The organism is Sphingomonas sp. TX0543, from assembly GCF_048565505.1.
Lineage (GTDB): Bacteria > Pseudomonadota > Alphaproteobacteria > Sphingomonadales > Sphingomonadaceae > Sphingomonas.
Map to the genome: position 1 here is coordinate 1 of NZ_JBLZUS010000002.1, position 56,737 is coordinate 56,737.

The following is a 56,737-nucleotide window of genomic DNA, read 5'->3' on the forward strand; positions in this document are numbered from 1 at the left end:
CACATATTCTTTGCAGTCGCAGTTTATGTCGAGCGTGGCAGCAGGAGGCGCAGGTTTCCTTCGGTTTTCCATGATTTCACTCCAGATAATTACGGTTCCCTCGACCTGAACAAGTCGAAGGAACCACCATGAGAACAAGATCATCAGAGCTGTTTTGTCCGGCACAGCTCCGGATCGAAGATCCGCCCAGCTCGGATGCCCTATTCAACGCCTTCCTCTCCTCTCTGTGGGTCAAGGAGGAAGCGGCCTGTTCGATCCTGTACAGTGCAGCGATCCGTCATTTCCTGCATTGGCTGGATATGCATGCCATCCCGGTCAGTACGCTCGACGATCAAGTCGTCCGACGGTTCGAGAAGCACCGTTGTCGGTGCCACGGATACTCGGCTCAGCAAGCCGCCTATAAGACTGATCAGGCTGCGCGGGTCCGGCGCTTTGTCCGGTTCCTCGAAGATCAAGGGTACATCGAAGTCGACGATGGGATCGACGATCTCCCCCGTCACCTCACCGACTACTCCGATGCAATCGACAGCCTGCAACTCGCCCCTGGAGTGGCACAGGGCTACCGGTCGGAAGCCGAGCATATTGTGGCTTGGCTTCGCATCAAGCGGCAGTCGTGGGCCGATATCGACGACACGATCATCGACCAGTACGGCGCGCATGATTGTCGATGTCCGGTCTGGCGCAAGCGGGGCAAACTCGTCGCCTCGGGCGCGAAGCGGCGGCGGCGTGGTGCTCGGCACTTCGTCGAGTTCTTGCGCGGCCGGGGTGTCATCCCTTCAGTCGAACCGGTGTCGGATGACGACCCGCACATGGCGGCATATCTGGCATGGCTCAAGCAACACCGCGGCGCGACCGACGAGACGATCCGGCGCTACCGGACCGATATCAGGCGACTCATGCCTATCCTCGGCGAGCCTTCACAATGGGATGCAGCCGTCCTCAGGCGGGCGTTTCAACAACGAAGCAAGGAGACGCCAGGTTCGGCATCACTGCTCGTCACGATAATGAGGAGCTATATTCGGTTCCTGGTCGTGCAGGGTGTTTGCCGTCCAGCTTTGTTGCACGCGATCCCATCAGTGCAACGCTACCGTCTTTCGACGCTGCCCCGGCACGTCAACCCGGCAACGATCGAGCAGATCATCGGCGCATGTCCGACTGATCGCCCGGTGGAAGTTCGGGACAAGGCCATCATTCTCCTGCTCGCCCGGCTTGGCCTGCGTGCCGGTGATATTCGGGATATGCACCTCGACGATATCGACTGGCGCTCGGGCCACCTGACGGTCAAGGGCAAGACGCGTCGGCCCGATCGCCTGCCATTGCCTCAAGACGTCGGTGACGCGATCCTGGACTACATTGCCAAGGCACGCCCCAAGACCGCCGATCCGCATCTGTTCGTGCGCGCGCAAGCCCCATTCCGTTCTTTCCGCTCATCGGCGGAGATCGCTGGCATCGTTGCACGCACGCATGAGCGCGGCGGGATCGAAGGCGTGCCGACCGGATCGCACATTTTCCGGCATTCGCTTGCCACCAACTTGCTGCGCGCGGGCGCAGGACTGGAGTCCGTTGGAACGATCCTGCGCCACAGCTCGCCCGAGACCACCGCCATCTACGCCAAGGTCGACCTGCCGATGCTCATGAAGATCGCGCAGCCATGGCCGGGAGAACCGTCATGCTGAACATGCACATTGCCAGATACGTCTCGCTGTATCGCAGTTTGGGGCGGAAGTTCTCGGAGCAGGAACGACTGCTGCGCCAATACGCGGCTTTCGCCGGACGCTTCGGTGACCGGCACACCCGAGTGCAGCGCATCTACGACTGGTGCCACACGGCAAGCTCGCAGAACGTGGCTCGCCATAGGTACGACGCTGCTCGTAACTTCAGCCTTTTCGCTAACGCCGAGGATCCAGACCACGAAGTCCCGCCTGTCGGCGTTTTCGGACGCGGCAAGCGGCCACGCCCGACTCCGATCATCATCGAACCGGACCAGGTGCGGGCGATCATGACGGCGGCGTTGGACGTTTCGCCCCAAGGCACGATCAGCCCGTACACCTACCATTACCTGTTCGGTCTGCTGGCGACGACAGGACTTCGGATTTCCGAGGCTCTCGCGCTACAGTGCGACGATCTGGTCGAGGATGGGCTGGTTGTCCGCAACGGCAAGTTCGGCAAGCAGCGGCTGATCACCTTGCAGCCATCGACGCGCAAAGCACTCGAAGCCTACATTGCGATCCGCGCGAAGCATCCGGCCAAGTGTAATGACCTGTTCGTCACGATCCGGGGGCGAGCGCCGCACAAGGTGCGCGCCCACGTCGTGTTCGTCAGGTTGGCCCGGCTTCTCGGATATCGTGGGGCAACCGGTACGGCAGGCATGCGACTCCACGATCTGCGGCATACTTTCGCTGTCCGCTCGCTTGAGTCCTGCCCGCGTGACAGGGAAGCCATTGCCCACCACATGGCCGGTCTCAGTGTCTACCTGGGGCACGCGTCGATCGCCAACACGTACTGGTATCTCGAAGCCACGCCGGTGCTGCTTCGCGACATTGCGGCTGCAAGCGAGCAACTTTTTCAAGGAGAAGCGGCATGACGGCGCTTGCTCCCCATCTCTCGGCATATCTGCGGGAACATCTGCCGCGCGAACGCGCCGTCAGCCCGCACACGGTGAAGACCTATGCCAACTGCTTCGTCCTCCTCGTCCAGTTCGCTGCCGATCGGCTGAAGCGCCGACCGACCGATCTCGAGATTGAGGATCTCGGCACAGACATGATCATGGCCTTCCTCGATCATGTCGAGATCGGCCGCGGCAGCTGCGTGCGGACCCGCAATGGCAGGCTCGCCGCGATCCGATCCTTCTTCCGATACATCGAGTACCGGATTCCAGCCTGCCTCGATCAGGCACTCCGTGTCAGAGCAATCCCGACCAAGAAGACAGACAAGGCGCTGATCGATTATCTCGACCGGGCCGAGATCAAGGCTTTGCTCGATACACCCGATCCCCGGACACGCCTCGGCACCCGTGATCGCGCGATGCTGCATCTTACCTATGCTGGCGGACTGAGGGTGTCGGAACTCGTAACGCTGCAACTGGGCGATTTCCCGGACCGCTCCCTGTCCACCATGCACATCATGGGCAAAGGGCGACGTGAACGGGTCCTGCCGCTGTGGAAGGAGACCCAGATCGCATTGCGCGCATGGCTTGCGATCCGGCCTCAAGTTGAGGTCACCGAGATATTCCTAAATGCCAACGGGCAGCCGATGACCCGCGACGGATTTGCGTTCCGATTGGCCGAGCACGTCAAGACGGCAGCGACGAAGCAGCCGTCGATCCTTGAGAAGCGCGTCACACCCCACGTGCTTCGTCATTCTTGCGCGATGCACACGCTCGCGGCGACGGGGGACATTCGCAAGGTCGCATTATGGCTCGGCCACGCCAGTATCCAGAGCACCGAGACCTACTTGCGCGCCGATCCCGAAGAGAAGCTTCAGATTCTCGCTGCCCACGGTGCCCCTGCGATCAAGCCGGGGCGCTTCAAGCCGCCATCCGACGCTCTGATCACCATGCTTACCGACGTTCGAAGACGGGCCTGACCCGTCCCCGGACATTCTCCTGACCCACATATTATCTGGAGTGAAATCATGGAAAACCGAAGGAAACCTGCGCCTCCTGCTGCCACGCTCGACATAAACTGCGACTGCAAAGAATATGTCTAATGTTGAGCTCAACATTATACATATTCCCGCGGGGACAGATCAATCTCCAGCGCTTCGCGCTCTTCGTCCGAGAGGTCGGCAAGCCGTCGGTTAAGCATGGCTTCTGCGGTCGAGACGAGCTGGACGACAACGGCGTTCCCTTCGGCAATCGCGGCGTCGATGGCTGGCAACAGACTCGGGAGCTTCATCGACAGAAGCAGTTGCGCAAAGAAGCGCAGCTTGGTTCCCTCGAAGATCGACTGCGCTGCAGACTTGGCACCGGAGTTGAGCGTCCCTCCGGTTTCGCTGTCGACGATGCGGGTAGCCTCCAGCGCGTCGCGCAGGTTGGCGTGAATGATCGCCCAGGCCTCGGCATAGGCATCATAGACCGCGATCTGATCCTCGCTCAGGCGATGCTCGAGGATCTCGTATTCGACGCCGGCGAACGACAATGCGCGCGCGGTGTATAGGCCTAGTGACTTGAGGTCCCGGGCGACCAACTCCATCGCTGCGATCCCGCCGTCACGAATGTCGGACACGAACGCCTCGCGATTGGCGAAGGCGGTCTCAGGTCCCCACAGGCCGAGGCGCGTGGCATAGGCCAAGTTGTTGACGTCGGATGCGCCGGTTGCCGAGGCATAGAGCACCCGCGCGCGGGGCAGAAGGTTCTGCAGGCGCACGCCCGCGATACCCTGCTCCGAGCCCTTGACCTTGCCGCGCGATCCTTCGCCGCCAGCGGCATTCGCCATGGCGTGCGCCTCGTCGAACACGATCACGCCGTCGAATTCATCGCCCGCCCATGCGAGGATCTGGTCGAGGCGGGTCGCATCGTTTCGGCCCGACCGCAGGGTCGGGTAAGTCACGAAGAGAATGCCCTCGCGCATCGCAATCGGGGTGCCGAGCTTCCAGGATGCCAGAGGCTGGATGTCGATCGGCAGGCCGCCAAGCGCAGCCCAGTCGCGCCGGGTATCTTCGAGCAGCGCCTCGTTCTTCGAAATCCAGATGTGGCGGCGTTCCCCGCGCACCCAGCGGTCGAGGATGACGCTCGCAACCTGACGGCCCTTGCCGGCGCCCGTTCCATCTCCAAGGAAATAGCCTTGCCGGTATGTCTGGCCTTCTGCCGATGCCTTGAGCGAGCAGCCTTTGTCCTCTGTCTCGAACCGGCCGGGTAGATCGCGCGCATGGGCGCTGGCAGCGTAGATCAGCGTCTCTGCCTGGGCAGCAGACAGCAGCCCCTTGGCAACCAGCCCGTTAGGCAGCTGCGGGACAGCTTCGGGCATCGGTGCGGCGATCGAGCCCATTGCGACGGACTCGACGAGCGGCGTCGGATGCTCGGCCGCGCCATCGATCACGATCCTACTGGGACGATAGGGCAGATAGTGGCCGACCTGAGGGGCAAGCGGCGCAGGGGTTTCGAGCGACTGGTAGGTGAGCGACCCGATGGAAGCGGCTGCAGAAGTGATCCTGGCTGGTGGTGTCGGCAGCGGCCTGCGCGGCGCGGCGACCAGGCGAAACGGCGCACGAGCCGGAAGGCTTGATTGCTCGGACGCAGCCGCCAAGCCGGCGCGATCCGGCAAGGCATCGACGAGATCGACCAGCTGGCGGAAGTCGCTTGTGCGGATGGCCACAGGCTCATGGGAGTCGTCCACCTTGTCGAGAACCAGCAGCCGCGTGGTGATGCCGGTGCCATGCTTGACGAACGCGCGTTCGACGGCGGCATTGAGCCGTAGCGAGACCGGTCCCTTCAACAGCGCCAGGAACTTCGCGCAGTCGAACCATTCAGGCATGATCGCGACAAGGCGACCGCCGGGTGCCAGACGGTTCCATGCCGACCTGAGGTGGCGCGAGCCGGTGCGACTATCGTGCCCTCGCTCGATGCCGTGCGAATAGGGAGGATTCATCAAGACGACGCTCGGAATGATGGCTGGATCGAGCAGCTCGTCGATCAGTTCGGCGTCATGGCCGGTCACTCCGGCCGCAGGGAACAAGGCGCTCAGGCAGTCGCGGCGCAGCGGCGAGATTTCGTTGAGGGCAAGGCGCGAGCCGGCCTTGGCGGCCCAGACCGCGAGCATGCCCGTTCCGGCCGAGGGTTCCAGCACAGGCTCGTCAGTGGCCAGCGCGCAGGCTCGAGCAGCAAGCCAGGCAAGGCGCGGCGGCGTCGCAAACTGCTGCCATTCGATCTGCTCGTCGCTGCGATTCGTCTGGGTCGGCAGTCGGGCATCGAGGGAACCGAAGAACTGTTCCGCCTTGTCGATCGGGGTCGAGAGCGAAATCTGATCTGAAGATTGCAGGTATTGAACCTGTGCCACCTCAAGCGCTGCGTGAGCGTCACGAACTGACCAACGCCCGAGAGCATCGCTCCCCCCGAAGTGCTCTGTCATGATGCGCGTGACGTCGCTGCGTGAGAGCGCGCGGCCTGCCGCCAGCTCAGAAGCCATGGTCTGGGCCGCCATCACAACGACGGGCGGTGATGGGTCATCGAATGCAAAGGCGAGGGAAGAGTTGAACATGGGAACCTCCTGACGAGGTCCTGCGGCGGGCAGGCCTCAATCAGCCGAAGGCCCCCTCCCCTCTGCTCGATGGATCGGGTTGTCGGGCGAGCCGCGACTTGAGTTCATCGTTCCAGTCAAACCCGGGTGAGACTGGCGCGCGTGAGTGGATAACGCGGTCAGGCGCAGCGTAGGCCTTGAGCGCGCGCTCCTCGGCGTGAGCACCTCCGGCGTCATTGTCGATGAACAGGAAGAGTTCGCGCACGCTCTCCGGGATTGAGACGAGACCGAACCGCTCGTTTCCAAGCGTCGCCCAGCACGGGATCCCAAAGAGCTGAATGGCTGAGAGGGCGCTCTCGATACCTTCGGCAAGGCCCAGCCTTCCCTGCTCTGGGGGAGCAACTCTGACGGCACCACAGCCGAGACTGCCAAGCGCACGCTTGGGTCGCTCGAAGCCGGCCAGCTTGCCACTCACCACATCGAGAAATGTCCTTTGTACTGCGATAACGCCAATGTCAGTCGTTACTGCGGCCAGCATTGCTGGGAGAAACTCAACTGCCCCGCGTGGCCCGAGCGGCGTACGTTCAAGGTAGCGGAACTGGTCAGATGCGCGCTGGAGACCGCGCTGTGCGAGATATCGTTCGACCGGGCTGTCGGAGATTGCCGAAGCCGATTGCCACAAGCGTCGCGCATTGGGACTGAAATCACTCTGATTTTGCCGATCAGCTGTCCCAGGGCCAGAACCATTAAAGAGCTCTCGGCTGCGAACGCCCTGGCGATCCAATGCAGCAATGACGTTCTCATTCGAACATCCGGCGAAGCAATGGAACAGGATGGCCTTTCGCCCCAGGGTTACGCTGAGCGACGGTGTGCGGTCGTCGTGGGCAGGACAGCAGCACATGCCCTTGCCCTGGCGCCAGGTTCCGTTGAGGCGTTCGACAATCGTGCGGGCGCGTCGTTCGAGTTGATGACTTTTCTCTAGCTGGGGCATCGACCTACTCCGGTTGAGGTGCCCTCCCCGTGCAGCCTCCGCTCTGCACCAGCGCCAAAGCATTTTCCTACATCGTTTGTTCTTTATATGTTCTCACCCGATTCGGCTATAGAAGGATCGAGAAATGACAATGAAAGTCCTCCTGATCGGCGGCATTGCCATCGCATCAGCCATGCCTGCTAATGCCCAGGACCTGCCAACGCCGGATGCCCCCGAGCAACATGCCAGTCCTTCCCACGGCATTCGGATTGCCGAAGCATCGAACGGATTTCAGTTGGTCGAGCATGGGTTCTGGCAATCCGAGCAGGCAGCCCCAGCACCAAGTTCGAGCGTTGCAGAAAATGGACGGGTCAACCTGCCGTACAGATACGAGCCCAAGGCCAAAACTGCCCCATCCCGGTTTCGGCGGGCGAGCTACCTGCCCCACGTCTATGCGGCGGAAGCGAAGTACTCATTGCCTACTGGCCTGCTCGACGCGCTCGTCTGGACGGAATCCCGCTATAACCCCCTTGCTGTCAGTCCGGCAGGCGCTGCGGGCCTTGGCCAGCTGATGCCAGCAACGGCCAAGGAACTCGGCGTCTCCAATCGCTTTGACCCCATGGCCAATGTCTTCGGCGCGGCGCGATATCTGAGGCAGATGCTCGACAGGTTTGGTGTGGTTCACCTCGCTGTCGCGGCCTACAATGCCGGTCCAGGCGCAGTCGAACGCGCGGGCGGTATACCGCGGAATGGTGAGACGCCCGGATATGTCCGCGACGTCCTTCGCCATTGGCGTTTTTAGCGGTCTCTCCGCAAGTTAGCCGAAACAGAATCAATCGACGGATTGTTGCTGGGCTGGACAATTTTGCAGGCAAGCGACTGCACAAAAGTTTAACCGTTTTTGGCTTCGGCCGGGTACTTGGCTACAATCTGCATTACCTCCTTACCCCACAAAGCCAACGCCTCGCGCTTCTCGTTGGTATACTGGTGTCGGTGATAGACCCCCGCCACACCGGCCATAGCTGATCCTGACTGGTGATTGAGAACCGCTGTTGATTTCCGCTGAGAGCTGACCCGGGAAGGTCCAAAGTTTCCACTGAGAAGTGACCCATGTTCTGAGCTTCCCCCTGGCATTTGCGTCGGGGGATCAAGGAGTGATCGACATGGCGTTATTGAGCGTAATCCGGCGCTGGCATTTCCGCGAAGGGATGCCGATCCGGGAGATTGAGCGACGCACCGGATTGTCGCGCAACACGATCCGCAAGTACCTGCGCGCCGGCACGGTAGAGCCGAAGTTCAAGGTTCCCGAGCGGCCAAGCAAGCTGGACCCGTTCGCCGAGAAGCTGTCGGCATGGCTACGGATCGAGGCGGGCCGGTCGCGTAAGCAGCGGCGCACCGCCAGGCAGATGCACGCCGATCTGGTCGTGCTGGGCTATGACGGATCCTACAACCGCGTCGCGGCCTTCGTTCGCACCTGGAAGGCCGAGCGGCAGCGTGATGCCCAGACCAGCGGCCGCGGTACTTTCGTCCCGCTGGCGTTCGCGCCGGGCGAGGCGTTCCAGTTCGACTGGAGCGAGGACTGGGCGATCATTGCCGGCGAGCGGACCAAGCTGCAGGTGGCGCACAGCAAGCTGTCGCACAGCCGGGCGTTCATCGTCAGAGCCTATCTGCTCCAGACCCACGAGATGCTGTTCGATGCGCTGACCCAGGCGTTCCGGGTTCTCGGCGGCGTCCCCCGGCGCGGGATCTTCGACAACATGAAGACCGCGGTCGACCGGATCGGTGCCGGCAAGGTCCGGCAGGTTAATGCCCGGTTCGCGGCGATGGCCAGCCACTACCTGTTCGAGCCGGATTTCTGCAACCCGGCCGCCGGTTGGGAGAAGGGACAGGTTGAGAAGAATGTCCAGGATGCCCGGCGCCGACTGTGGCAGCCGCTGCCCAGCTTCCCCGATCTGGCGGCACTCAACGCCTGGCTCGAACAGCGCTGCATCGAGCAATGGGGCCAGATCCAGCATGGCGTCCTGCCCGGCACGATCGGCGATGCCTGGGCCGACGAGGTAGTCAGCCTGATGCCGTTGGGGCGGACCTTCGACGGCTTCGTCGAGCACGCCAAGCGGGTCTCGCCGACCTGCCTCGTGCACTTCGAGCGCAACCGCTACAGCGTGCCGGCATCCTTCGCCAACCGGCCGGTCAGCCTACGCGTCTACCCTGACCGAATCGTCATCGCCGCCGAAGGCCAGATCCTGTGCGAGCATGACCGGATCATTGAACGCTCGCACCACCTGCCGGGGCGGACGGTCTATGACTGGCGGCACTATCTGGCGGTGATCCAGCGCAAGCCTGGCGCCCTGCGCAATGGCGCGCCCTTCGCCGAGCTGCCTGATGCGTTCCGGCGGCTGCAGGGCCATCTTCTCAAGCGCCCCGGCGGCGACCGGGAGATGGTCGAGATCCTCGCCCTCGTCCTGCAGCACGACGAGCAGGCGGTGCTTTGCGCCGTCGAGCTGGCGCTCGAAGCCGGCGTTCCGGCCAAGACCCACATCCTCAACATCCTGCACCGGCTGACCGACGGCAAAGCTGGCACCCCGCCGAGAATCGACGCCCCACAGGCGCTGAGCCTGGTCCGCGAGCCCAGGGCTAACGTCGAGCGCTACGACGCGCTCCGCAACAAGGAGACCGCCCGTGCGTCATGATCCTGCCAGCGCCGCCGTCGTGGTCATGCTTCGCGGTCTGAAGATGTACGGCATGGCCCAAGCCGTCAGCGAACTCGTCGAACAGGGGGCGCCGGCCTTCGATACCGCGGTGCCGATCCTGTCACAGCTGCTCAAGGCCGAGGTCGCCGAGCGCGAGGTCCGCTCGATCGCCTACCAGATCAAGGCCGCCCGCTTCCCGGCCTACAAGGACCTCGCCGGCTTCGACTTCGCTTCCAGCGAGATCAATGAAGCCATGGTTCGCCAGCTGCACCGCGGCGAGTTCATCGACGGCGCCCACAACGTCGTGCTGATCGGCGGGCCGGGCACCGGCAAGACCCACATCGCCACCGCGCTCGGCATCCAGGCGGTCGAGCATCATCGCAAGAAGGTCCGCTTCTTCGCCACCGTTGACCTGGTCAACGCGCTCGAGCAGGAAAAGGCCATGAACAGGGCCGGCCAGCTGGCCGATCGGCTGCTGCGTCTCGACCTCGTGATCCTCGATGAGCTCGGCTACCTGCCGTTCAGCTCGTCAGGCGGGGCATTGCTGTTCCACCTGCTCAGCAAACTCTACGAGCGCACCAGCGTCGTCATCACCACCAACCTCAGCTTCAGCGAGTGGGCCGGCGTGTTCGGCGATGCCAAGATGACGACCGCGCTGCTCGATCGGCTCACGCACCACTGCCACATCCTGGAGACCGGAAACGACAGCTTCCGCTTCAGAGCCAGCACCGCCGCCGCGGCGCCCAAACCACGAAAGGAAAAATCGCCAGCTTGACCCATCACCCGCATCGCGGGACATATCTTCAACCCGGGTCACTTCTCGATGAAAATCCCGGGTCAACTCTCAGCGGAAATCAACAAACCGCTTCAGAAACCACCAGAGGTATGCCGAGACGCTGGAGACCAGTTGCCACCGTCCGCCGAATGTCATGCATTGTGAAGTGACCGGCTTCGTAGCCGAGCTTCTCGTCCACGCTTGCTCTGATCCGCTTCCAGGCCTTCGATAGGCCGCTAACGCTGTTCGTGTTGGTGACCTTCGATGCCAACAGGATCTGGGATTGCTTGTGAGCATCGTCAGCATCGATCCCTGCGGCCACGAATACCTCCGTGACGACTGCGAGAGCCTGCACGGACAGCGGCACCACATTCGCTTTGCCATTTTTCGCTCGGTCGCCTGGGACGGTCCAGACCTTCGCCTTGAAATCGAACTCGTCACAAGCTGCATCGAGCACTTCTCCCCGGCGTTGAGCCGTAAGGACAAGCATCTGCACAAGGTGACCGAACGGATAGCCATCCTCGACCGCAGATTGCCATAGCGCCGCGAGTTCTCGGTCGCTGAGTACGCGATCACGAGGTTCATTCCGCTTCGGACGCCACGCGTCCCGGCAGGGATTAGCAGGCATATGCTCGAGTCTGGTGAGTGCCCACGTGTAGAAGGTCGAAAGATGGCGATAGACGATCCGCGCCATCGTCAGGGTTTCCTTGCCCCGCTCGAATGCGATCTTCTCAACAAAGCGGCTCACGTCACCTCGGGTAATAGAGTCCGCGAGGCGGTCTCCCAGCTCAGGCTCAATGTACTTTCGGAAGACCCGATCGAACTCCCTCGCGCTGCGCTTTTTGCCGTCGATCTGCTGGGACAGATACGTCTCGTAGAGCTCGGCAACCGTACCGACGCCCTTTGACCCCTGCCTCTTAGCACCCGGCTTCCTGGCAATGCTCTTGCCCTGCTCGACATCGACAAGCAGATCGCGCGCCTTCTTACGCGCATGGGCGAGGGTAAAACTCGGACCATGGCGTCCGATGGTCACATTCAACCACTTGCCCTGAACCCGCTTGCGCAGAATGTACGTCTTGATACCACTGGCGCCCATGCGGAGCCTCAGGCCGGGGACGATACCATCGGCCAGCTCAATCTGACCAGCCGCCGGCGCCTTGAGTCCTGCGATCTTCGCGTCCGTCAAACCTACTTTGTTCGCCATATGTACCTGCTACCTTAGGTAGCTTTTTGTAGTGGATACTGGCGAACATTTCAAGAACAATGCGGACTGTGAATCCCGGATTTCCGCCATTTTTGGACACATGCGGATGCGCTAGGACCCTCTGATCATGGCTCTTAATCAGCGGGTCCTTGGTTCGAGCCCAAGTGCGTCCACCATTTTCTTCCAGTTAAATCAACGTGTTGAAGCGCTCAACGCACCACATAGAGCCGGGGCTTCGCCGGCCTTGTGGGTGATTTTGTGTCATCGGCTCCCACCGATTTCTGCGGCTTTGCGCGTGTCTCCACAATGGGCCGAACAATCAGCGGGTCGGCATAAGGCTGAAGGTGCTTCACCGACATGTGGGCATAACGCCGCACCATCGCTTCGCTCTTCCAGTCGCCCAGCTCCTGAAGCACCCAGGTGGGTAAGTCATTCTGCCGGAGCCAACTCGCCCAGGTATGCCGCAAATCGTGCCAACGAAAATTGGTGATGCCGCTTTCCGTCAGCGCCTTGCGCCACGCCCGCGTGCTCGCATTACGAAGCGGATTGCCTCGAAAGGTGAACACATGAGATTCATGTTTTCCCCGCGTCTGCGGACGCCTGACCACGGATGTCGACTTGTAAGAGATTTTGCTGTTCTCGGAATCAAGCGGGTGAGCCAGACCGACCGGAAAAAGAGCGCCTAAACGTCAGCTATCGGGATCGCGACAAAGGGGCTGAACGTCTGATGTTAGGGCGCCTTGCTGCCGCAGCAGCACGAGCGGATCAAGCAATCAATACGGTGGCGATGTATCTTGACGCTGGCGGCGCGCAGCGGCCCTCCACCACGCGAGGTCGTCTACCAATGCCTGTGAAACGGAACGAAACTATGTTTCCCGATGCGAGCGGGTCTGAGCTGTGGACCAGCGTTACATCGTGATGCGCATCACGTCGCGCAACATCTGCCGCATGTTGCGCACGATGATCGCGTTATTCTCTTGAAAGCGCAGGCGGGCCAGCGTTGCCGCCGGCACGATCAGTCCGGCGGGTAGCACCACAATATCGCCTGCCGCGCGCATCGCCTCGACCCGGCGGCGCACCGTAACGAACGGCGCATCGATCTCGCGCGCCAACTGACGTAGCGGGATCGGACGGCGCAGATGGTCGGGCGGCGGCACATCATGATCGGCATAGCGTCGGGCAAAGCCGGCGTCGGCCATCAGGTCGCGGATGTTTGCGGTGATGATGCCGCCGATAATTGCGCTATTCAGGATATCGCCGTGCATCTGCCGCGCCGTTTCCAGCGACCGCAGCATGAAGTCGAGCGCAAGTCGCGCCGCGATTGCGGTCGGCAACCGCTCAACCTTCGCCACCGTCAGACGGGCAGGCAGCGGATAGCCCGCCAGCACCAACAGGCCTACCATCTCTGCCAGCGCGTCATGATCGCCCCGCTGCGCCACCTGCATTGCCGGCCGGCCCAGCACCGCCGCTGGCACGATCAGGCCACCGGCCGCGTGCTCCACCAGCCCGTCGGCCACCAGCGCCGCCACACGCCCGCGGGCGGTCTGATACGGCATGCCGAAAGTAGCCGCGACCGACAACCGGCTTACCCCACGACGGTCGGCATCGGGCGCATCCAGACCGGCGACGGTCCCGTCGTCCCGGCGATAGGGCAGATGCGCGAGATTGCCGCCCAGCACCGACCAGACCAGCGCCGTTCCTACCCGGTCGCTGCTACAGGCGATCGCCCAGCGCCGTCCTTGGCTCGCCAGCATCGCCACGGCCGGACGGATTGCAATCCTGATGCCCGACAACGGCACGAATCAAGCCGGATCAAGTCCCGTCATCATCGTACCGTAATAGGACAGGTGCGCGATGGACAGCCGGTGTGATCCATTTCCGTCACCTAAATCGCCCGCGCCGGCCACGATTCCGGTATCTGCCCGTCATCGGCAAGGGATCGCGGGGCGACACCGGGCCACAGGGATTTCAAGGGGACACGCATGACCATTCGATCCACGCTTCTCGCCGCTGGCGCGCTCGTCGGTGCCACCCTCGCCGTCACACCGGCAGAAGCAGCAGTGACGCTCTATTCCTTCACCGACACGCTGAGCAACGGTTGGAACGTGAGTGGCTCGTTCACCGTCGACGATACGGTGAGATACGCGGTCAACGACGTCGCCGTGACGATCGATGGCACGGCGATGCACGGGGCCACGATCTATAACTATGGCCCCACCCGTGGTGCCAGCACATTCGACGTCGGTTTTAGCTTCAGCAACGCGCCAACAAGCGTCGAGGATCTCGTGAACGTCCCCGGTTCCAGCCTGCTGCTTCGGATCGACGGGACCCGAACGACAAGCGACGGACATACGAACCTGAGCGGCCTGCGTTCGGGGGCGCTGCGCACGGCTGTGTATTACGACGGTGGTTTTTCACGCTTCTCATCGGCGAGCACCACCAGTGGCAAGGTCACCGCACGCCCCTTCGTCGCCGCAGTGCCGGAACCGGCGACCTGGGCGATGATGATCGCCGGGTTCGGCCTGACTGGCGCGGCGTTGCGCCGTCGCCGGCGGACGCGTGTCGTCTTCGCCTGATCGGCTCTGTCAGACGAGTGGGTCTGGTGGGCGCGGCTCGGACCGGTGTTGTCGGCGCGATGTGGTTCGATGCGCCCCGGTGGTGCTGTCAATCTAATCCGAAACCGTCTCTGGTGGATGGTATCCCATTTTTGAGGGCCGCCACTTAAATCGCGAGCAAACCCCACTCGGAGTTATTGAGGCTGCGCAGTTAGATTGTGTCGCCGCCGCCGGGTCGCGGGCGCGCCGATCACCTCGGCACGCGCCTTTACCACTAAAAAATTTGATACGGCTAATATTCCGCCGATGATTATTCTGGATTGGTATCGCTGAGCCCAAACTGGAGCAATGTCGATCAAGAACCCATATTATCAAGGCGTCGTCACCGACCATTTCGACGGGGTGCGCTTCCACAATCCCGGTGAGCCGGATACCGATCGCGGGCTGGCCGACATTCTCCGCTGGAGGCGAGAGGCACCTCGCACGGCGTGGCCCTCGTTCGTTGCCGTCGAGCAGGCGAAACCTGCCCAACGTGTTGACGGGTTGCGCATCACCATGGTCGGGCACGCCACGCTTCTGGTGCAGGTCGCCGGGCTTAACCTTCTGACCGATCCGGTCTGGTCGGACCGAGCAAGCCCCTTGTCCTTCGCCGGGCCGAAACGGGTCGCCGCGCCGGGCGTTGCCTTCGCCGACCTGCCGCCCATCGATGCGGTGCTGCTGTCGCACAACCACTATGACCATCTCGATGTCGCGACACTGAAACGACTGCAAGCCGATCATCGGCCGCTGATCATCACCCCGCTCGGCAACGATACCATCATCCGCAAGCACGTCCGGGGCGCGCGGGTCGAGGCGGGTGATTGGGGTGACGTCATCGCTGTCGCGGCTGGCGCGAGAACGCACGTCGTGCCCGCCGTCCACTGGTCGTCACGCGGCGTCCGTGATCGCAGGATGACGCTGTGGGGCGGATTCATGCTCGAAGCTGCAGGTCGGCTGATCTATTTCGCCGGCGACACTGGATACGGAACCGGTGCCATCTTCCGTGCGATGCGCGAACGCTACGGATCGCCGGACGTGGCCCTGCTGCCGATTGGCGCATACGATCCGCGCTGGTTCATGTCAGCGCAGCACGTCGATCCGGCCGAGGCGATCCGGATCATGCAGGATCTGGAAGCCGGCGCCGCGGTGGCGATGCACTGGGGCGTGTTCAAGCTCACCGACGAACTGCGGGAGGATCCGGTGGAGCAACTTGCGAAGGGTCTCGCCGCGCGAGGAATTGCTCCGAAGCGATTTATCGCCTTGAAGCCAGGAGAAACTGCCGACTTCTAAGCTCGCCGCCAACGATCAATGAGCCGTAGGCGAGCGTTGAAGATGTCGGAGGTCTGCACCAAAGATGCGCGCATCTAGCGACTTATGACCTGCGCCCTTGAGCCGCCCTGCATTCAGGCAGGCGGCGAACGACAGTAACAGGGTTTAGCGCCCGGCCTGGTTGCGGAAATCGCAACGGCGATAGCCGGATGAAGAATACGATCCGGGTTGCGGCCATACTTCGATGTCGCTAGCTGTTGCACATGAGTAATACAGTGAGTGTGGTGAGACGGCTAGGTCGCAGCGGTTTGGCCGCGCTGGTGGCTTGCGCCTCCATGGCGGACGCCAAAACGAACAACGCGCTGCCCGATATGACCGTCATCCTTCGCGAACAGCATGTGGAGAGTGCGTCGATCGCCCTGATCCGCAACGGACGGATCGTCTGGACCGGGGCATGGGGCATCGCGGGGCCAAACCGCGCGGCGACCGTCTCGACGCCCTACAATCTCGCCTCACTGACGAAGCCGCTCACGGCCGAAGTCATCCTGCGACTGGTATCGGCCGGCAAGCTGTCGCTCGACGAGCCGATGGATCGCTACTGGAGCGACCCCGATCTGTCGCGCGATCCCCGGCGGATGAAGCTCACAGTCCGCATGGCGCTGAGCCATCGCAGCGGGTTGCCGAACTGGCGCGACGTGAAAGGACTGGCCTTCGATCATGATCCCGGCACGGCCACCGGCTATTCGGGCGAGGGATATCAATATGCAGCGCGCTACGCCGAGCGTCGCACCGGGCAGCCGTTCGAGGCGCTGGCCGCGCGCTGGCTATTCGCCCCGGCCCACATGCGCGCTTCGGGCTATGTGTCGGCGCAAGGCAGGACGACGCCGATCGCCACGCCATATGACGCAGCGGGCAAGCCGCTGCGGGTCGATCGAGTGACGCGATACAATGCTGCCGATCTGGCTCACGCGACGGCGCGCGACTATGCGCGATTCCTTATCGAGGCGCGCAATGACCGGGCCCTGGTCGCGTCGGTCGCGGCGGAGCGCAGCAAATTACAGGCCGACCTGAAGGCGAACATATGCACCGGAACGAAAGCAACGACTTGTCCACCCTGGACAGGTTTCGGCCTGGGTTGGCAGCTCCTCGGCTTTCCCGCGGGGACGACGATGCTTCACACCGGCAAGGATGCCGGGGCCTTCACATTTGCTGCGATCGATCGTCCGAGCGGTGATGGGATCGTCATCCTGACCAACAGCGACAACGGGTGGCGGATCATCCTGCCGGTCCTTGAACGCACCGGAAGCGATCCGAGGCTGATCGCGTTCCTTCGCGGTCAGATGGACTGACAGACGGGGCCATAATTATGGTGACCGCCATCGCCATTGCCGTGCGACAAGGGGCTCCGGCTCCCATGCCTCAAGTCTGTTCAAGGAGATGCCCGTGGCTGACCGCATTCTCGTGTTATATGGTTCTTACCGCTCCGATCGTCAGGGCATACGTTTGGCGGAGTGGCTGGTCGGTGCCTTGCGCAAGCGCGGCGCCGATGCCGAACTGATCGACGCCAAGGCGGTCGACCTGCCGATGCTGGACCGCATGTACAAGGAGCATGAGGCGGGCGAAGCGCCGCCGAGGCTGGAGGAGCTTGCCTTGAAGATACGCAGCGCCGACGCCTTCGTCTTCGTAACCGGCGAATACAATTGGGGAATCCAGCCAGGCCTCAAGAACCTGACCGACCATTTTCTCGAGGAATGGTTTTGGCGGCCGGCCGCGATTGTCAGCTATTCGGCAGGTCGCTTCGCCGGCGCACGATCGGCCTTGCAGTGGCACGGATCATTGTCGGAGATGGGAATGGTCGTCGTATCCAGCACGATCGCTGTCGGCGGCATCGGCCATGCCTTCGATCACGCCGGCGAGCCATCCGGCGAGGGAGGTACGGCGCTGGTCCGCGCCTTTTCACGCTTCGCCGACGATCTTGCGTGGTGGACCGAAGCGGCGCGCAACCAGCGGGCGCTTCGCGACCCGCCATACTGATGGCCGAAGCTCAGTTGCAGACGTGATCCCACACTTTCGAAATGGCCGCTACGCCGGCGTCACCGCTTGCCAACCACTCAGATTTGCATGAAGCTCCAGCAAATACTGAAGGGGGCTGAATTGCGGATCCGTCATGCATTGGCCGTCGCCAGCCTGCTTATCCCGTCCGTTGCGTTCGCGCGTCCGCAGTTCGACATTATCGATATGCATTTCCACGCTGATCTTCCCGACGCGGAAGGGCCAGCGGGCGGCAAGGTTTGCGCTCCATACAGCACCTGGGCGCCACGCGACCCCGCAAAGCCGATTGATGAATATCTCGATTGGTTCACGATCAATCCAACCTGTCCGAACATCCTAACGGCACCGACTGGCGCTGCTGATCTGCGCGATCGCGATCTGGCCGTTTTGAAGCGCTACAACATGCTCGCTCTGGCTGGCGGGGCTTCAGACACGGTCGAAGATTTTCGCGCCCACGCGCCAGACCGCATTCTTCCGGCGGCGGGGTTCGGCAGCGATGGCAATTTCCCCAGTATCGCCTCGCTCCGGGAACTTCATAAGGAAGGCAAGCTAAGGGCGCTCAGCGAGATCACCACCCAATATGCGGGTATCGCCCCGGATGACCCCCGGCTCGAACCCTATTTCGCGCTGGCCGAGGAACTCGACATTCCAGTCGGCATTCATCTCGGTCCCGGTCCTCCAGGCACGACGTATTTTGCGACGCCTGGTTACCGCGTGAGCGTCGGCGATCCGATGCGCTTGGAGAGCGTGCTTATCCGTCATCCCCGACTGCGCGTTTATGCGATGCATGCGGGCTGGCCGCTGGGCGACGCGATGATCGCGATGATGTACGCACACCCACAGCTATATGTTGACGTGGCAATAATAGACTACGCTCATACCGAAAAATCGTTCTATTCCTATCTCAAGCGCCTGATCGACGCGGGCATGGAAGAGCGAATCATGTTTGGCTCAGACAACATGGTCTGGCCCGATGCGATCGCAGTGGCGATTGAACGGATCAAGCGCGCGCCGTTTCTTAGTAAGCGCCAGAAACGGCTTATTTTACATGATAATGCGGCCCGATTCCTGCGAATCGAAAATTAAGCCCCAACTGATAGTTCGAATATCGCCGAACTAGCGGCGGTGAAGCCCAGTGCTGCCTTCCGGGATACTGCTCATTCGAGCGATTTCTACCAGCGACAGGGGCGCGGGCGATATTTTTTGTCGATAGATCGCACTAAGTAGCTTCGACTTATTTTCGGGAAATAGTCACCAGGTTCGCGGCACGGCAAATCTGCTGTCATCGAGCGGCAAAAGCGTCTAACTTAAATCGAAGCTTTGGGGGAAGCTGATGCCATACCGACATGCGCACTGGTGGATAATAGCGCTCTTTCCGCTGATCGCCGTGGCATTTTGGCCCGGCTACCTGGGACAGCTTCGCAGCGCGCCGTTCGCGCTCCATGCACATGGCATTACCTCCGCGATATGGTTGGCGCTTCTGTCGGTGCAGTCGTGGTCAGTGCACCGCAGTAAACTGGCTTGGCACCGCACCGCCGGTCTCGCTACGTTTGTCGTCCTGCCATTGTTTGCCGCAGCCGGGCCTTTGGCGCTTCAAGGCATGGCAATGCTTTGGCGTTTGCAAGCTGATCCTTTTCATGCCGAATTCGGGGCTCGTCTCGTGGCCGCCGACATGATCGCGGGTCCGTCCGTGGTCGCCATGGTCGTCTACGCTTTTCTGAGCCGGCGCAGGGTCATGGCGCATTCGTCAGCGATGCTCGCCACGGCGCTACTGGTTCTTCCACCGATCACTGGTCGACTACTGCCCGCTATACCGGGATTTCCGCGTGATGGCTGGGCGGGGTTGGGCGGGTTCAGGCTCTCGTTTCATCTTGCTGAGGGCTTCACGCTGGTTCTCGCGGTTTTGCTCGCAACCCGGATGAAGGATGCGCGCATCGGATTTGGATTGGCCGCCGCGGCAACAGCCGCTCAGATGATTGGTTTCGAGGTCGTGCCGAATATCTCGTGGTGGAATGGTTGGGTTATCGTCCTGACCGACCTGCCAGCGGGGTGGATGGCGCTCGCAGCGGGGTGCATTTCCGTTTCGCTTCTTGCGTGGGCGTGGAAAAAGGTTCCGCCTCGCAAAACGCTGCGAGATCCGGCAGCGTCGCATCATGGCGGTCCCGCGCCGGTTTCGATCTAAATCGAGGCGTGGCGGATTATCGAAAGGCCGGGGGCGCGAAGACATCGCATGATGGCCTATCCTCCGGGGGCCAATGCCCCGCCTGCCCCGATTGAGCGTTGCGGCCTAAGAGTTGTCGTAGTCGATCAATATCAACGACACATTGTCGCTGCCGTCACGCCCCAACGCATTGGCGAGCAGCCGATCTGCCAGCTGGTCGAGGGCATCGCGATCGGCGTCCCCGGTGGCCAGCGAGCGTGACAGACCATCCGAACACAGCAGCAACCGATCGCCGGGCAGCAGGTGGACACTCGTCGTCTGAAGGCGCGGATCATCCTCGACACCGAGCGCGCGCGTTACGACATGCGATTGGGGATGGCGCTCGACGCGATCCGGCGTCAGCAGCCCGGCATCGACCAGTTCCTGCACGACGCTGTGATCGTGGGTCAGCAGATCAAGGGCACCGTCCCGCAAGCGATAGGCGCGGCTGTCCCCGGCCCAGGCGATATGGCCTGTGCTACCGTCGATCATCGCAGCTACCACTGTCGTACCGGCGGCGGCGGCGAACCGCTCGTTGCGCGCACGAATGTCGCCATTCGCTTGGCCGAGCGCCACGAGCATGTCGGCAAAGCGGACGACACGCTCATCCGAGGTCAGGATGCGGAGCCGATCAATCACCGCTTGCGCGGCAAGATCGCCGCCGGCGTGCCCGCCCATACCGTCGGCGACCGCCCAGACGCGGCGCTCGGGGCAGTCGAACACGCGATCCTCGTTGATGACGCGCACAAGCCCGACATGGGTGCGCGCAACCGAATGGACCGTCGCGAGGTTCGAAGCAGTGGCGAAGCGGCCGAACGACATCATGGTCATCGCACGCCACTCGCACCGGCCCGCGCTTCGGCCGCGTCATATGCGGCAACGAAGGCGCGGTCGAGCGATCCCCCCTCGCCATCGGCCAGTTGCTTCGCCAGGTCAGCGTGGCGGGCAGCGACCTCCTCGGCCTGCAATGAGACGCGGCTTTTGAGCAGCGACACCCGCGGCTCGACCGCGGCATCGAGCGACTTTGGATCGAAGCTGCCGATCGCGGCGCGGAGACTCCCGTGCAGCCCCGCGAAGGTCGCGATCAAGTGGCGTTTGATGTCACGGAACGAAGCCTGCAACGCCGCCGGCCCTGACAGGAAGCTGCCCGATCCGGCGAGAAGAAGATCGATCGCAAGTCGCTGCGTCGGCGCCCATTTGAACGGGTTGTTGTTCGCCCCGCCAATCGTCGTGCGTGACAATTTGTATTGCCCGCGAGCCCGATCGCGCTCGGCCATCAGATCGCCTATTCCAAGCACCATCTGGCGATAGACGGCCCCGGCGCGACGCATGATTTCGGTTGGATCCTCGCTCGAAAGCAACGACGCATCCAGCCCGGCTCCCTCGCAGAACGCCTCCAGCAGCGAGCCTGTGCCGCTCGGCAGGATAACGCACGCGTCGCTCCAATCGTCAGGCACCGCGGTCGAATTCCCGAGCGGTGGCGTCATAACCATCGTGCGCGCAGCGTCGACCGGCTCGTCGCCGTGCGGCGCGCGGCTTGCCTTCAGGCGAAACCGGCCGAACCGCAGCGTCGATGGAATTGGCATCGCCACTTCGACCGCGTCGGGGAAGCGCGTGCCCGTCGCGTCATCGAACACACCGTTGGCGCCCAGCGCACGCAACGTCAGCGCGCCGTCAGCGACCGTTAACTCGCAATGCGCGCGTGACAGTTCACAATCGGGGTCGGCGATCGACCAGTCCGCGGCGCTGTCGCGACCGATCCGCATCAGGCCGTCGCGGATCAGGCGCGCGTCAATCGGCTGGACCTCGTTCGCCGTATCGAAGAGTTGGAGCATGAACACAGGCTTCACTCCGGTCAGGCGGCCAAGCGCGACGAGATCACCGTCGCTCGAACCTGTGCGTCCTTGTCGTCGGTCTGACCGTTGGCAAGCAGTGGTTCGACCGCCGCCGCCGCGCGATTGAACGAATCGAATGCGGCGCCGAGCTCGTCAGACCGATGATGCGAGATTCGCATTGCGAACCCGGCCTCGGGCGCCGCATCAAGCGCCTTGCGCAACCGCGCGAGCGGCCGCGCGACCATTGCGCCGCTGAGATAGCCGATCAGCAGCACGACGAGCATCACCACCGCTGACAGAATGACCAGCGAGGTCAGCGTGCTTGAAAGCGCCGCGTCAAGCGAGGCGCGCTTCACGACCAGATCGACCCGCCCGAAATCGGCACCGGCGTATCGGATCGGTTGCAGGAAGCGGATACCCGCGCCGCGGCCGCGATCGGCGGCAGACGCCACCTGCGTGCCATCGACAGGTTCCATCAGCGGCTCACCGACCGGCTGTGCATAGCGCTTGCCGATCAGGCTGGCATCTCCGGCAGCGCGGACAATCCCGCCCATGTCGACGACGACAAGATCACGGATCGCCGGGTCCTTGCTGGCTGATACCGCGAACGCCTGGAGCGCCGACCAATCCTGCTGGTTGGTGGGCAGGCCGGCATTCTCCGCCGCCAAGACCGCCGCATTGTTCGTGACGAACGTCGCCGTCGATTTGCCCGCCACTATCGCCAGATGTTCGAGTGTCTGGCGCTCGCGGCCAAGTGTCGTGGTCACGCAGATAGCGAGTGCCGCCGCAGTAACGGTGGCGAGCGCCAGGGGAAGCTTCATCCGCAGGGGCAATCCCCGCTTACCCGCCGGCGCCTCGCTGTGCGCGGCGATTTCTCGCGCCAGCGCGGCGGCGAGCGCATCGCCGTCGGCAAAGCGCTGCTCCGCTTTCTTGGCGAGCAGCTTGTCGATGATGAAGCGCAGCCCCGGCGGGCAATCACCCACGCTGCGATCGATCGGCTCCACCTTTTCCTGGGCAATCTGGATCGCAAGGGTTGCGAGCGCCGTACCGGGGAAGGCGACCTTGCCGGTGATCATTTCGTAGAGCACCACGCCGAGCGAAAACAGGTCTGATCGCTGATCGACTGGCAGGCCGAGCGCCTGTTCGGGGCTCATGTAACGCGGTGTGCCGACCAGCTGGCCAACCTGCGTCTGCGCAAGCTTGCGGTCCGCAGCGGCAGCGTCGGCCTCGCCAACCCGCGCAACGCCGAAGTCGAGAAGTTTGGCGGTTTTGCCGTCCGCCGACAGCAAGATGTTTGATGGTTTGATATCACGATGCACGACGCCGCAGCGATGCGCATACGCAACCGCGGTGGCGAGCTGCGCGCCGATCGCCAGCACCCGTTCGTAAGGCATGCGGCCCTGCTGTTGCAGCGCCACGTCGAGCGGCTGTCCGTCGATCAGTTCCATTGCGATATAGGCGGCACCCTGCGCTTCACCGACGTCGTAGATCGTCGCGATATTGGCGTGGCTGAGCGCTCCCGCCGCGCGCGCCTCTCGCAGGAAGCGGGCGGCGATTTCGGGATCGCAGGCGAATTCGGGCTTGAGCACCTTGATGGCGACCGTCCGGTCAATATCAGGATCATGCGCGCGATAGACGTCAGCCATCGCGCCTTCGCCCAGGCGGCCGTCGATGCGGTAGCGGCCAAGCATGCCCTGCGCCATCATCACTTCCGTGCCCGCACGGTCGCCGCAATCCGCTCGGCGCGGGTCAGGTCGCGGGCGATCAGCGGATTGGCGGGGTCGAGCTGCTTCGCGCGGCGCAACAGGCCGACTGCACGATCGACACGGCCCTGGTTGAGCGCGGCAAGGCCTGCCGTTCGCAACTGACGCGCTGCGGTCGGGTTGGTGCCCGCGCCTGCCGCTGGCGCGGCTGGCTTGGGCACGGCGACCTTTGACCTGGGCGTCGCGACAGCAGTGGCTGGCCTAGCAGGCTCAGGCTCCACATGGCGCAAAGGTTCGGGCCGCGGCTGTTCGCCGGGAATGCGAAGCACCTGCCCCGGCGACAGGGTCACCGGCGCCTTGAGGGCGTTATACCTAACCAGCTGATACGCCTTGAGCCGGTTACCAAGGAAACGCTGCGCGAGCTCTTCCATAGTGTCGCCGGCGCGGGCGGTGTAGAGATAGCTCTGCGGGCCTAGCAGCTTTTTGGGATCGTCCTTGATCGATCCGGCAAGCATGGCCGCCGCCGGGTTCATCGGGTCACGTTTCAGGATGGACTTTAGCTTGCCGGCCGCCGCGCTCTCCTTGCCCTGCATCAGCAAATCGAACGCTACCTCGGTATCGATCGCGGGGCTGACCGCGCTCTTCGGCGGCGGCGGCGCGGACTTCACGCCGCCCGATCCACCGCACCCGGCCAGTAGCAGCGCGCTCAATCCCGCTGCTATTATCTCGATACGCATACTCATGCCCTCAACTTCTCTTCGATCTGGTTCGGCGTCACGCCGAGCCGCAGCATCTCGGTCAGCCGCGCGCTGTCGCGGACGAAGGCAACGAACGCCTCGCTTCGCATCGGTCGCGCGAAATAATAGCCTTGAAAGTGCTGGCAGCCGTGGCGGCGCAGCCACTCATATTCTTCGCGCCGCTCGACACCCTCGGCGAGAACGCGGATGCCAAGCCCTCGGCCAAGTGCGATGATCGACTGGCAGATTGCCTGGCTATCCGTGCGCGTATCGACACCGGTGACAAACTCGCGGTCGATCTTGATCTTGTCGAACGCCAGCGTGCGTAATGAACTGAACCCCGAATAGCCGGTGCCGAAATCGTCTACGGCCAGCTTCACGCCTATCGCGCGCAACCCCTTGAAGATTTGGCGGCAGTGCTCTGCATCGCTGGTCGCGACGCTTTCGGTGAGCTCGATCTCGAGCGCGCTCGGGCCGAGCTCATGACGCTCCAGCGTGCGCTGCACCAGGATTGGCAGATCGTCGCGCTCCAGCTGCAGACCCGATACGTTGACCGCGACCCGAACATGTTCGAGCCCATGCGTCGCCCATCGCTGCGCCTCACGCGCTGCGGCGTTCAGCGCCCACATGCCGATTTCGCTGGCCATCCCCATCGCCTCGACGATCGGGATGAAGCGTGCCGGGGGGACCGCACCACGTTCGACATGGTTCCAGCGGATCAGCGCCTCGGCCCCGCACACGCGACCCGCGCCAGCATCGATCAGTGGCTGGAATTCGAGCCGCAGTTCGCGCCGCGATATCGCCTGCCGCAAATCCTGCTCGAGCGCGTAGCGATCGCGCGCGAGGTCCGCATAGTCGACGGCGGGCTGGTCCGGCTTTGGTATCGCCCCTGCCGGCAAAGCGAACAAAGCAAGAGTTCGCGCGATCAACGCGCCGGGTTCGATCTCATCGGCCTCATCGAAGCGCGCCTGACGAATGCCAATCTGGGGAATGATCGTAGTGCCGTTGTCTTCGATCGCCTCGCCCAGCGCGTAGCCGATCGCTTCTAGTTCAGCTTGCGCGGTCGCTACGGCGACCGCGCCGCCGAACCACAGCCCGACGTGGCCACGATCGATCTGCGCGATAAACCGGTCAGGCGGCAGCATGCTACGTAGCCGCGCCGCCGAGGCAGCGAATATGCGCTCGCCAAGCGCAGGATCGAACGCCGTGAGACGATCGAAATCGGTGAATGCGATCACGCCGAGCATGCCGGTGCGGTCGGAGTTCATCTGCGCGAGCAAGGCCTCGCGCACCGGCAGGCCACTGATCGGGTGCGCGGCCGCCATTCGGTGATTGAGCGCCGCCATCTTCCGCTCGATCGCTGCGAGGCCGTCTTCCAAACTGTCCGAAGACGACGCGTCGCCGCGTACAGCGTCGATGCGTTGCGCCGCGTTGTCGACTTTGCGCAGCAGTCGCCACGCCCAGGCGAGCAAGCCGATTGCTGTCACCGCGAACAGGACGGCGGCGCTGATACTGATTGTCGAGGCCGCTAAAACCGCGGCCGCCACCATCGCGGACGGCAATGCCATGCGAATTGCGACGGAGGGTTTAGTCGAACGGTCCACCCATTCGACCTAAGCGCAAAAAGATACGATACTCTTAATTGAAACTTGATGTAAATCAGTCTCTTGCCGGATTGTGTGGGCTCCGAAAGACGTCTGCCGCGCCGAACCGAGTTGTATGTGTCAATTGCTCATGACGCCCGCTTTTGAAAATGCATTTGAGCTGGCCAGCGATCGCACCGGCGGGCGCCGCAGCCCCCTTTCTGTCTCCAACATTATGTGACGAGGCAGACGAGCTTGCCCGAGCAACTGATCCTCGATTGCGGATATTGTGGCGCCTTCGCGGTCGGATTCATCCACCCTTGGAACTAATGCACCAGTGCGCGGTTGGCGGCTGACATCGCGGGGCAACACGTCCGGCGGAATAGCTCTGCGGGATGTCCATGACGGCAAGTATGTCCACCTTCTCGCTTGGGTATTGTTCCACGAGCCTCTCTTCGTTTGATGGCGAATCCGCGATCATTCCGGCACTCTCGAAATCCTCGGTGGCTCCCGTAAATGCCTCGCCACGCACAGTCGCCCGGCAAGCGATCAAAACCTCAGCGGAGATCGACCATGTTCAACGGTAGCGTAGCGATCGTAACCGGCGGCGAATCGGGTATCGGTGCGGCATGCGCCAAAGCACTGGGCAATGCTGGCGCGCACGTAGTAATCACCTACTTTCGTGACGCGGCGGCAGCGCAGCAGATATGCGCATCGATCGGCGATGCCAGCCGCGCCATGGCTGTCCAGACGGACGTCGGCGACGAAGCGGCTGTTACCGCTCTTTTCGCAACTACCGAAAAAGCGTTCGGCACGGCCACCCTCCTGGTCAACTCCGCCGGTTTGAACATGAGCGGCGTTCTCCTCGCCGACATGGAACTTGCTCAGTTTGACCGTGTGATGCGTTCGGACTTGTATGGTCCATTCCTCACCTGCCGCGCTTTTGTCCGCGGCTTGGAAGCAGCGAACTTGAAGGGGCGGATCGTCAACATTTCGTCGATCCACGAACGTGCTCCCCGACCCGGGGGCGTCGATTATGACTCGGCGAAGGGCGGCCTTTCGCAACTCACGGCGACGCTCGCGCTCGAACTCGCGCCGAAGGGTATCGCGGTCAACGGCGTCGCGCCTGGCATGATCTTCACGCCGATGAATCAGTCGGCGCTCAGCCATCCAGCGGAATTAAGGGCAAAAGAAGCGGCGATCCCGTGGGGACGCGCCGGACAGCCCGATGAGGTCGCGTCGCTCGTTTCATATCTCTTGTCGCCGGCGGCTGACTATATCACCGGCACCACGGTGACGATCGACGGCGCATTGTCACTCACCGTAGCGCAAGGCGCCTAGAGCCGATGCCCACCAAGATCGATTTCGACGTCGAGCAAATCGATGCAGCCACAGTCGCCGGCCCACCCGCCGTCTCTCAGCGCGATCTGATGAGTCCCTATGTCTGGCAAAGGCCCGACGGCAAGTTCGCGATGCTCGTGCGCGCTGTCCCGCGCGCGGACTATGATCATGGTGCCGCCGGTGACACGGGCACGATTTGGCATGCGCTGTCCGATGATGGCCTTAGTTTTGCCGTGGAAGGTGGAGCGGTGCTGAGCCCGGGGCCGGGCCCGGATGACATCGGCGGCTGTGAAGATCCCACTCCCGTGGTGATGCCCGACGGCAGCCTTGTGGTATATTACACCGGGGTCGATGGAACGCGGGCGCATGCCCAACTGCTCTACGCAACCGGGGACTCGCTCTCGACGCTGTCAAAACAAGGCGTCGCCATGCTGAACTCCGGCAGCGAGGGCAATATCAAGGAGGCGACGGTCGATCGCACGAAAGCGGGCAAATGGCGTCTGTTCTTCGAATACGCGCATGCCGAAGCCTCGCTTGTCGGCCTGGCTATCGGTCAAACCGTGTCGGGGCCCTGGGACAACCAGGCTCAACCGTTCGCGCCGCGCACTGATAGCTGGGATAGCTGGCATCTGTCGACTGGTCCGCTGCTGACGGCGGACAAAGACACCCCCGTGATGTTCTACAACGGCGCCACGCGCGACGCACATTGGCGAATCGGGTGGATCGCTTTCGACGCGGAATACGAAAACGTGGTCGATCGCTGCATCGAGCCACTGATAACGCCACCGCCGACATCGCAGCAGAATGCCAAGGACATCGCATTTGCAGCCTCCGTCGTGGTCGTCGATGGTGCGATCTGGCTCTATTATTCGTTAGAGGACTCCAAATTGTATCGGGCGATCATCCGCCGGTCTTGAGCTTCTGCGCCTGGCGGACAAGGATCGTCCGAGGGGCGCCGCGACACAAACGTGAACGGCGGGAACAAGACACTTCGCTGCCGCGACAGCCATTCCTAGACGCTGTCACATTGACGGCAAGCGATCGATGAGGCGGTCGAGTGTTAGCGGATAATCCCTGATCCGCACGCCAGTCGCGTTGTAAACTGCATTGGCGATCGCCGCCCCGACGCCGCACAGCCCGAGCTCTCCCACGCCCTTCGCCTTCATCGGCGACGATTTGTCATCAGGGTAGTCCAGGAAAATCACCTCCTGGTGAGGGATGTCGGCATGGACCGGCACCTCGTAGCTCGCGAGGTCGTGATTGACGAAGAAGCCGAATCTTTTGTCGACCGCTAGCTCCTCCATCAGCGCGGCGCCCACGCCCATCGTCATGGCGCCGATCACCTGGCTGCGGGCAGAGATCGGGTTGAGGATGCGCCCCGCGTCGCACACCGCGAGCATGCGCCTGATGCGGATCTCGCCGGTGTAGCGATCGACCCCTGCTTCGCAGAAATGCGCGGCGAAGGTCGATTGCTGGTACTTCTTGTCGAGGTCGCCGTATTCGATCGCGTCCTCGGCGACCAGCTCGCCATCGCGTGCGGCGTCGCTCAGCCTGGCCGAACGATTGCCGGCGTGTACCTTCCCGTCGCCGAAGCTGGCGTCGGCCGAATTGAACCCGAGCTTTTGCGCGACCTGCTCGCGCAGCTTGACACACGCCGCATAAACGCCCGAGGTGGAATTGTTCGCACCGAACTGCCCGCCCGATCCGCACGACGTTGGGCTAGCGGAATCGCCCAGCCGAACCACGACGCCATCGAGATCGACCCCCATCATCTCCGCCGCCGTCTGCGCGATGATCGTGTAGCTGCCGGTGCCGATGTCGGTCATATCGGTCTCAACCGTGATGACGCCGCGCTTGTCGAGCCGCACGCGCGCGGCCGATTTCTGCAAGAGGTTGTTGCGAATACCCGCCGCTACGCCAATCCCGACCAGCCAACGTCCATCGCGCACCTGCGCAGGCTTGGCATTGCGCCTGGCCCAGCCGAAGCGATCAGCCCCGGTCTTCAGGCATTCGACAAGATGGCGCTGGGAAAACGGCCGTTCGGGCTTTTCCGGATCGACCTGCGTATCGTTCTTGATGCGGAACGCGATCGGGTCGATCCCGAGCTTCTCCGCCATCTCGTCCATCGCTATCTCGAGCACCATCAGCCCCGGCGCCTCGCCCGGTGCGCGCATGGAGTTGCCCTCCGGCAGATCGAGTTCGGCGAGGCGCAATTCGGTCAGCCTGTTCGCGCCGGCGTAGAACAGCTTCGACTGGCTGACCGAGGTTTCCGGCCCGCCATCGGGTAGGTTGCCCGACCAGCCCTGATGCGCGATCGCGGTAATCGTTCCGTCCTTCTCGCAGCCGATCTGGACGCGCTGGATTGTCGCTGCTCGATGGGTAGCGTTGTTTATCATCAACGGCCGCTGCATCGCGATCTTCACCGGCCGCCCGCATGCCTTTGCTCCGAGCGCCGCCATGATCGCGTCGGCGCGGACGAACAGCTTGCCGCCGAATCCCCCGCCGATGAAGGGAGACGACAATTCGACCTTATCCTTGGGCAGATTGAGCGTCTTCGCGACGTCGCCGACGCCCCAGCCGATCATCTGGTTCGATGTCCACAACTTAAGTTTGTCGCCACGCCACTCGGCCATCGAGGCGAACGGCTCCATCATCGCGTGGCTTTCGTCGGGCGTCGTGTAGGTCGCGTCGAGCGTGACTGGCGCCTTGGCGAAAGCAGCCTCGAAATCCCCCGCTGTGGTGCGCGCCGGCCCGCCAAGCCCGTCGTCCTTCGGAACAGGCGCGTTAGCCCGTTCGGCAGCGAGATCGTATTTGCCCTTCGCGCGAGCATAGTCGATTTTCAAAAGCCCGGCTGCCGCACGCGCCTGTTCGAACGTTTCCGCGACGACCACCGCTACGGCCTGATGATAATGATCGATGTCCGGCCCACCAAGCAGCTTGGCGGTGTTCATCTCGCCTTTGCCAAGCTTGCCGGCATTCTTGTATGTCACGACCGCAAGAACCCCCGGCGCCGCCTCAGCCGCTGCCGCATCGATCGCGTTGATCCGGCCCTTGGCGACCGCGGCACCGACGATATAGCCGTAGGCTGGGTCGGCGATCTGATCGTGGCGCTCGTAGGCGTAGCGCGCGGTTCCGGTCGTCTTGAACTTTCCGTCGATGCGCGGGATCGGACGGCCGACGTGCTTGAGCTGGTCGATCGGGTTGGCGCCCGCAGGCTCGGTGAATTTCATGCCGTTTGCTCCCGGGCCTCATCAATGACGCTGGCGAGCGCGCGTTCCGCGAGCGTCAGCTTGAACGCATTCTCCTTGGTCGGGCGCGCGTCGGCGAAGACCTGCGCCGTTACCGCCTTGGCGCCGCGTGCCGCCTCTTGCTCCGCCGCCTCGACGCGCCACGGCTTCGGCGCGACGCCGCCGAATGCGAAGCGACCGGAGCCGTCCTTGGCCACGACGGCCGCGACCGACACGAGCGCGAACGCATAGGACGACCGGTCGCGTACCTTGCGATACAGGTGCACGCCGCCGGGCGGCTTCGGCAGCGTGACCGCGGTGATCAACTCGCCGTTCTCAAGCACAGTGTCGCGTTCGGGATGGTCGCCCCACAAACGGTGGAAGTCTGCGATTGGAATGGTCCGTCGCCGCCCATCGCCACGCACCGTTTCAACGCCCGCGTCGAGCACCCGTAACGCCACCGCCATGTCGCCGGGATAGGTGGCGATGCATGCGTCCGAGGTTCCGATCACGCCGAGCTGGCGCGAATAGCCGCCGATCGCGGCGCAACCCGACCCAGGCTTGCGCTTGTTGCAGGCCATGTTGGTATCATAGAAATAGGGGCAGCGCGTTCGCTGGAGGAGATTGCCCGCCGTCGTCGCCTTGTTGCGCAACTGGCCAGACGCGCCCGCGACGATCGCGCGGGTGAGGACCGCGTAGTCGCGACGCACGCGCTTGTCAGCGGCGAGCCGCGTGTTGCTGACCAGCGCGCCGATCCGTAACCCGCCATCATCGGTCGCATCGATCGTGTCGAGCTTGAGATCCTGCACATCGACCAGAACCGACGGCGTCTCGATCTCCAGCTTCATCAGATCGAGCAGATTGGTCCCGCCGGCGATGAATTTGGCGCCGGGCTCTCTCGCGACGATCTGTGCCGCTTCGACCGGATCCTTTGCGCGGGTATAGGTGAACGCCCTCATGCCTTGTCCCCAACGATCTCGGCCATGGCTTCGGCGATGTTCGAATAGGCTCCGCAGCGGCAGATATTGCCGCTCATCCGCTCGCGCATCTCGACCGCGGTAAAGCCTGGTTCTTGAAGCAGATCGTCCTGCACGTGGCTTGGGATGCCGGCCCTGATTTCGTCCAGCACCGCGACCGCAGAACAGATCTGGCCCGGCGTGCAATAGCCGCATTGGTAACCGTCGTGCTTCACGAAAGCCGCCTGCATCGGGTGCAGCTTGTCGGCGGTGCCCAGCCCCTCGATCGTAGTCACCTTGTCGCCCTGATGCATGGCGGCGAGCGTAAGGCAGGAGTTGATCCGCTCGCCATTGACGATGACGGTGCACGCGCCGCACTGGCCGTGGTCGCACCCCTTCTTGGTCCCGGTCAGATGCAGATGCTCGCGCAGCGCGTCGAGCAGGGTCGTCCGCGTATCGAGCGTCAAATCGTGGCGCTTCCCGTTCACTGTCAGGCTGATCGGCAAACGCGGCGGAGCCACCGCCTTTGCCGTGACGGGCGCAGCCTCGGCCGCCGGCACCACCGCCAACGCGGCCGCTGCGCCGCCGCTCGCCAATACGTTTCGTCGTGTCACATCCAGCCCTTCGCGCATTGCCGAACCCTTCAGATTTGACACGACAACGCCCGTCGACGCTTTTCGATGCTATCAGATGGTCGTCTTGTCAGGCGTCGAACGCCCCACAGATTTTCGGGGCGCCGCACGCATGGCTAGGCGCGGAACAAGATCCCTATTGCGACGAGCAATATGAAGCCTTCGACCAGGCCGAGAATGGCCGACAAGAGCGCCAAGCCGAGTCCAGTCGGTCGTTGTGCCCGGAACCATCTGGTTTCGACCATGACATAATAGAGCAGTGCGGCAGACGTAATTATGGCCCCCGCCGTTCGAGAGGTCTGCCAGTGCGACGTCCCGATGGCGGTTCCGATGCTGAGGCCCAGGGCGAATATGCTTGCGGGGTAGCATTGCGCGTAGAATGGCATACGCAGGGTTGACCGGTTCAACGGCTGCTTGCGCCCGCGCACCAGGCGCACCGACATGACCAACGGAAAGATGGCGAAGACGATCAACCTGAACACCAGGGCAGTGCTGTCGTCCGATACGAGACCAGCCAAGCCACGGTGGCTGGCTTCGATCTCATCCGTCTGGCCGAGTGCCACAGCAAAGCCGTGCGACAACGCGAGCGTCAATGCGAGAAACAGCGGGGGGCTGATCGCATCCGCATATTGCTCCGCATCGGGGAGAGCGAGTTGCTGATCGGCATAATTCATCGTCGACAGCGGACGAGATAGCGTGCGCCATAGTGTCAATGGATAGAAGATCAGCCAGCTCATCACCTCGTACAGAAGCTCGTCGAGCGAGTTGAGCCATTTCATGAAGTCCATGGCACACCAATGATTCGCAGTAAGGGGATGGGCTGGACGGCGTTTTCCGTCCGCGCGCGCTTAAAAGCGTCGGCTGTCGTTCGCTCCGACAAGGTCGCATTCGCCCCGGAACGCATAGCTGGCCATTCCGACAATGCTGATTTGCCCCGAGCGCCGATTGATGGTCAATTCCGGCTTGTTCAGGCCGTTGAGCCGGTAGCGGCCTGAGATCATATCCGGTCCGATGGACACATTATAAAGATCCCACCAACCATCGCTTCCCCGCGTATTAAGCGGAGGGATGAGCTTCTTGGGCAAACGGATGCGTCCGCCTCCAGGCCAGACCTGTACCATGACCGAAGCGTCGAACTGCTCTGCGGTCAGTTCGGTGTGATTGCCATATACGTAGCGATCCCGTCGATCGTCCCACGTGTAGCCGTAGGTGGTTGCCGCCCGGGGCCTCTGGCCACCGCCGTAACAGACCAGCCCAAGGCGACCCTGTGATCTTCCATCATACTGCCCGGATGCGTCGCGTTCGGGCGCGTATGTGTCCGACGCTGTCGCGTAGCTCGGCGTTCCGGTACGCGGTAGCGCTGGCTGATAGCCGAGGTCGGGATGATAAGCCGAGCCGGAGCGCCGATCTTTGTCACGCCGATCTTCTCCAGCGCTTTGTCGCTTGCCGCAATCGGGCGCGGGCGATGATGTAATCGAGGCGAAGCGACCATCCATGGTTGCGACCGTCACGCATTGCCTCGACCGCTCGTTCCACCAATAGGTATAGGAACGATCGTCGCCTTTCCGACCACCGACATCTTCATAACCACGCCGTTGCAGCTCGCTCTCGCCGCTCGACCCGCGCGCGCCCACAAGGTCGCCGAGGCCGACCGGCATTTGCGCCAAGGATATCGAAGCCCAGCCAATGCAGCACGTCGCTGCACATGCACATAGAACGCTTCTCATGATGCCGCTCCCCCGTTTCTAAGGTTCCGCCGCCAGCTTATTCTAACGGCGGCTTGAACGCCATGCATCCGCTTGGTGAAGGCAAACGTTAACCGGCCACGAGACCGGCGCAGCGTATACGTTCGGAGGGAACGCCGCTGCGCGGTTTGCCCTTTTTATCGCCGGGCAGCTGCGAATGGCGGTGTCGACGATAGCGTATCTCGAGCTGGTGGCGACGAGACAACGTCCGGGTTTCAAACACAGCAGCTGATCGACGCCGGCTCAAAGTGACCATTGATCGGCTGGCGGCCCGCCGCGAATGGGCGGCATCGTCCGCTCCGGCATCGAGCCTCGAGGCGCTCGCGCGGCCCGCATGGTCATGCGCCCGCGCTCGGTGATCCTCGCAATCGGTAAGCCCGGCACAGACGCAAACTTGATGTGACTTGATGGAGCGCCTTGATTTTACAGGGTTCACGTCAAACCCACGACGTCAAGTCAATCTGACGGAGAAGGCTGCCACGTGTGGAAGGCCGCAGAAATGCTGGATTTGCGCCTGCGATTTGTCGCGTACGGTGTGTGCCCCTGTTCACAACTTTGGCGTCGCCGCCTGAAGGCGATCCCATCTTGAACAACCATCATGGCATCCACTCCGGCAGGGAGGTGCGGCAGCGCCTTTCGAGCGGAATTGTCCCGTGGTGTCCGGCTTCAAGCGAGAGCGCAATTGGGGAGCGATTGTGGGAACCGGGGATATATCTTGGATTTTATCAAACAAAATCAATGGTTTTTGGCGGAGCGGGAGGGATTCGAACCCTCGATACGGTTTTGCCGTATACTCACTTTCCAGGCGAGCGCCTTCGACCACTCGGCCACCGCTCCGCATGCACTGGGAGGCGACGCCCTAAGCTGGCTCGCGGCATGACGCAAGGGTTCGTGATTGCATCATTCCTGCCCACACGGCAGCATCACGCGCATGATCGCTGAAATCCTCGCGCTGCTCGCCATGCCCGCTGCCCCGGCAAACGCGACCTCGAACGCCGCTGCTCCCGGGCTTGCTCCGGCGGAGGTCGTCAGTCGCGCATCTCCATCGGAATGGCGGGCCATCCCGGCTTCTGACATCATGGTGGTGGAGCTCGCCCCCGCCGCCGGCGGCGTCCGCCGTCGGGTGGTCGTTCAATTACTGCCGTCGCCTATCTCGCAGGGGTGGATCGGCAACATCCGCCAGCTCGCCAAAGCACATTGGTGGGACGGTACAAGCGTGAACCGCGTGCAGGACAATTATGTCGCGCAATGGGGCGATTCGACTGAAAAGAAGCCGTTGCCGCCCGGCCTCGCGACCATGTCGGACAAGGATTATACCGCCGCTATCGGCGAAACCTATCTGGACGGAGCGATGGTGCGGCAAGCGCATTCGCGCGATTTCGTGGGGCGCGTGGCGGAAAGCGGGCGCGATGCCTATGCGCCTCTCACCTTCACCTGGCGGAGCTGGCCGATGGCGGCCGAGCGACGCGGCGCCCCCGGTTCTGCGGCGTTGACAGTCGCGTGGCCGGTGCATTGCTACGGCATGGTTGGCGTTGGTCGAAACATCGCGCCCGATACCGGCAATGGGGCCGAGCTATATGCGGTGATCGGCCATGCCCCCCGTCACCTCGACCGCAATATCGCGCTGGTCGGGCGGGTGATCGAGGGAATCGAGCACCTTTCTTCGCTCCCCCGCGGTACCGAGGCGCTCGGCATGTATGCGACGGCGGCAGAGCGGGTGCCGATCATCTCCGCCCGCATCGCGAGAGACCTGCCGCCACCCGATCAGCCCCATTTCGAATATCTCGCCACGGATAGCGACAGTTTCGCCCGGTATGCGGATGCGCGCGCCAATCGTCATGACGCGTTTTTCATCCGTCCCGCCGGCGGGGCCGACATATGCAACGTGCCGACACCGATCCGGCGCGCGAATTAAGCCTATCGGCCGACCCAGTCGGCTACCTGCGCGGCGACCTGGTTTGCGCCCCGGTTGAGCGCCGGGCCGACGGAAGCCGCATCGATCTTCGCGATCGGCACGCGCGCCTCGAACCGCTGCTTCTCGACCTTCCCGTCGCCGCCGCGCACCAGCGCCGCATCGAACGTCACGATCGCGGAGGAGGACGCGGCATCGATGCCGAAATTACGCAACTCGCCGCCAAGCCTCGCGCCCGGATCACCGAAGGATTGCGCCGCGCCCAGCACCACGCGCCCGGTGCGCGCGGAGATCGTGTCGGACAGCAGCCGCGCGAACAATCGCTGGGGTGCTTCCACCCATTGCGCGTCCTTCACATAGGCGACGGAGGTCGCGCTCGACTGCACCGGCACGCGCGCGGTGGAAAGCGCCTGCGGCACCACCGGCACGCTGATCGTCATCGTCTTCGCGCTGGAGGCATCCTGCTCCTGCCCCGGTTTCACCTGCTCCACAGCGGTAAGATCAAGTAGCGAGGGCGGCGGCTTGGCACCGAAGCTGATGCAACCGGCGAGCGGCAGCGCCGCAAGGAAAATAGCAAATCGCTTCATCATCCGCCTCACTTGCCGGGCTTGTAATCTGGGAGCCGCTGCTGGCCGATCAGCGAGCCGGCACCGTTACGATCGACCTTTTCAGCCACCGAAGACAGCGCCGCCGCCATATTGCGCAAATCGTGCACGAGTTGCCCGACTTCCGGAATGGTCTGCTTCGAGAAGGTCTGCAGGCCCGGCCGCGCGTCGTTCACCGCCGCGTTCAGCGTATCCGCGCTCTGCTTGGCCGAGCGGATCGCATCGTTCAGATTGGCCATCGCCGGCTTCACATCTTCCGACAATACGCCGTTCGTGGTCTGCGCGAGATTGCCGATCTTCTCGGCCGCATCCCCGGCCTGCTGCACCGCCACACGGGTCTGCGCGAGCGTTGCCGCAATTTCCGGCCCGCGATCGGCAAGCGCGCGGCTCAACCGGTTGGTATTGTCCAGGATGCCAGCGATCGATGCCTGGTTCTTGTCCGATACCAGCCCGGTCAGCTTCTCGGCCAGTGTCGACAGCCGTTCGAGCAATTGCGGCGCGGAATTCAGGATCGCGCCCAGCCCGCCCGCCCGCGTCGGGATCACCGGCACGCCATAGGGGCATTGATTGGCGGCATCGTTCTCCGGGCATGCGATCGGCGGCGCGCCCTTCACCGCGCCATCGAGCGTGACGGTGCTGGTGCCCGTGAAGCTGCCCTGGATCGTCGCGGTGGTTCCCTGGAGTATCGGCGTATCATCGTTCACGCTAATGCGCACGCGGACGAACTGCGGATCATTCTTCCACAGCTGGATCGACTTCACCTGGCCGGAGGGCACACCTGAGTAAGTGACCGTCGAACCCTTCGCGAGGCCATCGACCGATTGTTTGAAGAAAATGTCATATTCCTTCTCGGTCGCGCCGCCAAGACGCGCGATCCACACCGTGAATAGCGCCAGCACCGCGAGCAGGATCAGCACGACCGACCCCACCAGAACGTGGTTGGAACGTGTTTCCATCAGTCAATCCCCGCCTTCTCGCGCCCGGCCTGCGGCTCAGAGACCTGTGCCTCGCGGGTCGCCACCGCCGCCCGGCCGCGCGGGCCGTTGAAATATTCTTGAATCCACGGATGATCCAGCGCGAGCAACTCCGGGATCGTGCCGACGGCGATCACCTTCCTGTCCGCCAGCACCGCGACCCGGTCACAGATCGCATAGAGCGTATCGAGATCGTGGGTGATGAGGAACACCGTCAGCCCCATCGTCTCCTGCAGCGAACGGGTCAGTTCGTCGAACGCGGCCGCGCCGATCGGATCGAGCCCGGCGGTCGGCTCATCCAGGAACAGCAGTTCCGGGTCCATCGCCAGCGCGCGGGCAAGCCCGGCACGCTTTTTCATGCCGCCGGAAAGTTCGGACGGGAATTTCGGGCCCGCCTCCGCGGGCAGCCCGCTCATCACCACCTTGTAGGACGCGATCTCGTCAAGCAGGGCCAGATCAAGCTCGGGATAGAATTCGCGCAACGGCACCTGGACGTTTTCCGCCACGGTCAGCGTGGAAAACAACGCGCCGCCCTGAAACAGCACGCCCCAGCGCTTGCGGACGTTCACCGCATCGGTTTCCTCGCGGCCGATCGTCGATTCGCCGAAGACCGTGATTTCCCCTTCATCGGGGGTCTGAAGTCCGATGATCGATCGCATCAGCACCGATTTGCCGGTGCCCGATCCGCCGACCACGCCAAGGATCTCGCCGCGCCTGACATCCAGATCGAGCCCGTCGTGAATCACCTGCTCGCCATCACCGAAGCTGGTGCGCAGGCCACGCACGCGGATGATGAAGTCTTCGCTCTCGTCTGCCATCAGTTCCACCCTACCGAGGTGAAGAACACCGCGAAGAACGCGTCGAGCACGATCACGAGAAAGATCGCCTGCACCACCGCCGCCGTCGTGCGATTGCCGACCTGCTCGGCGTCGCTCTCCACCTGCATTCCCTGGAAGCAGCCGGCCACGGCGATGATCGCGCCAAACACCGGCGCCTTGACCAGCCCGACGTAAAGGTCGGTGATCGGCACCACCTCGCGAATGCGCGCGATATAGGTGACCGGCGGGATGCCAAGGTTGATCCAGCACAACAGGCCGCCGCCGATGATCGCCACGATCGAGGCATAAAAGCCCAGCAGCGGCATCAGCGTGATCGCCGCCAGCGTACGCGGCAGCACCAGCGCTTCCATCGGGGAAACGCCGATCGTGCGCATCGCATCGATCTCCTCGGTCAGCTTCATCGTGCCTAGTTGCGCGGCAAACGCGGAGCCTGATCTGCCGGCGACCATGATCGCCGTCATCAGCACCCCCAATTCGCGCAGCGTGATGCGGCCGATCAGATTGATCGTATAGACCTCCGCGCCGAATTGCCGGAGTTGCACCGCGCCCTGCTGCGCGATGACGATCCCGATCAGGAAGCTCATCAACCCGATGATGCCGAGCGCGGTGACGCCGACCACCTCGAACCGCTGGACCGTGGCATTGAAACGAAAACGGCGCGGATGGCGGATCACATTGCCAAATGCGATCACCGTCGCGCCGAGAAAACCGAGCAGGCCGAGCAGCGTTCTGCCGGCGGTGATCGTCGCGGTGCCGATCTCGCCCAGCACGCGGGTGAAGGCGGTGACATGGGTTGGCCGCATGGCGACCACCTGATCGGCGCTCTCGACATGTTTGAGCAGCCGGGCGCGCTCGCCGTCCAGGCCCTCGATCTTGGCATCATGTTCATGCGCGAAGCGGTGGATCAGCCAGGCGCCGATCGTGTCCATCCGCTCGATCGCGGAAAGATCGACGCGGCGCACGCCCTCGCCCACGCCGCGCAGGCGTTGCGGAAGATCACCCAGCTTCGGCAGCGACAGGTCGCCGCTGAAGCGCAGGGTGCCGTCATCCTCGCTGAAATCCGCCGGTGCGCCCATCATCGCCCTCCTTGCGGGAAAGCGGCGGTCACGGCAAGCGGCGCTTGTCGCGCAATCTCGAACACGGGCGTGGCTAAATCGTCGTTCAAATGGCGGCATCCACCGCATGGATCGCCAGCCCCACCATGCCGCCCACCAACGTGCCGTTGATGCGGATGTACTGGAGATCCCGGCCCACCGCATTTTCCAGCCGGCGCGTGATGGTCTGCGCATCCCAGCCATGCACCGTCTCGGAAACCAGTCGAACGATCGAATCGCCATAATCCGCCGCCGCGCCGACTGCCGCGCGGCGCACGAAGCGGTTGAGCGTGCGTTGCAGGCGCACATCCTGTTGCAGTGTCTCGCCGAGCTGGTTGAATGCCTCGCGCATCTTGCCCGCGAGCAACGCCTCCGGATCGCGCGCGACGCGCAACATTCCGGCGCGCGCCTGTTCCCACAGCCCGTTGATCCAGTCCTGCATCGCAGGGTTTTCGAGCAGCTCCAGCTTCAGTTCCTCAACCCGGCCGATCAGCGCGGGATCGTGCTGCAGGTCATGAGCGAGTTTCACCAGCCCTTCCTCGGCCTTTGCGCGCAACGGGTGATCGACGTTCTCGGCCATATCGGCCAGCATCCTGTCGAGTCCGTCGATGATCTTGTTGGCCAACGTTTCGTCCAGCCCTGTCCAGCGCATGATCGATCCGGCGCGGTCATGCACCATGGTGCGGACGATCGGCTGGTTCGCCTCCAGCACGCGGCCGGCCCAGCGCACGATCCCGTTGAGCACCGGCAAATGGCGATCCTCCGCGATCGCGGCGACGAGCGCGCGGCCCAGCATGGGCGAAAGCTCGATCGCCCTCACCTGCCGCACCAGCGCGCCGCGCACCATGCCGCCCAGCCGTTCCTGATCCAGCGCCTGAAGCACTTCCACCGCGAGGCGCGATACGCCGCGCGTCAGCCGCGAGCCGCCGGAGGTGGGATTGGTCAGCCAGCGCCCGGCGGCGCTCGCAAGATCGATCCGCCGCATCCGCCGCGCGACCACTACCGGAATGAGGAAATTGTCACGCAGGAACAGCGCGAGTTGATCGCCGATGCGATCCTTGTTGCGCGGTATGATCGCGGTGTGCGGGATCGGCAGGCCCAGCGGGTGGCGGAACAGCGCCGTCACCGCGAACCAGTCCGCCAGCCCGCCAACCATCGCGGCTTCGGTGAACGCGCGGACGAACCCCCATGCCGGATGCACCGGCTGCATCGTCCGCGCGATCGCGAAGGCGATCGCCATAAACACCAGCATCGCCGTGGCGATCACCCGCATACGCACCAGCCCGGCGGGGGCTCTTTCACGGGGAGGACGCCGGCGGACGATCAGGTTCATTGCCGAAACAATCCCCAACTCTCCACTTTGTTCAAGCGGAGTTGCGGAAAGACGGGCGACAGCCGTTCAGGGCGCCGCCCGCTGGATATCATTCGGCGGGTTGCGAACCATCGTCGTCATAGCCGATCCGTCCGTGCGGCGCCGGCAGCGGTCCGCCGCCGGGCTGGTGTTCGATCGCGCCACGCCCGTCATCGCCGGGGCGATAGGTGAGCAGCCGGTGACCGATCCACGGGCCGATCCGCCGCTCGATCCCGATCGCCAGGCTGAACGCGGCCGGCACGATCAGCAGCGTCAGCAGCGTTGAGAGCGTCAGCCCGCCGATCACGACGATGCCCATCGGCGCACGCCACGATCCATCCCCGGACAGCGACAGCGCGGTCGGGACCATTCCCGCGACCATTGCGACGGTGGTCATCACGATCGGCTGCGCGCGCTTGTGGCCGGCATCCATGATCGCCGTGTGGACCGGCACGCCCTTCGCCATTTCTTCCAGCGCGAAATCGATCAGCAGGATCGAATTCTTGGCGACGATGCCGAGCAGCATCAGCAGGCCGATGAACACCGGCATCGACAAAGGATTACCCGTCACGAGCAGCGCGAGAACGCCGCCGAGCGGTGCTAGCATCAGCGACCCCATGTTGACGAGCGGCGGCAGCATCCGGCGATAGAGCAGCACCAGCACCGAGAAGACCAGGAACACGCCCGCGATCACCGCGAAAACGAAGTTGATGAGCATCTCCATCTGCCACTTCGCCTGGCCGACGCTCATCCGCTGGACGCTGATCGGCAGGTTCTTCATCGCCGGCAGCGCGTTCACCTTCTTCATCGCATCGCTCAGCACGAGCCCGGAGGCCAGATCGGCGCCGATCGTAAGCTGGCGCTGCTGATTGAGGCGGTTGATCTTGGTCGGCCCCGATCCGAAGCCGATCTCCGCCACCAGCGACAGCGGGACGGAGCCGCCGCTCTGCGTTTGCACCGGCAGGTTCTGGATCGTCGACAATTCCGTGCGTGACGATTGATCCAGCGCCACGCGGATCGGCACCTGACGATCGGACAGCGAGAATTTCGCGCTGTTCTGATCGATGTCACCCAGCGTCGCGATGCGGATCGCGTTCGATAGCGCGCTCGTCGTCACGCCAAGGTTGGCGGCGAGGTCGAGGCGGGGCTTGATGACGATTTCCGGCCGCTTCAGATCGCCCGCGATGCGCGGCGCGATCAGCCCCGGAACATGCGCCATCTGTCTGACGAGCTGGTCGGCGGTCTTGCGCAGCAGTTCGGGATCGTCGCCGCCCAGCGTGATCGACACGTCACGATTGTTGTCGCCCCAGCCGAACTGCGACTGGAAGTTCACCCGCGCGTCGGGGATCTTCGCCAGCTCGGGCGCAAGGCTGCGCTCGAACTGCGTCGAGGTCATCGACTTGTGATCCTTGAACACGGCGCTCACCCGGCCGGTGCCGACCTGCGTGCGGCTATAGACGCTCATCACGTCGGGCTGTTTGCGCAAGAGCGCGACGACCTTGTCCACCGTGCCCTGCGTCTGCGCGAGCGTTGTCCCCGGCGGCATGGTGATGGTGACGGCGGAACGTTCGGAATCGGTCGCCGGCTGAAACTGCAACGGCAGCATCGCGAAGCAGACCAGCGTCAGCAGAAACGCACCGGCGCCGATCCCGAGCACCCACAAGCGATGATCGCGGAAATAGCCGGTGACGCGGCGGAAACCGCCGCGCGCGCGTACGGCCGGCGCACGGCCGACATCTAGCGTCCAGTGCAGCACGCCCATGTAGAGGTCCATCAGCCTGCCCTCGCCATGTTCGGCGTGACCGAAGGCGCGCAGGAAATAGGCGGCGATCATCGGCGTGATGAGACGTGCGACGGCGAGGCTCATCAACACCGCAACCACCACGGTGAGGCCGAAATTCTTGAAGAACTGCCCCGAAACGCCGGGCATCAGGCCGACCGGGAGGAAAACCGCGACGATCGCCATCGTCGTGGCGAGCACGGCGAGGCCGATCTCGTCCGCGGCGTCGATCGACGCCTGATAGGCCGTCTTGCCCATGCGCATGTGGCGGACGATATTCTCGATCTCCACGATCGCGTCGTCCACCAGCACGCCCGCGACGAGGCTGAGCGCCAGCAGCGTCATGCTGTTCAGCGTGAAGCCCATCAGGTCCATGAACCAGAAGGCCGGGATCGCCGAGAGCGGGATCGCGAGGGCCGATATCACCGTCGCCCGCGCGTCGCGCAGGAACAGGAACACGATGAACACCGCGAGCACCGCGCCCTCGATCATCGCGTGGATCGCGCTCTTATATTGTTCAAGCGCGTATTTGGATCCGTCGTAGCGCAATTCGAAATGCACCTGCGGGTTGCGCTTTTCCAGCGCTTCCAGCTTCGCCTTCGCCTCGCGGAAGATCGTGACGTCCGAATAGCCTTTGGCGCGCTTGAAATCGAAGCTCAGCACGGGCCGGCCATCGACCGCCGCCGCGCTGCGCTGCTCGGCATAGAGATCGCGCACCGTCGCCACGTCGGCCAGCTTGACCGTGCGACCATCGCCGACGGTGATCTGCGTCTGGCCGAGTTCATAGGCGTTGCGCGCGTTGCCAAGCACGCGCAGCGACTGTTCCGCGCCCGCGATCTGCGATCGGCCGCCGGCCGCGTTGAGGTTCACCTGCCGCAACTGCTGGTTGATCTGCGTCGCCGTCAGCCCGAACGCGGCCAGCTTGGCCGGATCGAGGATCACGCGGATCTCGCGATCGACGCCGCCATTGCGCTCCACCTTGCCCATGCCGGGCACCGAGAGCAGCTCCTTCGCCACCGTGTTGTCGATGTACCAGGAGAGCTGTTCGATCGTCATGTCGGTCGAAATTGCCGAATAACTGCCGACGTCATTGTCGTTGATCTTGACGCGGCTCACCTGCGGCTCGAGGATTCCCTCCGGCAGATTGGAACGGATCTGCACGATCGCGTCGCGCACCTCGTTCACGGCCCGGTCGACCGGAGTGCCGATATCGAGCTGCACGATCGTGGTGGAATCGCCTTCGCTGACGAAGGACTGGATCTCGTCGATCCCCTCCACCGATCGCACCGCCGCCTCGACGCGCTGCGTTACCTGCGTTTCAAGCTCGCTCGGCGCGGCGCCCGGCTGCGTGATCTCCACCGCCACCGCCGGGAAGTCGATATCCGGCTCCTGATTGATGTCCATGCGGATGAAGCTGACGACGCCGGCCACCGTCAGCATCAGGAACAGGACGATCGACGGAACGGGGTTCCGGATCGACCAGGCGGAGATGTTGCGAAAACTCATCGCCGATCAGCCCCCGCTCTTGGCCAGCACCGGCGCGACCTTCTGGCCGGGATTGAGGAACGCGCCGGCCGATCGCACCACGCGCTCGCTGCCGGTCAGCCCTTCGGCGATGGCAACGTTGCGGTCGGTCACCGTGCCGAGGCGAACGTCGCGCCGCACCACCTTGTCATCCTTGCCGACGATATAGACGAAATTGCCGCGATCGTCGCTCATGATCGCGGATTGCGGCAATTGCGGCTCGCTGTTCATCCCGCTCGTCAGCGCGACCGACGCGAAGCCGCCCGGGCGCAGCGCCGGATCATAGGAAAGCTGGACGCGCACGATGCCCTGGCGGGTGCGCGGGTCGATCACCGGAGCCACCTGCCACACCCTGCCCGCGAACGAGCGCGTCTCGCCGACCGGGGTGACGGTGGCGCTGTCGCCGACATGGGTCTTGACCAGATCGCTCTCGGCGAGCTGCGCCTGCATCTCGAGCTCGCCGTTCTTCGCCATGCGGAACAACGTGCCGGAGGCGGAGCTGATGATCTGCCCCGGCTCCACCTGACGGGTAAGGATCAGGCCCGGCTCCGGCGCGCGGATATCGAGGCGCCGGTTGCGCGCGCCCTGCTCGGCCACGGCCGCCTGGGCTACCTTCAGCCGCGCCGCCGCGGCATCGCGCGTGGCGATGCGGCGCTGAACGTCGGCCTGGCTGATGAAGCCGCGCCCGACAAGCTGCTGCGCACGTTCCAGCTCCTGCTGATCCAGCACCAGATCCGATCGCGCGACCCCGATCTGGGCATTGAGGCTGGCGGAGGTCTGCGTCTGCACGGATCGGTCGACCGTCGCCAGTATCTGGCCCGCCGATACCCACTGGCCCGGCTCGACCAGGACGCGCGTCACCATCCCGCCCTCGCCGGCCACGCCGATCGGCATATCGCGCTTCGCGGCGAGCGAGCCGGTGGCGTTGATCACTCGCCCGACGGCCGCGCTGCCCGGCACCACGACGGTGACGCTCGGCGCCTGATCGGCGGGCGAGGTATGCTCGGGCGCGCCGCCACGCCGGGAGAAGAAATAGGCGGCGGCGGCCACCGCCACGATCACGGCGGCGATCACGATCCAGCGGCGGCGGCGGCGCGCGTCATGCGACGGCCCTTCGATCGCCAGATGCTCCCCTTCAAGACTGCCGGATTCGTAATTCATTCGATCCACTTTCCCGTCCCGGCGCACCCGGCCGCCCCTCGCTCGTTTATTTTTGCTGTATTACAGAAATAAATCACTTCCCTCAAGAGGGCTGATCCGCTGGCGCTTTTCCGGGCGAGCCTGGTATATCGTTCATGTGCGGTTGATCGACGCTCTGCCACAACTCGCCGCGTCAACAAAGACGGGAGCCTTCGAATCTCATGCGTTTTCTTCTCACCCTCGCCGCGGCAGGCGCCGCGATCGTCGCCGTGCCGGCGCTCGCCGCCGATACCGCGATTCCCGATGGCACGACGCTGGATGTCACCGCGACGGGGAAGGTGACGCGCACCCCCGATATCGCCACGATCCGCGCCGGGGTCGTCACCCAGGCGCCGACCGCTGCCGCCGCCTTATCGGAAAATGCTGCGCGGATGAGCCGCGTGATCCAGTCTCTGAAGGGCGCCGGGATTGCCGAGCGTGACATCATGACGAGCAATGTCGGGCTGTCGCCACAATATCGTTACCAGGAAAATCAGGCACCGGTGATTACCGGCTATCAGGCGAACAACACCGTATCGGTGAAGTTTCGCGACATCTCGCGCAGCGGCGCAGCGCTGGACGCGCTGGTGAAAGCCGGTGCGAACCAGATCGACGGCCCGTCCATGTCGATCGACAAGCCGCAGGGCGCGCTGGATGAGGCGCGGACGGAGGCGGTCAGGGCCGCCCGCTCGCGCGCGGAGCTTTATGCGAAGGCGGCCGGCCTGCGGGTGGTGCGCATTCTGTCGATCAACGAGAATGGCGAGAATGACGGCGGCTCCCCGCGCCCGCCGGTCATGTACATGGCGCGCGCGCAGAAGGCGGAGGCGGACACGCAGATCGTCGCCGGCGAGACCGACCTGTCGGTGACGCTCGCGGTGCGTTTCCTGCTCCAGTAAAAAACGAAGCGGCCGCCCGATGCATTCGGGCGGCCGCGATGTTTTCGTCGTCTGCGTTCAGGGGGCGCTTAGCGCACCGAACCGCGACGCACGAGATTGACGATCGCCAGCAGAACCACCGCACCAAGCAGCGATACCAGGAACGAGGTGAGCGTCAGCGGCGAATTGTTGATCGATCCGCCCGACAGGATCAGGCCGCCGATGAAAGCGCCGACGATCCCGACGATGATGTTCAGGAAAATGCCCTGCTGCGCATCGGTGCGCATGATGATGCTGGCGAGCCAGCCGATGACACCGCCGATGACGAGCCAAAGAATGATACCCATGACCTTCTCCCCTGCAAAGACCCAGGCACGTCCGGGCCGCGTGGAAGGATAAAATGTCGAGCGGTCATTTTTGTTCCGATCGCGTAACCTGCCCGGCCCGCCGCCCGATGCCGGGCCATCTCGCGAACGAATAAGGCGCTGGTGCTGCTTCCTCCGCCCCGCTGTTGTCCGAATACGGGAAGTAGGAATAGGCACCCGCGCCGCTTGCTGTCCGGCGAACCGGATCGGGCATGAGCGTCAGTATTTCTGCTGGCGCTCGTACAGCGTCTTGTAATGCTGGATGCGCGTCACCCGAAGCCCTGGCATCCCCGACCGGTCGATCGCGCGTTGCCAGCCGGCGAACTCCTCCACGGTGAGGCCGTAGCGCTCGCAGACTTCGTCCACCGTAAGCAGGCCGCCGTTCACCGCGGCGACCACCTCGGCCTTGCGGCGCACCACCCACCGCGTCGTCGTGACCGGCGGCAACGAATCCAGCGTCAGCGGCTCACCAAGCGGCCCGATAACCCGTGCGGGGCGAATTTTCTGGTTCTCTATCATAACTTTAACTTTCGGTTCGGGGCGGGGGGCCCCCTCTCCAATCACAACAACCATGGCCTAATATGCAGGCCGTTGAGGGCCGGCTAAGCGGCACGGTAAACGCGGCCTTCATTCATCTTTCCATTCCGCCAACGCCCGCGCTGTGGCGCCGTTGAACGAGCCATCGTCCGGGGCGAAGCGCGTCGCGACAACTGGCCCGTGGGTCATCCGGGCATGCGCGATCGCCGTCGGCGATGCCGCCTGCCGCGCCGCCATCCGGACCAGCAGTACCGCCAGATCGACGGGCAGCGGCACTGCTGTGTCGGCGCGCCTGTCGAACCTGGCGAAACTCAAATCCATTGCGACCCTTTTGTTTTTTCACGCCCGTTCGGCGCGTTGGGGTCGTTGTAACCGGCGTTGCTGAAAGTCCCGTAAAGGGCGCTGAAACAGTTCATTCACCAAGGTTACTTTGCGCTCCGCCGCGCCCTCCTGTATCGGCGCCCGTCATGGATCAGGCGGATTTCCAGTTGGGCGAAAGCCTGTCGGGCAGGCGTATCGTCGTCGCGATGTCGGGCGGGGTCGACAGTTCGGTCGTGGCGGCGCTCGCGCATGCGACCGGGGCGGAAACGATCGGCGTCACGCTGCAGCTTTACGATCATGGCGAGGCGGTCGGCCGCAGCGGATCGTGTTGCGCTGGGCGGGATATTCGCGATGCCCGCGCGGTATGTGATCGGCTCGGCATCGCGCATTATGTGCACGATCATGAATCGCGCTTCCGCGAGACGGTGGTGGATAAGTTCGCCGACGAGTATCTCGCCGGGCGTACGCCGATCCCGTGCATCCAGTGCAACATGGGGCCGAAATTCACCGATCTTTTCGCGCTGGCGCGCGATCTTGGCGCGGATTGTCTGGCGACGGGCCATTATGTCCGCCGGGAGATCGGCGCGGATGGGCCGGAACTGCATCGCGGGCGCGATCCCGCCCGCGACCAGAGCTATTTCCTCTTCGCCACAACCCGCCCCCAACTCGATTTCCTGCGGTTCCCGCTTGGCTCATTGCCGAAGGCGCGGGTGCGGGAGATCGCTGCCGAGCTAGGTCTTGGCGTCGCGGCCAAGCCGGACAGCCAGGACATATGCTTCGTCCCCGATCGCGACTATGCCGGGCTGGTTCGCAGGCTGCGCCCTGAAGCGGATACGGCGGGCGAGATTGTGGACCTGGATGGCCGAACGGTGGGGCAGCATCGCGGCATCATCCACTTCACCGTCGGTCAGCGGCGAGGTCTGGAGATCGGAGGTGCGCCAGAGCCGCTATACGTCCTGCGCGTCGACGCGGCGGAGAAGCGAATTGTGGTCGGCCCGCGCGCCGCGCTTGCGGTCTGCGCTGCGCGGTTGGAGGGGATAAACGCGCTGGGGCCGCTCGATCGCCCCCTGACCGCGAAGGTGCGCTCGATGGCGAAGCCGGTGGCAGCGAGGCTGTCGGGCGATCGGTTGATGTTCGATGTCCCCGAATATGGGGTCTCGCCCGGCCAGGCGGCGGTACTCTACGACGGGGACCGCGTGCTCGGCGGCGGATGGATCGCGGAAACCGAGCCTGCGATGATGAACGCCGCCTAGTCCGCCGCCACCGGGCCGCCGCCGCCGGAGGGACGACGGCAGAACCACACCACGATCACCAGCACAGCCGAAAGCCACGCCGACAGCCGGAACAGATCCGTCGAGGCGAGCAGATATGCCTGCCCCACCATCTGCCGCGTCACCGCCGCGGCCGCCTGTGTCGCGTTCAGGCCAAGCCTCGCCATCCCCTCCACCGCCATGCGATAAGGCATGCCCGTTCCGATCGCCTCGGAGAGATGTGCCTGATGAAACGCCTCTCGGCGATCCCAGGCGGTGGTGATGATCGAGGCGGCGAACGCCCCCGCCACGATTCGCGCAAAATTGGAAATGCCCGTGGCCGACGGAATCCGCTCGGGCGGGATACGATCGAGCGATATGGTCACCATCGAGAGGAAGAATGTGCTCATCGACACGCCCTGCACCAGCAGCGGCAGCGTGAAATCCCAGAAGCTCGCGGTTGTCGTATAACCGGACCGCATCCAGTAACTCACCGCAAAGCCGATGAAAGAAATCGTCGCCAGGATGCGCGCGTCGATCCTGCCGGCCGCGCGCGCGGCAAACGGCGTCAGGAGCACCGCGACCACCCCGCTGGGTGCGGCGACCAGCCCCGCCCATGTCGCGGTATATCCAAGCTGGGTCTGCAACCATAAGGGCAGCAGCAGGATATTCGCGAAGAACACCGCGTAGCCGAGGCAGAAAGCGATCGTCCCGATCAGGAAGTTGCGGTTCGCGAACAGCGTCAGGTCGACCGTCGGGTTGGCGTCGGTAAGCTCCCAGATCAGCCACGCGGCGAAGGTGATCGCGGCCATCACCGCTAGCACGACGATCATGGGATCGCTGAACCAGTCCGCGTTCTTGCCGAGATCGAGCATGATCTGAAGCGAGCCTACCCACAACACCAGCAGGATCAGCCCGATCGTATCGATCGGGACCCGCGCGGTCGGCGTCTCGCGATCGCGCAGGTTGAACCAGCAGATCGAGGCGGCGAACATCCCGAACGGCACGTTGATGAGGAATATCCACGACCAGTGATAATTGTCGGAAATATAGCCGCCAAGGATCGGCCCCATGATCGGGGCGACCAGCGTCGTCATCGACCAGATGCCTAGCGCCGTGGAGCGCTTGTCCGGCGGGAAAATCGATATCAGCAGCGCCTGGCTTCCCGGCATCATCGGCCCGGAAACCGCCCCCTGCAACACGCGAAAGGCGATGAGCGACGGCAGGCTCCATGCCAGTCCGCACAGGAACGAGGCGATGGTGAACATTACCAACGACACGCAGAAGGTGCGCACGACGCCGAACCGTCGCATCAGCCACCCGGTCAGTGGCACGGAAATGCCGTTGGCGACCGCGAAGGCGGTGACGATCCACGTCGAATTGTCACTCGATACGCCGAGATTGCCGGCGATCGTCGGCAGCGAGACGTTCGCGATCGTGCTGTCCAGCACCATCATGAAGGTGCCGAGCGCCAGCGCGATCGCGACGAGCGCACGACGCCCGCCCTCCATCGGGCGGGGCTGCGGGGGCGCGGCGCTGGCCATGTTCCTATCGCCTCAGCGGTTCGCCGCGACGATCTCGCGGATGCGCGCCTCGACCGCCGGATTGCTCGCGTCGGTCGCCACGTCGCCACGATAGGGCGAAGCCGCCTGCTTCGCGAGCCGAACCCCGGAGAGATCGGCGGTGTCCACCGTGGCCTTCACCGACAGACCGACCCGAAGCGGGTTTTTATCCAGCTCCTTCGGATCGAGCGCGATGCGCACGGGCACGCGCTGCACGATCTTGATCCAGTTGCCGCTGGCGTTCTGCGACGGTAGCAGCGCGAAGGCATTGCCGCTGCCCGCGCCGAGACCGACGACGCGGCCATGATAGACGACCTTCCCGCCATACATATCGGACACCACCTCCGCCGGTTGGCCGATGCGCACATCGCGAAGCTGCGTCTCGCGCAGATTGGCATCCACCCACAAGCGGTTGAGCGGCACTACCGCCATCAGCGGCGCGCCAGCCTGAACCTGCTGACCGACCTGCACGGTGCGCTGCGCGATCACGCCATCGATCGGCGCGATGATGTGCATGTGGCTGCGGATGATCGCCGCACGGCGATAGGCGGCGATCGCCGTCATCACCGTCGGATTGTTGTTCACATCGGTGCCGGCCACGGTGCTGCGCGCCTGCGATTTCTGAGCGCGCGCCAGATTGAGCGTGGCGGTCGCAACCTTCACCGCATCCGCCGCATGACTAAGCTCCTCGCCGGAAATTGCGCCGGACGCGGCGGCGGCTTTGCGGCGGGCATAGTCCGCCTGCGCCGCGGAAAGCTGCGCCTGCGCCTGGATCACCGCGGCGCTGCTGGCCCCGACCCTGGAGAAATCGGCACGGGTCGCGCGGACCGCGCGCGCCAGTTCCGCTTCGGCTGCGGCCAGGTTGACGTCCGCGGTCGCGGGATCGAGATCGATCAGCGGCTGCCCCGCCTTCACCGCCTGCGTATTGTCGGCGTGGAGCGACACCACCGTGCCGCCGTCGCGCGCGGTGATCGCCACCACGTCGCCCGCGACATAGGCATCGTCGGTTTCCTCGGACGGCGGGGCGAGCAATACGCCAAAGACAAACCATGCGAGGGCGGCAAGCACCACCACCACGGCAAGCACGGTCAGCAGTCGCTTGCGGGCACCCGGATTGCCGCGCGGCAACGCGGCCGCAGGGGTCGGATCGTTATGCACGGGATTGTCTGCGTCGCTCATTGCTGAATGTCCCGGGAAGGATCGAAGCCACCACCGAGCGCCTGCGCGAGCTGGGCGCGCGCGGCGAGCGCATCGATGACAAGATTGGTCTCGGCAAGCTGCGCGTCGAGCAGCCGCACATCGGTGTCGATAAGGTCCAGCCGCGAGGCGAGCCCGCTCGAAACGCGAATGCCGTTGAGCCGCGCAGTTTCAGCATAGCCGCGTACCACGTCGCTCTGTTTCGCGCGCTCCGCATCGGCAGCGCGAGTCTTCGCCACGGCGTCCGCCGCCTCTCGCACCGCACCGACGACCTTGCCGTTATAGTCCGCTATCGCCAGATCGAGCCCGGCATTCGCTCCGGCAAGATCGGCCTTGAGCCGTCCACTATCGAAAATCGGCAGATGGATCGCGCCGCCGCCACCGGCAACACCGGAATCGGCATCGAAAAGATTGCCCAGTCCAAGCGCCTGCAACCCGGCGAGCGCGGAAAGATTGACGTTGGGATAGAAAGCGCGCCGCGCGACCTGGCGCCCGGCCGCCGCCGCCGCGATCCTCGCCTGCGCCGCCGCGATATCCGCGCGACGCGCCAGCAAATCGGCCGGGATCGTCGAAGGGATCGGCAACGTGGCATCAGCGCGCACATGCGTAACGCCGATCGTGGCGGGATAATCCGCGCCGCGACCGGCCAGTGCCGCCAGCGCGTTCGCCGCGAGCGCTCGCGCCGCCTGTGCGCGGGTCAGCGCCAGTTGCGCCTGCGCGAGAAGCGTGGTCGCTGCCTCTCGATCGAGCTTGCTCGCCAGATTGCTGCGAATGCGCACATCGGTCAGCCGCAGCGACTGGGAACGCGCCGCAATCGTGCGCCCGGCCAGCGCCGCCTGCCGTTCCGCGCGCACCACCTCAAGGTAGGTGGAGACAGTCGCCCCCTCCAGCATCAGCCGCGCCGCCGCCGCGTCCAGCTGCGCCGCCTGTGCCGAGGCGCGCGCACCCGCGATCGCCGCCTTCTGCCGCCCGAACAGGTCGAGGTTCCAGGCAAGATTCGCTTGCACGTTGCCCAGGAAGCGCACGGTGCCGCCATAGGGCGGCGGAATGATATAGGTGCCGGAGAGACGCTGAACCGTGCCGTCCGCATCGAAGGTTAGGTTCGGCCCATCGTCGGCGCGCCGCGAGGCGAGTGTCGCCTGCGCCTGACGCACGCGGGCGGCGGCTGCATCCAGCGACGGATTGCCCGCGATCGCATCCGCAACGATCCGGTCCAGCTGCGCATCTCCTAGCGCACGCCACCATCGCTGATCGACTGCGCGCAGATTCGCGTCGGTCAGCCCCAGATCGGCAGGAGCTTTCGGGTTCACCGCCGGGCGCGTATCCGGCGGCACGCAGCCCGCCAGCGATACGCCAGCCAGCAACGTCATGATCGTCAGGCGTCGCATGGCCCGGCCTTCTCCATTGATGATTTCAGTCGCCGCATCATTGTCAGCAGCGAATCCACCTCTTCCCGAGTCCAGTCAGCGAGCCAGTGATTCCAGCATTCGATAACCTTGCGCCGACCGCGCATCGCCACCTCGAAGCCAACCGGGGTAAGCGCCAGCCGGATCACGCGACGATCATCTTCGGCGCGGGTGCGCTCGACCCAGCCGCGCTCTTCCAGCGCATCGATCAGACGCGTCATCGCGCCCTTGTCATGTGCCATGTTGCGGGCAAGATCGGCGCACGTATCCGCAAAACCGAAATGCAGCGACACCAGTGTCATCCACTGCGTTGCCGTAACGCCCTCTTCCGCCAGCACACGATCGAGCCCCGCCATGCTCATCTGATTGATGAGCCGGACGATGTACCCCGGCGACGAATCGGGGACAAAGTTGGTCTCGTCGAACAGTGTCATTTCGTTGCTTTGGCAATCATTGCTCTGGCAGTCAACTGCCCTTTCGACGCGCTTTACGTTGCCCGCTCCCCGCCGTAGCGTCTCCGCTGTTGTTACAGGAGTTCTCGCTTGCGTTTTATGACGATCAGCGGCGCTGCGCTTGCACTGGCGCTCGCCTCCCCAGCCGCTTTCGCTCAGTCCGGCGCCGGCAAGGCAGCTCCGGTCTCACGATTGGTCCGCGCGATCGATATCCCTTACGAGCAATTCACGCTCAAGAACGGCTTGCGCGTCGTCGTTCACACCGATCGCAAGGCCCCGGTCGTGGCGGTCAGCGTATGGTATGACGTCGGGTCGAAGCATGAGCCGGCCGGCAAGACCGGCTTCGCGCATCTGTTCGAGCATCTGATGTTCAACGGCAGCGAGAATGCGCCGGGTGACTTCTTCGAGCCGCTCAAACAGGTGGGCGCAACCGATCTGAACGGCACCACCTATTTCGATCGTACCAACTATTTCGAGACGGTGCCGAGGTCCGCGCTCGATCGCGCGCTGTTCCTCGAAAGCGACCGCATGGGCTGGCTGACCGGCGCGATCACGCAACGCGTGCTCGATACGCAGCGCGGCGTCGTTCAGAATGAGAAGCGTCAGGGTGACAATCGCCCCTATGGCCTGATCCGCTATAAATTGACCGAGGGGCTGTTCCCCGCCGACCATCCCTATGGCCACACCACGATCGGCTCGATGGCGGATCTCGACGCCGCCAGCCTCGCTGACGTGAAGGGCTGGTTCCACGATCATTATGGTCCAAACAACGCCGTACTCGTCCTGGCCGGAGACATCGACGCCGCCACCGCGAAGCCGCTGGTGGAAAAATATTTCGGCGCGATCCGGCCCGGTCCGAAGAGCGTGCTGCCGAAGGTCGCCGTCCCGACGCTTGCCGCCCCCAAGGCCGAGGTGATGAAAGATCGCGTCGCCGCCCCGATGGTGCTCAAGGCATGGGCGATCCCCGGGCTGAACGACCCGGATTCGGTGCCGCTGGACGTGGCGGCGGCAGTGCTGGGCGGCCTCGCCAGTTCGCGGCTTCAGAACGTGCTGGTGAAGCAGGAGAAGCTGGCGGTGGATGTGGGCGCGGACGCGGATGATTTTGCCCAGGCCGGCATGTTCACCGTCAACGCGGTCGTCCGCCCCGGCGTCGATCCAGCGGTGGTATCGAAGCGGCTGGACGCGATCGTCGCCGATCTCGCGAAAAACGGCCCGACCGCGGACGAGGTGCAGCGCGTACTTACCAGCGCCGTCGCCGGCCGCATCGGCGGGCTGGAGCGAGTCGGCGGGTTCGGCGGCAAGGCGGTCGCGCTGGCCGAGGGCGAGCTCTATTCGGGTGACCCCGGCTTCTACAAGAAACAGCTCGCCGCGCTTGCCGCGCAGACGCCGGAAACCGTTCGCGCCGCCGCCCGCAAGTGGCTGGAGCGCCCCGCCTATACTCTTACCGTCGTACCCGGCGAGCGCGAGCATTATGCCGAGGCGCTGGCCGGCGCGCCAAAGCCGGAAATGTCGCCCGAGAAGGCGCCTAAGGGAACGCGCGGGCCGATCCCGGCGGCGGGCGCGGTCGCCGATCTCGCTTTCCCGAAAGTGGAGCGCACGCATCTCGCGAACGGCATCGAGCTGATCTACGCCAACCGCACCACCGTGCCGATCACGCGCGGCGTCCTCAGTTTCGATGCGGGCACCGCTGCCGATGTTGCCGACAAGCTCGGCACCCAGACGCTGACGCTGGCGATGATCGACGAGGGCACGCCAAAGCTCGATTCGATCCGGCTCGCGGAGGCGAAGGAGCGGCTCGGGCTGAATATCTCGACCGGCTCTTCCGCCGACCGCACGACCCTCAGCTTTGAGGCGCCGAGCGCGAATCTCGTGCCGGCGGTGGCGCTATGGGCCGATATCGCCCGCACGCCCGCGTTTCCCGAAAGCGAGTTGCCGCGCGTGAAAAGCCAGCTGCTGGCCGGCATCGCGCAGGAACTGACCGATCCGGCCGGGCTTACCCGCCGCGTGCTGCCCCCGATCCTCTACGGCGCCGGCAGCCCGTATGCGAAGGGGCGCGGAAGCGGCGACGCCAGGGCAGTGGAAGCGCTCACGCGCGCTGATCTGCTTGCCTTCCGTCAGGCGTGGCTGCGGCCCGACAAGGCGAAGATCTTCGTCGTCAGCGATCGGCCGCTGGCGGAGGTGAAGGCGGTGCTGGATAACGCGTTCGGGGAATGGCGGCCGAATGGCGCCGCTGGCGAGAAAATTTTCCGGGAGGACCGCAGCCTGCCCGCCCCGCGCATCGTGCTGATCGACAGGCCGGACTCGCCGCAGTCGCTGATTTCGGGCGGCCTGCGCACCTCGCTGCGCGGCACCGACGATCTGCTCGCAGTGACAACGGCAAACGACTCGCTCGGCGGCGATTTCCTCAGCCGCCTCAACATGGATCTGCGGGAGGACAAGCATTGGTCCTATGGCGTGTCCGGCAATTTCGTTCGCAACGCTTTCGCCGCGCCCTATGTCGTCCGCGCGCCGGTCCAGGCCGACAGGACCGGCGCGTCGATCGCGGCGCTGCGTGACGACATGACCGCATTCGTCACCACCAGGCCGATCACGCAGTTCGAGTTCGACCGAAGCGTTGCCGACGCGACTCGCTCGCTCGCGGGAAACTTCGAGGCAGGGAGCGACGTGCTGGCCGCGATGCAGGCGAACGACCTTTATCGTCGGCCGGACGACTATTACGCCACGATCACGCAGAAATATCGTGCGCTGACCCGCGACGAGCTGGACGCTACGGCAAGGCGGGTGATCGACCCGAAGCGCTTTGTGTGGGTAGTCGTGGGCGATGCGAAAGTCGTGAAGCCGCAGCTTGACTCGCTCGGTCTGCCGGTCGAGGTCGTCACGGCTGCGTCCATCGCGGACGCGAAATAAGGAGAGCGCCCATGGCCGTTGATGGCACCTACGATATCACCGTGAAATCCCCGCTCGGTGATCAGAAATCGACCCTCACCGTAAAGACTGACGGCGCAACCTTCACCGGCACCGCTGCCGGCGCGATGGGTTCGTCCGACATCTCCGGGGACGTCGACGGGAACACGATCAGCTGGAAGCAGCAAATGACCGTGCCGATGCCGATGACGCTCGACATGAAGGCGACGATCGATGGCGACAGCGTGACCGGCACGGTCGGCGCCGGGGCGTTCGGCAGCTTCCCGCTGAACGGCACGCGCACCGCCTGAGAAATCCGTCCCGGGATACGAATTCGGCCACGCTGGCATATGCTGGCGTGGCCGATTTCGTTCACGTTAGAGCGCGGTTCAGCGCCAAAGCTGCCGATTGACGCAACCGTGCCTTTTTGAGACGATCCGTTTCATGGGCGGGATAACATCCAACGCGATCTACCTTGCCTCGTCGCTTACGGCCGCCAGCAATGCCTCGGCGGTGGCAGCCGAAACGACCGTCGTCCCGGTTATCGTTGCAGATGCTCCGCAACCGACGCAGCCGATAACGCCGCTCAGTCGCGGCTATGTCATCCTCGATGTGCCGGCAGCCGCCCGCCCGCCGGAAACGCCGAACCTTGGCGAGCTTATCAACACGGAGATCCGGCGTCACGCAGAGCAATATAGCGCTCCGGGCCCCGTTACATCGCCTTGGGCGGCCGGTCCTGGTGAGAGCGCTCCGCTCGCCGGTGATACCGGCGACATGGATCGCGACGTGCTTGCCGAGCATGAAACGCGCATCGCCCTGTTGAAGCAGCGGATCGACCGGCTGCGCGCTGATCATAAGGACAACGCCGCGGCCCTCATTCGCGATCTGGGCACACGCCTGAAGCGCGCCCAGGCCGCGCGA

Annotated in this window: 49 protein-coding genes and 2 tRNA genes (1 of these 51 cut by a window edge); 21 read left to right on the plus strand and 30 right to left on the minus strand. The window is 63.9% G+C overall.

Going from position 1 to position 56,737, the window contains the following annotated elements:
- Positions 1–128: 128 nt before the first annotated feature.
- The 3 genes from ACM61V_RS00475 to ACM61V_RS00485 are packed head-to-tail and all read left to right on the plus strand — an operon-like array spanning position 129 to position 3,585.
- Positions 129–1,676 (plus strand): tyrosine-type recombinase/integrase, encoded by a 1,548-nt coding sequence (locus ACM61V_RS00475; RefSeq protein WP_020819179.1) that lies wholly within the window; start codon positions 129–131, stop codon positions 1,674–1,676.
- The gene (locus ACM61V_RS00480; protein WP_031286240.1) at positions 1,670–2,584 is read left to right on the plus strand and encodes a tyrosine-type recombinase/integrase; all 915 of its coding nucleotides are present in this window, start codon (positions 1,670–1,672) and stop codon (positions 2,582–2,584) included. The genes ACM61V_RS00475 and ACM61V_RS00480 overlap by 7 nt, the downstream gene beginning before the upstream one ends.
- The gene (locus ACM61V_RS00485; protein ID WP_021240061.1) at positions 2,581–3,585 is read left to right on the plus strand and encodes a tyrosine-type recombinase/integrase; all 1,005 of its coding nucleotides are present in this window, start codon (positions 2,581–2,583) and stop codon (positions 3,583–3,585) included. Before ACM61V_RS00480 ends, ACM61V_RS00485 begins: the two co-directional genes overlap by 4 nt.
- A 137-nt stretch (positions 3,586–3,722) precedes the next feature.
- On the opposite strand, the gene ACM61V_RS00490 is transcribed toward ACM61V_RS00485, so the two are convergent.
- A complete protein-coding gene (locus tag ACM61V_RS00490; protein ID WP_419713732.1) occupies positions 3,723–6,197 on the minus strand; it encodes a strawberry notch-like NTP hydrolase domain-containing protein in 2,475 nt (824 codons plus the stop codon).
- Between the two features lie 40 nt (positions 6,198–6,237).
- Complete coding sequence (locus ACM61V_RS00495) at positions 6,238–7,167, minus strand: DUF7146 domain-containing protein (protein ID WP_419713733.1); 930 nt, start codon at positions 7,165–7,167, stop codon at positions 6,238–6,240.
- A gap of 124 nt (positions 7,168–7,291) precedes the next feature.
- On the opposite strand from ACM61V_RS00495, the gene ACM61V_RS00500 reads away from it, so the two are divergent.
- The 3 genes from ACM61V_RS00500 to istB all read left to right on the plus strand — a co-directional run bounded on the left by ACM61V_RS00500 (position 7,292) and on the right by istB (position 10,611).
- Positions 7,292–7,948, plus strand: a complete 657-nt coding sequence (locus ACM61V_RS00500; protein ID WP_419713734.1) for a lytic transglycosylase domain-containing protein — start codon at positions 7,292–7,294, stop codon at positions 7,946–7,948.
- 361 nt (positions 7,949–8,309) lie between these two features.
- The gene (gene istA / locus ACM61V_RS00505) at positions 8,310–9,836 is read left to right on the plus strand and encodes an IS21 family transposase (protein WP_419713735.1); all 1,527 of its coding nucleotides are present in this window, start codon (positions 8,310–8,312) and stop codon (positions 9,834–9,836) included.
- Positions 9,826–10,611, plus strand: a complete 786-nt coding sequence (gene istB / locus ACM61V_RS00510) for an IS21-like element helper ATPase IstB (RefSeq protein ID WP_419713736.1) — start codon at positions 9,826–9,828, stop codon at positions 10,609–10,611. The genes istA and istB overlap by 11 nt, the downstream gene beginning before the upstream one ends.
- A 79-nt stretch (positions 10,612–10,690) precedes the next feature.
- On the opposite strand, the gene ACM61V_RS00515 is transcribed toward istB, so the two are convergent.
- On the minus strand, positions 10,691–11,815 hold the full coding sequence (locus ACM61V_RS00515; RefSeq protein WP_419713737.1) for a tyrosine-type recombinase/integrase: 1,125 nt from the start codon (positions 11,813–11,815) through the stop codon (positions 10,691–10,693).
- Positions 11,816–11,909: 94 nt separating this feature from the next.
- Between ACM61V_RS00515 and ACM61V_RS00520 the strand changes: the two genes are divergently transcribed.
- A tRNA-Lys gene (locus ACM61V_RS00520) sits at positions 11,910–11,991 on the plus strand.
- Between the two features lie 33 nt (positions 11,992–12,024).
- Here the strand turns inward: ACM61V_RS00520 and ACM61V_RS00525 are convergent.
- Positions 12,025–12,423 carry a tyrosine-type recombinase/integrase gene (locus tag ACM61V_RS00525; protein ID WP_212742147.1) on the minus strand — a complete coding sequence of 133 codons (399 nt, stop codon included), beginning with the start codon at positions 12,421–12,423 and terminating at the stop codon, positions 12,025–12,027.
- Between the two features lie 300 nt (positions 12,424–12,723).
- Positions 12,724–13,614 carry a hypothetical protein gene (locus ACM61V_RS00530; RefSeq protein ID WP_137785101.1) on the minus strand — a complete coding sequence of 297 codons (891 nt, stop codon included), beginning with the start codon at positions 13,612–13,614 and terminating at the stop codon, positions 12,724–12,726.
- 183 nt (positions 13,615–13,797) lie between these two features.
- Here ACM61V_RS00530 and ACM61V_RS00535 point away from each other — a divergent pair, with 183 nt between their 5' ends.
- The 6 genes from ACM61V_RS00535 (at position 13,798) to ACM61V_RS00560 (ending at position 19,912) form a co-directional block, all read left to right on the plus strand.
- On the plus strand, positions 13,798–14,391 hold the full coding sequence (locus ACM61V_RS00535; protein WP_249341349.1) for a PEPxxWA-CTERM sorting domain-containing protein: 594 nt from the start codon (positions 13,798–13,800) through the stop codon (positions 14,389–14,391).
- A gap of 327 nt (positions 14,392–14,718) precedes the next feature.
- Positions 14,719–15,699, plus strand: coding sequence for an MBL fold metallo-hydrolase (locus tag ACM61V_RS00540; RefSeq protein WP_212742148.1), 981 nt, complete (start codon positions 14,719–14,721; stop codon positions 15,697–15,699).
- 314 nt (positions 15,700–16,013) lie between these two features.
- Positions 16,014–17,027, plus strand: coding sequence for a serine hydrolase domain-containing protein (locus ACM61V_RS00545; RefSeq protein WP_249341350.1), 1,014 nt, complete (start codon positions 16,014–16,016; stop codon positions 17,025–17,027).
- Between the two features lie 94 nt (positions 17,028–17,121).
- Positions 17,122–17,712, plus strand: coding sequence for an NADPH-dependent FMN reductase (locus ACM61V_RS00550; RefSeq protein WP_137785102.1), 591 nt, complete (start codon positions 17,122–17,124; stop codon positions 17,710–17,712).
- 87 nt (positions 17,713–17,799) lie between these two features.
- The gene (locus tag ACM61V_RS00555; protein WP_137785103.1) at positions 17,800–18,816 is read left to right on the plus strand and encodes an amidohydrolase family protein; all 1,017 of its coding nucleotides are present in this window, start codon (positions 17,800–17,802) and stop codon (positions 18,814–18,816) included.
- 385 nt (positions 18,817–19,201) lie between these two features.
- Positions 19,202–19,912 (plus strand): hypothetical protein, encoded by a 711-nt coding sequence (locus ACM61V_RS00560; RefSeq protein WP_419713738.1) that lies wholly within the window; start codon positions 19,202–19,204, stop codon positions 19,910–19,912.
- A 105-nt stretch (positions 19,913–20,017) separates the two neighbouring features.
- Here ACM61V_RS00560 and ACM61V_RS00565 read toward each other — a convergent pair whose 3' ends face one another.
- From ACM61V_RS00565 to ACM61V_RS00585, 5 genes are read right to left on the minus strand one after another with little or no spacing between them, the layout of a single operon-like run.
- Positions 20,018–20,761 (minus strand): PP2C family protein-serine/threonine phosphatase, encoded by a 744-nt coding sequence (locus tag ACM61V_RS00565; RefSeq protein WP_249341351.1) that lies wholly within the window; start codon positions 20,759–20,761, stop codon positions 20,018–20,020.
- Positions 20,758–21,765 (minus strand): type VI secretion system-associated FHA domain protein, encoded by a 1,008-nt coding sequence (locus ACM61V_RS00570; protein WP_249341353.1) that lies wholly within the window; start codon positions 21,763–21,765, stop codon positions 20,758–20,760. Before ACM61V_RS00570 ends, ACM61V_RS00565 begins: the two co-directional genes overlap by 4 nt.
- Positions 21,766–21,785: 20 nt before the next feature.
- Positions 21,786–23,468, minus strand: a complete 1,683-nt coding sequence (locus tag ACM61V_RS00575; protein ID WP_249341355.1) for a serine/threonine-protein kinase — start codon at positions 23,466–23,468, stop codon at positions 21,786–21,788.
- Between the two features lie 2 nt (positions 23,469–23,470).
- A complete protein-coding gene (locus ACM61V_RS00580; RefSeq protein ID WP_137785106.1) occupies positions 23,471–24,211 on the minus strand; it encodes a LysM peptidoglycan-binding domain-containing protein in 741 nt (246 codons plus the stop codon).
- Positions 24,208–25,773, minus strand: coding sequence for a putative bifunctional diguanylate cyclase/phosphodiesterase (locus tag ACM61V_RS00585; protein ID WP_137785107.1), 1,566 nt, complete (start codon positions 25,771–25,773; stop codon positions 24,208–24,210). Before ACM61V_RS00585 ends, ACM61V_RS00580 begins: the two co-directional genes overlap by 4 nt.
- Positions 25,774–26,361: 588 nt before the next feature.
- Between ACM61V_RS00585 and ACM61V_RS00590 the strand changes: the two genes are divergently transcribed.
- The gene (locus tag ACM61V_RS00590; protein WP_419713739.1) at positions 26,362–27,129 is read left to right on the plus strand and encodes an SDR family NAD(P)-dependent oxidoreductase; all 768 of its coding nucleotides are present in this window, start codon (positions 26,362–26,364) and stop codon (positions 27,127–27,129) included.
- A 5-nt stretch (positions 27,130–27,134) separates the two neighbouring features.
- On the plus strand, positions 27,135–28,046 hold the full coding sequence (locus ACM61V_RS00595; protein WP_137785109.1) for a glycosidase: 912 nt from the start codon (positions 27,135–27,137) through the stop codon (positions 28,044–28,046).
- 105 nt (positions 28,047–28,151) lie between these two features.
- Here ACM61V_RS00595 and paoC read toward each other — a convergent pair whose 3' ends face one another.
- The 6 genes from paoC to ACM61V_RS00625 form a co-directional block, all read right to left on the minus strand.
- Positions 28,152–30,359 (minus strand): aldehyde oxidoreductase molybdenum-binding subunit PaoC, encoded by a 2,208-nt coding sequence (gene paoC, locus ACM61V_RS00600; RefSeq protein WP_137785110.1) that lies wholly within the window; start codon positions 30,357–30,359, stop codon positions 28,152–28,154.
- Positions 30,356–31,315, minus strand: coding sequence for an FAD binding domain-containing protein (locus ACM61V_RS00605; RefSeq protein WP_137785111.1), 960 nt, complete (start codon positions 31,313–31,315; stop codon positions 30,356–30,358). The genes paoC and ACM61V_RS00605 overlap by 4 nt, the downstream gene beginning before the upstream one ends.
- Positions 31,312–31,944, minus strand: a complete 633-nt coding sequence (paoA, locus tag ACM61V_RS00610) for an aldehyde dehydrogenase iron-sulfur subunit PaoA (RefSeq protein WP_137785535.1) — start codon at positions 31,942–31,944, stop codon at positions 31,312–31,314. Before paoA ends, ACM61V_RS00605 begins: the two co-directional genes overlap by 4 nt.
- Positions 31,945–32,060: 116 nt before the next feature.
- Positions 32,061–32,723 carry a hypothetical protein gene (locus tag ACM61V_RS00615; protein ID WP_137785112.1) on the minus strand — a complete coding sequence of 221 codons (663 nt, stop codon included), beginning with the start codon at positions 32,721–32,723 and terminating at the stop codon, positions 32,061–32,063.
- 69 nt (positions 32,724–32,792) lie between these two features.
- Positions 32,793–33,602 (minus strand): hypothetical protein, encoded by an 810-nt coding sequence (locus tag ACM61V_RS00620; RefSeq protein WP_249341357.1) that lies wholly within the window; start codon positions 33,600–33,602, stop codon positions 32,793–32,795.
- Positions 33,603–34,435: 833 nt separating this feature from the next.
- A tRNA-Ser gene (locus ACM61V_RS00625) sits at positions 34,436–34,526 on the minus strand.
- Positions 34,527–34,620: 94 nt separating this feature from the next.
- On the opposite strand from ACM61V_RS00625, the gene ACM61V_RS00630 reads away from it, so the two are divergent.
- Positions 34,621–35,604, plus strand: coding sequence for a peptidylprolyl isomerase (locus ACM61V_RS00630; protein ID WP_137785174.1), 984 nt, complete (start codon positions 34,621–34,623; stop codon positions 35,602–35,604).
- Positions 35,605–35,606: 2 nt separating this feature from the next.
- Here ACM61V_RS00630 and ACM61V_RS00635 read toward each other — a convergent pair whose 3' ends face one another.
- From ACM61V_RS00635 to ACM61V_RS00665, 7 genes are all read right to left on the minus strand, one after another.
- Complete coding sequence (locus ACM61V_RS00635) at positions 35,607–36,191, minus strand: ABC-type transport auxiliary lipoprotein family protein (RefSeq protein ID WP_419713740.1); 585 nt, start codon at positions 36,189–36,191, stop codon at positions 35,607–35,609.
- Between the two features lie 5 nt (positions 36,192–36,196).
- Entirely contained in the window at positions 36,197–37,162 is a 966-nt protein-coding gene (locus ACM61V_RS00640) for an MlaD family protein (protein ID WP_137785176.1), read from the minus strand.
- On the minus strand, positions 37,162–37,998 hold the full coding sequence (locus tag ACM61V_RS00645; protein WP_137785177.1) for an ABC transporter ATP-binding protein: 837 nt from the start codon (positions 37,996–37,998) through the stop codon (positions 37,162–37,164). Before ACM61V_RS00645 ends, ACM61V_RS00640 begins: the two co-directional genes overlap by 1 nt.
- Positions 37,998–39,095: an ABC transporter permease gene (locus tag ACM61V_RS00650; protein ID WP_137785178.1), complete on the minus strand. Its 1,098-nt coding sequence runs from the start codon at positions 39,093–39,095 to the stop codon at positions 37,998–38,000. The genes ACM61V_RS00645 and ACM61V_RS00650 overlap by 1 nt, the downstream gene beginning before the upstream one ends.
- An 85-nt stretch (positions 39,096–39,180) precedes the next feature.
- Positions 39,181–40,446, minus strand: a complete 1,266-nt coding sequence (locus tag ACM61V_RS00655; protein WP_249341366.1) for a DUF445 domain-containing protein — start codon at positions 40,444–40,446, stop codon at positions 39,181–39,183.
- Between the two features lie 88 nt (positions 40,447–40,534).
- Entirely contained in the window at positions 40,535–43,750 is a 3,216-nt protein-coding gene (locus ACM61V_RS00660; protein ID WP_137785179.1) for an efflux RND transporter permease subunit, read from the minus strand.
- A gap of 6 nt (positions 43,751–43,756) precedes the next feature.
- Entirely contained in the window at positions 43,757–44,929 is a 1,173-nt protein-coding gene (locus ACM61V_RS00665) for an efflux RND transporter periplasmic adaptor subunit (RefSeq protein ID WP_419713741.1), read from the minus strand.
- A gap of 200 nt (positions 44,930–45,129) precedes the next feature.
- Between ACM61V_RS00665 and ACM61V_RS00670 the strand changes: the two genes are divergently transcribed.
- Positions 45,130–45,843: an SIMPL domain-containing protein gene (locus ACM61V_RS00670; protein ID WP_137785181.1), complete on the plus strand. Its 714-nt coding sequence runs from the start codon at positions 45,130–45,132 to the stop codon at positions 45,841–45,843.
- Between the two features lie 68 nt (positions 45,844–45,911).
- Here the strand turns inward: ACM61V_RS00670 and ACM61V_RS00675 are convergent, their stop codons facing one another.
- The 3 genes from ACM61V_RS00675 to ACM61V_RS00685 form a co-directional block, all read right to left on the minus strand.
- Positions 45,912–46,169, minus strand: coding sequence for a GlsB/YeaQ/YmgE family stress response membrane protein (locus ACM61V_RS00675; RefSeq protein ID WP_137785182.1), 258 nt, complete (start codon positions 46,167–46,169; stop codon positions 45,912–45,914).
- Between the two features lie 237 nt (positions 46,170–46,406).
- A complete protein-coding gene (locus ACM61V_RS00680; RefSeq protein WP_137785183.1) occupies positions 46,407–46,706 on the minus strand; it encodes a DUF1153 domain-containing protein in 300 nt (99 codons plus the stop codon).
- A gap of 108 nt (positions 46,707–46,814) precedes the next feature.
- A complete protein-coding gene (locus tag ACM61V_RS00685; protein WP_419713742.1) occupies positions 46,815–47,045 on the minus strand; it encodes a hypothetical protein in 231 nt (76 codons plus the stop codon).
- Between the two features lie 146 nt (positions 47,046–47,191).
- On the opposite strand from ACM61V_RS00685, the gene mnmA reads away from it, so the two are divergent.
- The gene (mnmA, locus tag ACM61V_RS00690; RefSeq protein WP_137785185.1) at positions 47,192–48,298 is read left to right on the plus strand and encodes a tRNA 2-thiouridine(34) synthase MnmA; all 1,107 of its coding nucleotides are present in this window, start codon (positions 47,192–47,194) and stop codon (positions 48,296–48,298) included.
- On the opposite strand, the gene ACM61V_RS00695 is transcribed toward mnmA, so the two are convergent.
- The 4 genes from ACM61V_RS00695 to ACM61V_RS00710 are packed head-to-tail and all read right to left on the minus strand — an operon-like array spanning position 48,295 to position 52,894.
- Positions 48,295–49,839 carry a DHA2 family efflux MFS transporter permease subunit gene (locus ACM61V_RS00695; protein WP_137785186.1) on the minus strand — a complete coding sequence of 515 codons (1,545 nt, stop codon included), beginning with the start codon at positions 49,837–49,839 and terminating at the stop codon, positions 48,295–48,297. The two genes, mnmA and ACM61V_RS00695, sit on opposite strands and share 4 nt — an antisense overlap.
- Positions 49,840–49,851: 12 nt before the next feature.
- Positions 49,852–51,036 (minus strand): efflux RND transporter periplasmic adaptor subunit, encoded by a 1,185-nt coding sequence (locus tag ACM61V_RS00700; protein ID WP_137785187.1) that lies wholly within the window; start codon positions 51,034–51,036, stop codon positions 49,852–49,854.
- Positions 51,033–52,442 carry an efflux transporter outer membrane subunit gene (locus ACM61V_RS00705; protein WP_137785188.1) on the minus strand — a complete coding sequence of 470 codons (1,410 nt, stop codon included), beginning with the start codon at positions 52,440–52,442 and terminating at the stop codon, positions 51,033–51,035. The genes ACM61V_RS00700 and ACM61V_RS00705 overlap by 4 nt, the downstream gene beginning before the upstream one ends.
- Positions 52,430–52,894 carry a MarR family winged helix-turn-helix transcriptional regulator gene (locus ACM61V_RS00710; protein ID WP_419713743.1) on the minus strand — a complete coding sequence of 155 codons (465 nt, stop codon included), beginning with the start codon at positions 52,892–52,894 and terminating at the stop codon, positions 52,430–52,432. Before ACM61V_RS00710 ends, ACM61V_RS00705 begins: the two co-directional genes overlap by 13 nt.
- Before the next feature lie 117 nt (positions 52,895–53,011).
- Between ACM61V_RS00710 and ACM61V_RS00715 the strand changes: the two genes are divergently transcribed.
- The 3 genes from ACM61V_RS00715 to ACM61V_RS00725 all read left to right on the plus strand — a co-directional run.
- Positions 53,012–55,819 carry a M16 family metallopeptidase gene (locus ACM61V_RS00715; RefSeq protein ID WP_137785543.1) on the plus strand — a complete coding sequence of 936 codons (2,808 nt, stop codon included), beginning with the start codon at positions 53,012–53,014 and terminating at the stop codon, positions 55,817–55,819.
- A gap of 11 nt (positions 55,820–55,830) precedes the next feature.
- Entirely contained in the window at positions 55,831–56,127 is a 297-nt protein-coding gene (locus tag ACM61V_RS00720; RefSeq protein ID WP_137785190.1) for a hypothetical protein, read from the plus strand.
- 133 nt (positions 56,128–56,260) lie between these two features.
- Positions 56,261–56,737, plus strand: partial view of a hypothetical protein gene (locus ACM61V_RS00725; protein ID WP_137785191.1) — the 5' end (the start) only. The gene runs 561 nt beyond the window's last position; the window shows 477 of its 1,038 coding nt (coding positions 1–477); the start codon lies at positions 56,261–56,263; its stop codon lies beyond the right edge, outside the window.

Bases quoted from the DNA above. Each gene is read 5' to 3' on its own strand.
- ACM61V_RS00475 (WP_020819179.1), top strand. From the start codon at position 129: ATGAGAACAAGATCATCAGAGCTGTTTTGTCCGGCACAGCTCCGGATC.
- ACM61V_RS00480 (WP_031286240.1), top strand. From the start codon at position 1,670: ATGCTGAACATGCACATTGCCAGATACGTCTCGCTGTATCGCAGTTTG.
- ACM61V_RS00485 (WP_021240061.1), top strand. From the start codon at position 2,581: ATGACGGCGCTTGCTCCCCATCTCTCGGCATATCTGCGGGAACATCTG.
- ACM61V_RS00490 (WP_419713732.1), bottom strand. From the start codon at position 6,197: ATGTTCAACTCTTCCCTCGCCTTTGCATTCGATGACCCATCACCGCCC.
- ACM61V_RS00495 (WP_419713733.1), bottom strand. From the start codon at position 7,167: ATGCCCCAGCTAGAGAAAAGTCATCAACTCGAACGACGCGCCCGCACG.
- ACM61V_RS00500 (WP_419713734.1), top strand. From the start codon at position 7,292: ATGACAATGAAAGTCCTCCTGATCGGCGGCATTGCCATCGCATCAGCC.
- istA (WP_419713735.1), top strand. From the start codon at position 8,310: ATGGCGTTATTGAGCGTAATCCGGCGCTGGCATTTCCGCGAAGGGATG.
- ACM61V_RS00515 (WP_419713737.1), bottom strand. From the start codon at position 11,815: ATGGCGAACAAAGTAGGTTTGACGGACGCGAAGATCGCAGGACTCAAG.
- ACM61V_RS00535 (WP_249341349.1), top strand. From the start codon at position 13,798: ATGACCATTCGATCCACGCTTCTCGCCGCTGGCGCGCTCGTCGGTGCC.
- ACM61V_RS00540 (WP_212742148.1), top strand. From the start codon at position 14,719: ATGTCGATCAAGAACCCATATTATCAAGGCGTCGTCACCGACCATTTC.
- ACM61V_RS00545 (WP_249341350.1), top strand. From the start codon at position 16,014: ATGGCGGACGCCAAAACGAACAACGCGCTGCCCGATATGACCGTCATC.
- ACM61V_RS00555 (WP_137785103.1), top strand. From the start codon at position 17,800: ATGAAGCTCCAGCAAATACTGAAGGGGGCTGAATTGCGGATCCGTCAT.
- ACM61V_RS00565 (WP_249341351.1), bottom strand. From the start codon at position 20,761: ATGACCATGATGTCGTTCGGCCGCTTCGCCACTGCTTCGAACCTCGCG.
- ACM61V_RS00570 (WP_249341353.1), bottom strand. From the start codon at position 21,765: ATGCTCCAACTCTTCGATACGGCGAACGAGGTCCAGCCGATTGACGCG.
- ACM61V_RS00575 (WP_249341355.1), bottom strand. From the start codon at position 23,468: ATGGCGCAGGGCATGCTTGGCCGCTACCGCATCGACGGCCGCCTGGGC.
- ACM61V_RS00580 (WP_137785106.1), bottom strand. From the start codon at position 24,211: ATGAGTATGCGTATCGAGATAATAGCAGCGGGATTGAGCGCGCTGCTA.
- ACM61V_RS00585 (WP_137785107.1), bottom strand. From the start codon at position 25,773: ATGGCATTGCCGTCCGCGATGGTGGCGGCCGCGGTTTTAGCGGCCTCG.
- ACM61V_RS00590 (WP_419713739.1), top strand. From the start codon at position 26,362: ATGTTCAACGGTAGCGTAGCGATCGTAACCGGCGGCGAATCGGGTATC.
- ACM61V_RS00595 (WP_137785109.1), top strand. From the start codon at position 27,135: ATGCCCACCAAGATCGATTTCGACGTCGAGCAAATCGATGCAGCCACA.
- paoC (WP_137785110.1), bottom strand. From the start codon at position 30,359: ATGAAATTCACCGAGCCTGCGGGCGCCAACCCGATCGACCAGCTCAAG.
- ACM61V_RS00605 (WP_137785111.1), bottom strand. From the start codon at position 31,315: ATGAGGGCGTTCACCTATACCCGCGCAAAGGATCCGGTCGAAGCGGCA.
- paoA (WP_137785535.1), bottom strand. From the start codon at position 31,944: ATGCGCGAAGGGCTGGATGTGACACGACGAAACGTATTGGCGAGCGGC.
- ACM61V_RS00615 (WP_137785112.1), bottom strand. From the start codon at position 32,723: ATGAAATGGCTCAACTCGCTCGACGAGCTTCTGTACGAGGTGATGAGC.
- ACM61V_RS00620 (WP_249341357.1), bottom strand. From the start codon at position 33,602: ATGCCGGTCGGCCTCGGCGACCTTGTGGGCGCGCGCGGGTCGAGCGGC.
- ACM61V_RS00630 (WP_137785174.1), top strand. From the start codon at position 34,621: ATGATCGCTGAAATCCTCGCGCTGCTCGCCATGCCCGCTGCCCCGGCA.
- ACM61V_RS00635 (WP_419713740.1), bottom strand. From the start codon at position 36,191: ATGATGAAGCGATTTGCTATTTTCCTTGCGGCGCTGCCGCTCGCCGGT.
- ACM61V_RS00640 (WP_137785176.1), bottom strand. From the start codon at position 37,162: ATGGAAACACGTTCCAACCACGTTCTGGTGGGGTCGGTCGTGCTGATC.
- ACM61V_RS00645 (WP_137785177.1), bottom strand. From the start codon at position 37,998: ATGGCAGACGAGAGCGAAGACTTCATCATCCGCGTGCGTGGCCTGCGC.
- ACM61V_RS00650 (WP_137785178.1), bottom strand. From the start codon at position 39,095: ATGGGCGCACCGGCGGATTTCAGCGAGGATGACGGCACCCTGCGCTTC.
- ACM61V_RS00655 (WP_249341366.1), bottom strand. From the start codon at position 40,446: ATGAACCTGATCGTCCGCCGGCGTCCTCCCCGTGAAAGAGCCCCCGCC.
- ACM61V_RS00660 (WP_137785179.1), bottom strand. From the start codon at position 43,750: ATGAGTTTTCGCAACATCTCCGCCTGGTCGATCCGGAACCCCGTTCCG.
- ACM61V_RS00665 (WP_419713741.1), bottom strand. From the start codon at position 44,929: ATGAATTACGAATCCGGCAGTCTTGAAGGGGAGCATCTGGCGATCGAA.
- ACM61V_RS00670 (WP_137785181.1), top strand. From the start codon at position 45,130: ATGCGTTTTCTTCTCACCCTCGCCGCGGCAGGCGCCGCGATCGTCGCC.
- ACM61V_RS00675 (WP_137785182.1), bottom strand. From the start codon at position 46,169: ATGGGTATCATTCTTTGGCTCGTCATCGGCGGTGTCATCGGCTGGCTC.
- ACM61V_RS00680 (WP_137785183.1), bottom strand. From the start codon at position 46,706: ATGATAGAGAACCAGAAAATTCGCCCCGCACGGGTTATCGGGCCGCTT.
- ACM61V_RS00685 (WP_419713742.1), bottom strand. From the start codon at position 47,045: ATGGATTTGAGTTTCGCCAGGTTCGACAGGCGCGCCGACACAGCAGTG.
- mnmA (WP_137785185.1), top strand. From the start codon at position 47,192: ATGGATCAGGCGGATTTCCAGTTGGGCGAAAGCCTGTCGGGCAGGCGT.
- ACM61V_RS00695 (WP_137785186.1), bottom strand. From the start codon at position 49,839: ATGGCCAGCGCCGCGCCCCCGCAGCCCCGCCCGATGGAGGGCGGGCGT.
- ACM61V_RS00700 (WP_137785187.1), bottom strand. From the start codon at position 51,036: ATGAGCGACGCAGACAATCCCGTGCATAACGATCCGACCCCTGCGGCC.
- ACM61V_RS00705 (WP_137785188.1), bottom strand. From the start codon at position 52,442: ATGCGACGCCTGACGATCATGACGTTGCTGGCTGGCGTATCGCTGGCG.
- ACM61V_RS00710 (WP_419713743.1), bottom strand. From the start codon at position 52,894: ATGACACTGTTCGACGAGACCAACTTTGTCCCCGATTCGTCGCCGGGG.
- ACM61V_RS00715 (WP_137785543.1), top strand. From the start codon at position 53,012: ATGACGATCAGCGGCGCTGCGCTTGCACTGGCGCTCGCCTCCCCAGCC.
- ACM61V_RS00720 (WP_137785190.1), top strand. From the start codon at position 55,831: ATGGCCGTTGATGGCACCTACGATATCACCGTGAAATCCCCGCTCGGT.